The sequence below is a fragment of the Salinimicrobium oceani genome (assembly GCF_012037645.1).
This window is the reverse complement of the sequence record NZ_JAAVJR010000010.1, coordinates 1-57,671: the sequence shown is the minus strand read 5'-3', so window position 1 is coordinate 57,671 and position 57,671 is coordinate 1. Positions and strand designations below refer to the sequence as shown.

The following is a 57,671-nucleotide window of genomic DNA, read 5'->3' as shown; positions in this document are numbered from 1 at the left end:
AAGAACACCATACGAAGTTTAATAGTCATCGATGATAAACCGGAAAAGGGAGCCAAGTCAGTTTTAATGGGTAAAATTTGACAGCAGTAGCATAAAGCACTTCGATCCTTCGATAAACTCAGGACAGGCTAGTCGTTCCGTGCAGTCGCTGGCTCAGTGTGACAATTTAGGTAAGGTTGTGATTTGTTTTCGTAACTAAAGCGGCCTATCGAAAATTGATCGTAAAATTTGAAGTGAGATGGCGTTTAAATTTTCTGCTGTTTGAGCGTCCTGATTTTTTCTCGTTATAAAATCTTTCACGCGAGTTCAGAAAATTTAGACATCGAACGAAAAATTTAGATCCATTTTCGTAAGTCTAGACTTTTTTGGTTCTTTTTTGGGCAATGCAAAAAAGAACACCATACGAAGTATAATAGTCATCGATGATAAACCGGAAAAGGGAGCCAAGTCAGTTTTAATGGGTAAAAATTGACAGCAGTAGCATAAAGCACTTCGATCCTTCGATAAACTCAGGACAGGCTAGTCGCTCCTTGCAGTCGCTGGCTCAGTGTGACAATATAGATGAGGTTGTGATTTGTTTTCGTAACTAAATCGGCATATCGAAAATTGATCGTAAAATTTGAAGTGAGATGGTGTGAAATTTTCTGTTGTTTGAGCGTCACGAGCTTACCACATTGTATGGATCTCTCATGCGAGTTCCGAAAATTTAGACATCGAATGAAAAATTTAGATCTATTTTCGTAAGCCTAGACTTTTTTGGTTCTTTTTTGGGCGATGCAAAAATGAACACCATACGAAGTTTAATAGTCATCGATGATAAACCGGAAAAGGGAGCCAAGTCAGTTTTAATGGGTAAAATTTGACAGCAGTAGCATAAAGCACTTCGATCCTTCGATAAACTCAGGACAGGCTAGTCGCTCCTTGCAGTCGCTGGCTCAGTGTGACAATTTAGGTAAGGTTGTGATTTGTTTTCGTAACTAAAGCGGCCTATCGAAAATTGATCGTAAAATTTGAAGTGAGATGGTGTGAAATTTTCTGCTGTTTGAGCGTCCTGATTTTTTCTCGTTATAAAATCGTTCACACGAGTTCAGAAAATTTAGACATCGAACGAAAAATTTAGATCCATTTTCGTAAGCCTAGACTTTTTTGGTTCTTTTTTGGGCAATGCAAAAAAGAACAGTAAGAAAATTTCCTATTTTTACTTCAGCTTCTTCACATGCAGAACTTGCTCTATATTGGAAATGAACTTCGTTCCCGCGGTGGCACTCCCACCTCCATTGATACTTTAGCACCACTACTTAGAGAAGAAGGATTCAAAGTAAAAACTGCCTCAGCAAAAAAGAACAAACTTCCCCGCCTTGTGGATATGCTCTGGCTGGTGTACAGAAAAAGAAAAACAACCGACTTCGTCCTCATTGACACCTACAGCACTCAGAACTTTTGGTATGCTTATGCAGTCGCCAGGCTTTGCCAAAAACTGAACCTCAAATACCTCCCCATCCTCCACGGCGGGGAACTACCCACCCGACTCGAACGCTCACCTGGCCCCTCAAAAAAGCTATTTGGGAACGCCTTTCTAAACGTAGCTCCGTCGCTGTACATGAAAACTGTTTTTCAGCAGGCAGCTTATACGAATGTCAGGTACATTCCCAACAGCATAAATCTTGAAGATTATTTATATAAAGAACGGGACCAGCTTAGGCCGAAATTGTTCTGGGTACGCTCCTTTGTGGAGATCTATAATCCGATGCAGGCACTAAAAGTACTGGAGATCTTGCTGCCCGATTATCCCAAAGCCGAACTTTGTATGGTAGGACCGGCTAAAGACGAATCCTGGAAGGAATGTATTCGGTACGCCAAGCTGCACCGACTGCCTGTCCGTTTCCCCGGCCGCCTATCCAAGAGGGAATGGGTCACTATGGCTGAACAATTCGACATTTTCCTGAACACGACAAACATCGACAACACTCCCGTGAGCGTGATAGAGGCTATGGCTTTAGGATTGCCTGTGGTTTCCACCAAGGTCGGCGGACTTCCATACCTTATTTCTGCCGATATAGACGGCGTTCTCGTTCCTCCAAATGATCCTGAACGGATGGCTGCTGCAGTAAAGAACCTTCTTCAGGACCCTGAGCGTGCATTGATAAGAGCTCAGGCCGCCAGGAAAAAAGTAGAGGCATTTGACTGGACCAGAGTAAAATCCCTTTGGCATGAAATTTTGAAAGACTAACTCTGGGTTAAATCAAAAGATGTCATATGATTTTTAAAATTTTCTGGAGCAATAGTGCTGAATTTTCATTCACGTCAGAAATTAACATTTTAGAAATCTTATTATTATTACTTTAACTCCGTGAAAGCCTCTGCTCAAGCACGCGGGCAGAAAAAAGTTGGCCTGCAACCATAGCTTACTCGCAATGGAGAAAACAGATTTATTAGAAAAAATCACTGCTCACGGGGATTCAGCTTTGAAGTCTTCCTTATCTTTACGAGGTAAAAGTTTTTACATGCCCGGTAAAAAGAACCTGCATTTTGAGATTTCAGAACGTAAGGTCTTTTTGCGCATTTTTGATGTCATCTGGGTGCTGTTCTCGCTGTACGTCGTTAGTATTATTTTCAGGCTCGACTACTTTCACTTCGACTCCGAGTCCTGGCCCTGGGGTATTGTCCTGGCCGCCTATATCTTGATCTTTGGAGGGATTTTTGAACTCTATGACTTGCAGAAAGCCGGGAAATATTATTCCGTTCTCCAAAACGTGGTACTGGCAACCTCCGTTACGGTATTGTTCTTTCTAATGACTCCTGTAATTACACCCGAGTTGCCCGACAACCGATTACAGATCCTCTATTTTACTCTCACCATTCTGTTCACCCTGCTCATTTGGAGGTTTTGTTATATTGCCCTTATCTCTTCCCCCAGGTTTTACCGCCGCGTATTGATCATTGGAGACCCTCTGGAAGTGGAGCTGGTGGCTTCACATCTGCAACAGTCCGATCCAAATTATAATATCATCGGATTTCTTCATAGAGGAGCGAATTATAACCTTAATGCTGAAGTGAATGGCCTGGAGAATTTTTCAGAAGCCGATCTCAGGGAGGTGATCAGGGAAAACAGTATTGATGAGGTGCTTATTTCTGATGTTACGCCAGCAGCTGCTGAAGATTTGTATTCCGAGGTGCTGAAATTGCTAAAAGAAGGCTTTCCTGTAAAGGATTTTAATGAGGTCTACGAAGACAAAACTAATCGTATTCCAGTACAACACATTGAAAAGAATTTTTATAGATTTTTTCCTCTTAGTCGCAGTAATAACAACAAGTTTTACCTTTTCTTTCATCGGCTGGCAGATATTTTTGTTGCGATCTTAGGTATTTTTATGGGGTGTATATTGCTGCCTTTTGTTTTCTTCGGAAACATGATTGCTAACAAAGGCCGTCTGTTCTATCAGCAGGAAAGAATAGGTAAAAACGGAAAGCCCTTTACGATCCTGAAATTTAGAACTATGCGGTACAACGCTGAAGTGAATGGTGCAGTATGGGCAACTAAGAATGATGTTCGGATCACTCGCTTCGGAAAATTTCTTCGCCGCTCAAGGCTCGATGAATTTCCGCAGTTTTGGAATATACTTAAAGGGGAAATGAGCCTAATTGGTCCGAGGCCCGAAAGACCTGTCTTCGTAAAAGAATTATCTGAATTGATCCCCTTTTACGATACCCGACACTTCGTCAAACCCGGACTCACCGGCTGGGCACAGGTCATGACAGATTACGCCGACAGCCATGCCGACAGTCTTGAAAAACTTCAGTATGACCTTTACTACATAAAGCATCGAAACATCTTCCTCGACATCACCATTCTTACAAAAACCCTGAGTACAGTTATTTTCTTCAGGGGGCAGTAGTTTAGTTGGCAGGGTGCAGTAATTCAGTGGCAGTCATTTTTAAGTACTCGGTATTCAGAGTTCAGTGGTCGGACTAATATTTTGGTCATTTCGAACCTGCCGGGAGGCTTTAGGCAGGGGAGCCTTATCGGACGACTGAGGGATCTGCCTCAATTTGTTATACATTAACATACCCAAAATACATCCTAATAAACCTTTTACCTTTAACCTTATACCTTATACCTTCAAGAGATGGGATTCCTCCTTCGTCGGAATGACAATCAAGTACCCTTTGTCACCCTGACGAAGGAAGGGTCGCATCTGAGTAAGCAATGAATGCTGCGCCTAACAACAGGATGAGATTCCCTCCTTCGTCGGAATGACAAATCCTGAATGACGAGCAAAAACAATCCTGAATCTTGAATCCTAAATCCCGAATCACTTCCTCGACCTTTTCCACGGTACCATTGCAAATAAGAAGATAAACAGCGCCAGGAACAGCGAAACTCTGGCGATATAATCTCCAAATTGGGTGTAAAAAGTCACACGGTCGTTGAGGGTTACTTCTCCCCTAAGCGCACCCTGTTTTTCATAGCCTAAAGAAGAGGTGATTTCCCCTTTTTCATTGATAAATGCCGAAATCCCCGTGTTGGCACTTCTGGCAATAGAGCGGCGGTTTTCAATAGCCCGTAAGCGGGCATAGCTAAGATGTTGCTTGTGGCCCTGCGTATTTCCCCACCAGGCATCGTTGGTAATAATGGCAAGAAAATCTGCTCCTTCGCGAACGTATCCAGTAACGAAATCTCCATATACAGATTCATAACATATAATAGGGCCTACTTCTTCCGAAGACGTTATGTCGAAGGTTGCTCTTTTCTCCTGAGTGGTTTTCATGGCTACCGTCCCTCCCAGGTCGATCATGACGTTGCCTAAAACAGGCCGCAAGACTTCCTGGTACGGAAAATTCTCAACGCCCACCACCAACTTCGATTTATGATAGAAATGGACGGAATCTTTCGCAGAAATCATAAATGCCGAATTATAATCGTCATACCAGTCGTTTGGGCCCAACTGATTGCTCTGACCTTGCACTCTTGCTGGATCGCTAAACCGGTCGTACATAGAAATACCACTCAAAAATGACATTTTTGGATACTTATTTACCAGCTGCCTGCTGAAGAAATTTGCTTCAGAATCTTCAAAGCGGCTTAAAACAGTTCCATCGGCAAAAACTGTTTCTGGAGCGATCACTATACTGGTTTCTGCTGAAATATTTTCTTCCGCTAAACGTGTCAGCAACTCCCCAATACGCGCATCATTGGTGTTATATTTTTCGGTATATGGATTCACATTCGGCTGCAGTACAAGAGCTTCAATAGTTTTTTCGCTTTCTTCATAATTCCAAAGCAGCAGGTAGGAAATTCCTATGGGCAGGAGAATCAGAATCCCGGTTTTAAGTATTCCGCGGTAAAGGATAGTTTTTTCCTGGTATTCTTTATATAACAAGATCATCTTGAGAACAGCGATGTTGGCCAGGAGTACCCAAAGGGTACCTCCAAAGGCACCTGTGTATTCGTACCATTGTATCCAGTGCGGGAAATCGGAAAAGCCGTTGCCCAGGTTCAGCCAGGGCCATGAGAATTCCCAGTTGAGGTGCAGGTATTCAAAGGCGATCCAGAAACTTATTAGAAACGAAGAAGAGGCTTTAAAATTTACCCTTTTTGCCACCATATGGAACAGGAGGAATACAACCGACATTAAAAGGGAGTTGACGGTGATGGCGAAAATTCCTCCAAAGGGTGTAGAAAAATACAGCCAGTAGGTGGTAATAAGGTTCCAGATAATAAAGCTAAGGTAGGAGAGCCCGAAGACCTTCCATTTTCTGTACTTGACATCCTTGATCCTAATTTTGTTTTCTGCATAGAGCAATGGCACAAATGCGAAGAACAGTAGTAATGGAATCCCGTATGTTGGCCATGCCAGGGCTAAAAGGACTCCGGATAGTAAAGCGTACAGGAAGTTTTTCATATGTGGGTGTAGAAGACAAATTTAAACAATTAGCTATTACCAGTAAACAATGCACATCGATGAATTATGAGTGAACCGGGTAGCTACCGCGAAATTGTAATCTGTGTCGAGAACAGAAAAAAGTCTTTATTCTAGTTTCCTGGCTCTTGCAGCGCAGCAGTCTTTTTTTGCTATTTTTACCAAAAACCAACCACTATGAGCTTTGCTAAGCATGTGCCCAATACAATTACCCTCCTCAATTTATTTTGCGGCTCTCTTGCTGCTATTTTTGCTGTACAAGGCAATTATGTGATTGCAGCTATTTTTGTTGCTTCAGGGATATTTCTTGACTTTTTTGACGGACTCGCTGCCCGACTTCTCAATGTGAAATCGGAACTCGGACTGCAGTTGGATTCCCTTGCCGATATGGTGACCAGTGGGTTGGTACCGGGAATTATTATGTTTCAGCTTTTTAGACAGGCTCTGCCGGGCTCCTCCTCTCAAACGGTGGACTGGTCCAGCGGACAAAACCTTCTGGAATGGAATTTTCCTGTTCTTGCATTGTTTGGCCTTCTGGTGACTCTGGGATCTGGCTACAGACTGGCCAAGTTCAACATCGATGAGAGGCAAACGGATTCCTTTATCGGTCTTCCTACTCCTGCAAATGCATTGCTAATACTGAGTCTGCCCCTAATTCTCATTTTTCAACCACAGCCTTTCCTGGTGCAGATCATTCTGAATCCCTGGTTTCTTGCCGGATTAACTTTATTTAGTTGCTTTATGCTGAATGCCGAAATCCCCCTGTTTGCGCTTAAATTTAGTTCCTGGGGGTTTGCTGAAAATAAAGTGAGATACCTGTTTCTTATTTTTTGCCTGATCCTGCTCATCTTCCTGCAATTTGCAGCTATTCCTCTTATTATTCTCAGTTATGTGATCGTCTCAATGATCACGAACAAAGGAAATGATGAGACGGTGAGTGAGAGGCATTAAACGGAGCACCAATTATTTACCCGCCGAAGCTTTAAGCGAAGGAGGGTCAAGCACCAAATTCCAAGGAGAGGTTGGCGCGGATTTGCAATCTGTGCCGGGAACTAATACCTCTATGTCATCCCTACGGGACTTTTTATCAAATGGGATATAGTTTTTGCCGATATTTAGTCCCTACGGGACTGGTCTCAGGGTTGGAAGTGTTCTTAGTATAAAATGTGTGGGGGATCCTATTCTTATTGATGTGACAGAGGGGAAATAATATTGCAACTTTAGTTCATGAGATCTCCCGGCGTTTCCTTCACTGCCGTTCAGGAAGCTCTTTTGAGATGACAAGTCCAAAGATGGCGGGAATTTATAATCCGTGCCCAAGATAAACCAACCTTGAAACTTGAAGTTTAAATTTTGAACCGGCCGCAGGCCTATTCAAAGATCTTCTTCTTCCGCAGTTCGAAATTTTGTCCCAGATAGACTTTTCTCACCATCTCGTCTTCGGCGAGTTCTTCAGGTATTCCGGCTTTAAGAATTCGGCCTTCAAACATGAGATATGTGCGATCTGTGATAGCAAGGGTTTCCTGAACATTGTGATCGGTAATGAGAATGCCAATGTTCTTGTTCTTAAGCTGAGCAACGATCCGCTGAATATCTTCTACAGCCACGGGGTCTACTCCGGCGAAAGGCTCATCCAGTAAAATGAAATGCGGATCTGTAGCCAGGGCACGGGCGATCTCAGTCCGTCGACGCTCACCCCCGCTCAAAAGATCTCCGCGATTCTTGCGAATATGGCCGAGGCCGAACTCTTCAATGAGAGATTCCATCTTCATTTTCCGCTCTTTCTTGGAGAGATCGGTGAGCTCCAGCACGCTCATGATATTGTCTTCTATACTCAATTTGCGAAATACAGATGCTTCCTGCGCCAGATAGCCAATTCCGTACTGCGCTCGTTTGTACATCGGAAATTTTGTGATATTCTCCTTATCCAGAAAGATCCTGCCGCCGTTAGGTTTGATCAATCCCACGATCATATAGAAGGATGTAGTTTTTCCGGCTCCGTTAGGTCCCAATAACCCCACGATCTCTCCCTGATTCACTTCCAGAGAAATTCCTTTTACCACTTCTCTTCCTTTATAGGATTTTACTAGACTTTCGGCGTATAACTTCATTTATAGATATGAGATGTTAGATGTGAGTATTTAGATTAGCAATTAGCGTGCAATTTTTATAAAGATAAAAATTTAGAGGTGAGTGGTCGGAGGACGGTGGACTTTTCTTCCGATCCCAAACTTAGTTCTTGGGTTTTGACTTCAGGTACTTCTGGAGTGCTTTTACCATTTTGAAAATTTCCAAAAGTTGTACTCGAGTTTTTTGATTTTCTTCAGATGTAATATAGCTCCTTCTGAAAGCAATTGTGGAACAAGTAACCATTCTCTCAAAGAGTCATCAGCCACCTGGAGGTACTAATGACATTGTGCATCCATATTCCCTGATCCTTCAGAAGTACTCAAGGCGATTAATCCTCTTTCCTCTTTCCTCTTTCCTCTTTCCTCTATCCTCTGTTGATTCAAGACTACAAATAGAAAAAAATATTTCCTAAGAATTTTCAGGACTCCCGGCTTCCTCTAAATTCTCCCAAAATTCATAAGCCCTTCTCAAATGTGGAATGACAATAGTACCTCCTACCAAAGTAGCGATGCTTAGTGCTTCCATAACTTCCTCCTTAGAAAGCCCTTCCTTATAGCTCGTTTCCAGGTGATATTTTATGCAGTCGTCACAACGCAAGACCGCTGAGGCTACTAAACCAAGCAGTTCCTTTGTCTTTACATCAAGAGCCCCTGGAGCGTAGGCATTGGTGTCCAGATTAAAAATTCTTTTAATGACCTTATTGTTATCACCAAGGATCTTCTCGTTCATCTTCTGGCGATATTCGTTAAATTCTTCTACCTGATTTTTCATGGCTTTTGCTTTTTAAGTTTCCTTTCTTCATTTCTTGTGACAATTCTAGCAATGACTATGCTTATTTCATAAAGTACAAGTACCGGAATCGCAACGATGATCTGACTCAAAATATCTGGCGGAGTGATGATGGCTGCCAGGATCAGCACGATCACCAGCGCAAACTTTCTGTACTTCCGAAGAAATTCTGGACTTACCAGTCCTATTTTGGTCAGGAAATAAATAATGATAGGCAGCTCGAAGATCAATCCGCAGGCAACTACAGACGATCGCACGAGACTAATATAACTGCCAATATCGAATTCGTTAAGAACCACTTCACTCACCTGATATTTTCCGAGGAAATTGATGGATAAAGGTGTAACGAGGTAATATCCAAAAAGGACCCCAAGAAAGAAAAGGACAGAGGAGATGAAAATAAAGCCTCGGGCAGTATTTCTTTCGTTGGCATACATCGCCGGAGAAATGAATTTCCAAAATTCATAGATAATATAGGGGAAAGCAATAATGAACCCGGCTGTAATGGAGGTCCACACGTGAGCCGAGAATTGTCCGCCCATGGTTCTGGATTGTATGGTAAAAGGCATATCGTCAAAGCAGAAGCCACCTTCTAGGCCAACAAAAGTGGATAGCCTGCACAGAATATCATAAGTAAAGAAATCTGCACTGGTAGGACCAAAAAGCAGGGTGTCGAAAATAAAACCTTTTGCAAGAAAGGCGGCTGTGCCAGCAACTACTACTGCCAGCGTTGCTCTTATTAGATGCCATCGCAGATCTTCCAGGTGATCCAAAAATGACATTTCATCGGCAGATTTTTGAACTTTTGCCATTTTAGATAATTCCTTCCCTTATAAGGTTGTGTAAATGAACCACCCCGTAATATTTTCCATCCTTGACAGCCAGCAGCTGCGAGATCTTATTTTCCTCAAGCACATCTAGCGCATCTACAGCCATAGCTTCACTTTCTATGGTCTTGGGGTGAGGGCTCATGATGTCCTTTGCAGTCAAACCTGCAATGTCTGTACTTTTATAGAGCATTCGACGAATGTCACCGTCTGTTACAATACCAATGATCTCCTCATTTTCAATGACTGCGGTCACTCCCAGCATCTTTTCGGAGATCTCGACGATCACCTGCGGAATGGGAGTATTCGGCTCTACTTGTGGTTTCTGATTTTGATCTGCAATATCGCTAACACGTAGATACAGTTTCTTTCCCAATGCTCCTCCCGGATGGTATTTAGCAAAATCCTGGCTGGAGAATCCGCGTAGCTGAAGAAGACAAACTGCCAGGGCATCGCCAATCACCAATTGTGCAGTTGTGCTGGTGGTAGGAGCGAGATTATTAGGGCAGGCTTCTTTTTCTACAAAAGAATTCAGGGTGAAATTGGCATTTTTGGCAAGAAAGGAATCTGTACTTCCGGTGATCGCGATCAGTAAATTTCCGAAGTTCTTAATTAGCGGCACCAGAACTTTTATTTCCGGAGTGTTCCCGCTTTTCGAGATACAGATCACTACATCGTCCTGTAATATGGTGCCCAGATCTCCATGTATGGCATCTGCCGCGTGCATGAAGACTGCAGGCGTCCCGGTAGAATTAAGCGTTGCAACGATTTTTGTAGCGATCACGGCACTCTTCCCAATGCCGGTAATAATCACTCTTCCTTTCGATTTATACACCGCCTGTACAGCTTCAGCAAAACTTTGGTCTAATAATTGTTCTAAATTTGCTATTGCTTTGGCTTCAGTTAAAATGGTATCTCTGGCAACAGAGAGTATTTTTTCTTGAGGTGTCAAATAAGTAGAATTATGATTGTATGAAGTAAAGAAAAACGTATCTTTATTTTGTGCAAATGTATGTAAAATTGTAACACAATTGAATGACTTCGCAGGAAATCAATTTACACGAACAGCTTAAGAAATACTTTGGTTTTAGCCAGTTTAAGGGCCTCCAGGAAGAGGTAATAAAGAGTATAGTTAATGACCATAACACCTTTGTGGTAATGCCTACCGGAGGTGGAAAATCCCTATGTTATCAATTACCGGCGCTTATTAAAGAAGGAACTGCAATTGTGGTTTCCCCTTTGATCGCTTTAATGAAAAATCAGGTGGATGCCATCCGCGGAATTTCTTCTGAAAATGGCATCGCCCACGTGCTCAATTCCAGTCTTAACAAGACCGAAGTAAAGCAGGTGAAGGAGGATATCACTAACGGAGTGACAAAGTTGCTTTACGTTGCACCCGAATCCCTTACTAAAGAAGAAAATGTTGAGTTCTTACGAAGCGTAAAAATCTCCTTTTTGGCTATTGATGAAGCTCACTGTATCAGTGAATGGGGGCATGACTTCAGGCCCGAATACAGGAATCTTAGGCATATTGTTAAGCGTATTGGAGATGATATTCCTATCATTGGGCTTACTGCAACGGCTACCCCAAAGGTGCAGGAAGATATTCTGAAGAACCTTGCTATTACAGATGCCCGTACTTTTAAAGCCTCATTTAACAGGCCTAACCTGTATTATGAAATAAGGCCAAAGACAAAGAATGTCGATGCCGATATCATTAGGTTTATAAAACAAAATCAGGGAAAATCTGGGATCATTTACTGCCTTAGCCGCAAGCGTGTAGAAGAACTTGCGCAAACCCTGCAGGTGAACGGGATCTCTGCGGTTCCTTATCATGCAGGTCTGGACGCTAAGACACGTTCCAAGCATCAGGACATGTTCCTTATGGAAGAAGTTGATGTAGTTGTGGCGACTATTGCATTTGGAATGGGGATCGATAAGCCAGATGTTCGCTTTGTGATTCACCACGATATTCCTAAAAGTATTGAGAGTTATTACCAGGAGACGGGGCGTGCAGGAAGAGATGGAGGCGAAGGTCATTGTCTTGCCTTTTACTCGTATAAGGACATTGAAAAATTGGAGAAGTTCATGAGCGGGAAACCTGTGGCGGAGCAGGAGATAGGTCAGGCTTTGCTTCAGGAAGTAGTGGCATTTGCCGAAACTTCAGTTTCCAGGAGAAAGTTCATTCTTCATTATTTCGGTGAGGACTTCGATGAAAAGTCAGGAGAAGGCGCCAACATGGATGACAATGTTCGCAATCCCAAAAAGCAGCATGAAGCCAAAGATGAAGTGGAGCTGTTATTGCGCACCGTAAAGGAAACAAAGCAGTTGTACAAATCTAAGGAAGTGGTAAACACTTTGGTTGGAAAATCTAATGCAGTTATTAAATCTCATCGTACAGATGAGCATGAACTCTTCGGAAAAGGAAGTGACAAGGATTCCAAATACTGGATGGCATTACTGCGACAGGTGCTTGTGGCAGGAATGCTGCGGAAGGATATCGAAACCTATGGAGTGGTGAAATTAACCGAAAAGGGAGAAGATTTCCTAAAAAGTCCCGGTTCTTTCATGATGACTGAAGATCACATTTACGAAGTTAACGGCAGCGATAATATAGTATCCTCCTCAAAGGCTTCAGGTGGTACAGACGAGACTTTATTAAAGATGCTGAAGGAACTGCGAAAGAAAGTGGCAAAGAATTTAGGATTGGCTACTCATCTTATCTTTCAGGACCCATCTTTAGAAGATATGGCGCTCAAGTATCCGGTATCTCTTGAAGAGCTGGGTAATATTCACGGCGTAGGAGAAGGTAAGAAGTCAAAAGCCTACAGCAAGGAATTTGTAGATCTTATCGCCCGTTATGTAGAAGATAATGAGATCACCAGGCCAGATGACCTCGTGGTGAAAACCACAGGAGCCAATAGCGGACTAAAATTATACATCATTCAGAACGTAGATAGGAAGCTTCCGCTAGATGATATTGCCGCTGCAAAGGGCATGGAAATGACAGATTTCATTAAAGAAATGGAAGCTATAGTTTACAGCGGTACGAAGCTAAATATCAATTACTGGATCGACGAGATCCTTGATGAAGATCAACAGGAAGAGATGCACGAATATTTTCTCGATGCCCAAACAGACAAGATCGAAGACGCCATGGAAGAATTTGATGGCGATTACGATGAAGAGGAATTGAGATTATACAGGATCAAATTCATCAGCGAAGTTGCCAATTAAAAGGTATAAAATATAGTCGATTAGGATAATAGCCGGGACGAGAGTTTCGGCTTTTTTATTTTTGTGTCGAAAGTGTTTTATAGATTTGACAGAAAAACTATCCCGTACAACAGGACGTAGGCAAAGTGTTTCTATAGGTCCCGTAGGGACGTCGTATCGGTAGAAAGAACAATTCAGTTATTACAGAAGTCCCGTAGGGACGGTGTAATGGTAGAAATAGTATCATTTTAATTTCGTCCCGTAGGGACGGAGTAGGTGAAGATCAATAAAATTTCAATATCTTCTAAAAATTTCTTTTTATGGCCAACACCTACACCCAGATCCATCTTCAATTAGTCTTTGCAGTGAAATTCAGAAGTTGCTTAATTCAACCTTCCTGGAAAGATGAATTATATAAATATATTACAGGAATAATTTCAAGTAATGAGCATAAATTGCTGGCCATTGGGGGAATGCCAGATCATTTACACATCTTGATTGGAATGCGACCAGATCAGTCTGTATCCCAGTTATTAAAAGAAGTAAAAGGTAGTTCTTCGAAATGGATAAACGAACGGAAATTTCTGTCTCGTCATTTTTCCTGGCAAGAAGGATTTGGGGCATTCTCCTATTCTAAATCAGATCTTCCAAAGGTGATTTCTTATATACAGCACCAGGAAGAGCACCATCGGAAGAAAAATTTCCAGGAGGAATATCTCGACCTGCTTAAAGAATTTCAGGTGAAATTTGATGAACGATATATTTTAAAGAATCCGACCTAATACTTCGTCCCTACGGGACTTTCAGGCTTAAATATTACCTGCTACCACTACTTTGTCCCTAAGGGACTAACTCGAGACCAGTGATTAAAGAAGCAATTTTTTAAAAAAAAGATTCTTTATTTTCCAATCCCTTAACTTTTTCCAAATTCTTGCTCCTTTCGTAATTCATTTTTCCTTAAACATTATTCATTGTCTTATCTTTGCCTTTTAACCAAAAAGCACGACATGAACGACGGATTATACGCAAAACTGAAAACAACAAAAGGAGACATCACTATAAAACTGGAACATGAAAAAACTCCGGGTACGGTTGGTAACTTTGTAGCCCTGGCAGAAGGAAATCTTGAAAATGAGGCGAAGCCCCAGGGAACTCCATATTACGACGGACTAAAATTTCACCGTGTGATCCCGGACTTTATGGTGCAGGGAGGTGATCCAAAAGGAACAGGAGTAGGCGGACCGGGATACCAGTTTGAAGACGAGATCCACCAAGATCTTAAGCATGATCGCCCGGGAATTTTATCTATGGCCAATGCAGGCCCCGGCACTAATGGTAGTCAGTTTTTTATTACCCATGTCGCTACGCCATGGCTGGATGGTAAACATACTGTTTTTGGACATGTTGTGGAAGGGCAGGATGTGGTAGACAGCATAAAGCAAGGAGATCAAATTGAAACGGTGGAGATCATTAGAGAAGGGGAGTCGGCTAAGAATTACAATGCGGTAGAATCTTTCCGTCAGTTCAACGGTGCGAAAGCTGAAAGAGAAGCTGCAGCCAAAAAACAGCAGGAAGAATTGTTAGGCGAACTTTCCCAGGGATTTGAGAAAACCAGCAGCGGACTTCGCTATAAGATGATAGCAGAAGGAAACGGGAAGCAAGCTGAAAAAGGAAAAACAGTTTCTGTTCACTACAAAGGAATGCTACCTGACGGTACGGTTTTCGACTCTTCCTATAAAAGGAAACAACCCATTGATTTTCCACTAGGAAAAGGTCATGTAATTGAAGGTTGGGATGAAGGAATCCAGCTATTAAAAGAAGGAGATCAGGCGAGATTCGTTATTCCTTCAAATCTTGCTTACGGTTCCCGCGGTGCCGGCGGAGTGATCCCTCCAAACGCGACGCTTATCTTTGATGTAGAGCTTGTAAAGGTGAAGTAAAATCATCTTTCGGAAAAATAAAAAACCTCAGTTTTTATAAGGAAGCTGAGGTTTTTTATTTTTAGCTATTATTTCAATATACATTATACAATATACATTATACATTATACAATACAAAATTGTTACTCCGGTTGCGGGGTCATTCTTAAATAAGGCTTCACTTCCTTATAACCCTTCGGAAATAGCTTATCTGCTTCTTCATTGCTTACCGACGGACTTATCACCACATCCTCTCCAGATTTCCAGTTGGCGGGAGTCGCTACTTTTTTATAGGCGGTGAGCTGAAGAGAATCGATCACCCGAAGCAGCTCCTCAAAGTTTCTTCCGGTGCTGGCAGGGTAGGTGATCATCAGCTTGATGGTTTTATCGGGTGCAATGACGTATACAGATCTCACAGTAAGAGTATCATCTGCATTTGGATGGATCATGTCGTAAAGATCGGCCACCTTGCGATCTTCATCGGCAATGATGGGGAAGTTTACTGAAGTGTTTTGTGTTTCGTTAATGTCCTGTATCCAACCTTTGTGCGATGCTACTCCGTCAACACTGAGTGCCATCACCTTCACATTTCGCTTTTCAAATTCATCTTTATATTTGGCAGCAGCACCAAGTTCTGTGGTACAAACAGGGGTATAATCTGCAGGATGGGAAAAAAGGATTCCCCAGCTATCTCCCAGGAAATCATAAAAATTTAGTTTTCCTTCCGAAGTTTCCGCGTCAAAATTCGGCGCTTTGTCTCCTAAACGTAATGTGCTCATATCTCAACTGATTTTAGGTAAATAAAAGGACTTTAAATTTACAGAATAATGTGCTCCTTAAAATCAGCGGCAGTTAAAAATGAGTTAATGTTTATTCAATTATCAATTACCATTGATCCATTAGCAATTCCCATAAACCCTAAACCATAAACCATAAACCATAAACCATGAACCATGAACCATAAACCATAAACCATAAACCTTAAACCATAAACCTTAGTCCTTCGGAGTGTATTTCCATTTAATTGAACATCCCATACTCGGTCTTTGTGGTCCGGGAACTGGTCGGCTGCCAAGGAGGGCGTCAAGTGCTTCGCGTAATTCCCGGCCGTTCAGGGAATGTCCGTTTCCGGGTCGGGAGCTGTCCAGTTGTCCGTGGTAAACCAGCTTTTCCTCCCCGTCAAAAAGGTAAAAATCCGGGGTGCATTCTGCTCGATAATTCCGGGCTACTTCCTGGGTGCGGTCATAGAGATAGGGGAAAGTGAAATTATGTTTTCGGGCGAACTTCCACATGAGATCGGGGTGATCTTCGGGATACTGCTCCACGTCATTACTGCTTATTGCTACAAATCCGAAACCCAGCACCCGGTAATCATTCGCCACCCGCACGATCTCATCCACCACGTGCTTGACATAAGGGCAATGATTACAGAGGAACATGATCACTGTGCCTCTTTCTCCCTGCACCTCGGCAAGAGAATAGAGATTTGCCGTGACGGCATCAGGTAATTCAAAATCTATGATCTGCGATCCAAGCGGAAGTGTATTTGAAGCAGTTTCAGCCATCTTTTTCATGTTCGTTTAAGTTCTGAAAATACGAATTTCCTACGGAATTTTCTCAAATTTCCTATCTTGGTTCTACCTCAACAAAATACTATGCGCACTTTAGATCAATGGTTTTCTGAATATGCTGTAAGTCACCAGAACAAGACGAACCAGCTGATACACTATATCTGTGTTCCGGCCATTTTCTTTTCAATAGTCGGGCTTTTAATGAGTATTCCTCCGGGTCCGCTCACAGGAATTTTTCCAATGTACATTCCATTTTTGGAGAATTGGGCGGTAGTAGCTTTGGTCCTGGTTCTATTATTCTACATGCGTCTTTCCATTCCAATGGGCATAAAGATCCTCATTTTTGCCGCGCTCTGTATTGCCGGTAATTATTACATCTCGTTGTTTGCACCTCTTTGGCAGGTCTCGATCATAATTTTTGTTGTCGCCTGGATCGGCCAGTTCTACGGACATAAATTAGAAGGCAAAAAACCTTCATTTTTGAAAGACCTGCAATTCCTGCTCATTGGCCCGGCTTGGGTGATCAAGAAGGTATTCGGATAAAATGAAAGTTAGATTTTAGAATTGCTAAGTTAGAAGTCCAAAACTTCTGAAATTTTTTCGGCTCTCTTTAGGGGTGGGGTAAAACGAAAAAGCTTCCCGGCGATCTCCCACATTTTCCTAAATCTCTCTGTGATCTTCTTTTTTTACTTCGTGTGCTTTGTGAGAAACTTTTTTGAGTAGAAAAGGTGAGAAATTACAAGGGGTTTCTGCGTTCTCTGCGGAAGTCTTTGCGGCCTTTGCGCAAACCCCGGGGGGACAAAACAAAATATTGCTCCTCAAAAATGCTATTTTTGGAAGGTATCTTTTTAAATCCTTCAGCAATGCAAGACTTAATCTCCTGGAAAGACTTCGAAAAAGTAGAAATGCGGGTGGGAACTATCCTTGAAGTAGAAGATTTTCCTGAAGCCCGTAATCCCGCTTTTCAGCTTAAAATAGATTTTGGGAATGAGATAGGGATCCTAAAATCCTCTGCCCAGATCACTAAACGCTACTCAAAAGAGGATCTTGAGAACAGGCAGATCATCGCCGTGGTTAACTTTCCGAAGAAACAGATCGCGACCTTCATGAGCGAATGCCTGGTGCTCGGCGCAGTTGGTCCTAATAATGATATCGTACTGCTCAATCCCGATTTCAAAGTCGAAAACGGGTTGAGAGTGGGCTAATTCCGTTTCAGTTTTTTAACTTTGGGTCGTGAAAATTTCAGCAGTTCTCATAGCGCTCCTGGTTCTGGTCCTGAACGGAATTCCCTGTTGTGCAGACGACTGCGGCGGTGAAGTTACCTCTCAGGAGCAGGAAAAGGAATCTCACAGCAACGAACTTTGTTCGCCTTTCTTAAGCTGCGGCACCTGTAATGCCGTTGTCTTTCAGGAAGAGGTCTCAAAAATGTCATTTTTGGAACCTGTTATTTCTACAAAACCTACGGCAATTGAAATGAAGATGATTTCAGAATTCACCTATCGCATCTGGCAGCCCCCAAAGAATAGCTGATCAATCCCAAGACCTTTTCCGAAGCTATTTTTCAATTTCAAATCATTAAAATGAAACAAAATATTCTTTTGTTGCTAGCCCTTTTCTGTTGTGGCCTGGCAGCAAACGCACAGGATGTGCTAAAAATTAAAGTTATAGACGCCGAAACCAATCAACCTCTCTATGGCGCCAATGCGGCGATACAGGGCACTACTATTGGTGCCACGGCAAATGAGAAAGGGGTGATCACCCTGACTAATATTCCCGACGGAATTCAAATTATCCTCATAAGCTATGTGGGCTTCGGCACTCAGGAATTGACTCAGGAATTTCCTTTAGCTGAAGAGAAATTTATCACGGTCAAACTTGCGCCCGAAGGGGAGCACATGGAAGAGGTGATCATTTCGGCCACTCGTTCCCGCCGCACCATTGCCGATCTTCCCACTCGTGTCGAAGTCATCTCGGGCGAGGAACTTGGCGAAAAAGGTAATATGAAACCCGGAGATATCCGGATGCTGCTAAATGAGACCACGGGAATCCAGACGCAGCAAACTTCGGCGACTTCCTATAATTCCAGCATTAGAATTCAGGGGCTGGATGGAAAGTATACCCAGCTGTTGAAAGACGGTTATCCGTTATATTCAGGCTTTTCCGGCGGATTGAGTCTGCTGCAAATTGTGCCGCTCGATCTGCAACAGGTGGAGGTGGTGAAAGGCGCCTCTTCAACACTTTATGGAGGCGGCGCCATTGCCGGACTCGTGAATCTGGTTTCCAAAACGCCGGGCGAGGAGCGGGAGCTGAATTTTCTGCTGAATGGAACTTCGGCGCTGGGACTGGATGTTAGCGGATTCTATTCGGATACCTTCGGAAAATTTGGAACCACGCTCTTTGCTTCCTATAACTACAGTGATCCCTATGATCCTGCAGATATTGGCCTGACCGCAATTCCGGAAGTAAATCGGCTTACCTTGAATCCGAAGTTGTTTTACTACCCTTCTGAAAATGCTACTTTGGAGCTCGGTATAAACACTGTGATCGAGGAAAGAACAGGTGGAAATATCGCATTTTTGGAAGGTGAGCAGGTAACAAATCCATATTTCGAAAAGAATGAGACCGAAAGGATCACCACCCGCGCGGGCTATTCACAGCTCTACGAGAATGGGAATTCCCTTAGTGTGAAGAACAGCTTCAGCTTTTTTGAGCGGAAAATAGAGATCCCAGATTTTACATTTTCGGGAGACCAGCTGGCATCTTTCAGTGAGATCGCTTACAATTTTGGAGATATGGATCTCGAATGGATAGCAGGACTTAATATAGTTTCGGATAAGTTCACTCAGGATCCTCTGGAAACTTCCGAAGTTGTGGATTACAATCACATCACCTATGGTGCCTTCCTTCAGAATAACTGGCGCATTTCAAATATGTTTAGTCTGGAAAGCGGACTGCGTACAGATTACCAGAACGAATACGGCTGGTTCGTGTTGCCGCGGCTTTCTGCCTTGATCGAATTTTCAGATGCCTGGACCATGAGGCTTGGCGGCGGATTAGGTTATAAAACTCCCACGATCTTTACTGAAGATGCCGAAAGGATACAGTTTAGAAACGTGATGCCTATTGATGTTTCTGAAACCGAAGCCGAAAGATCTGTTGGTGCAAATTTCGATATCAACTACCGCACAAAGCTTTTTGAAGTGATCGATTTCAGCCTGAATACGCTGTTTTTCTATACACGAGTGAATGATCCTATCATTTTGACAGCTGCGTTCTCCAATGGCGTCAATCCGCACTACGTTTATGATCAGCCTGATGGTTATCTTGATACTCAGGGAATGGAGGCGAATTTGAGATTCAGCTACGGAAATTTCAAGCTCTTTACCGGTTACACCCTGGCCGATGTGAATCAGCATTACTTCGGAGAAACTTATGAAGCGCCACTGGTTGCCCAACACAGGCTGAATAATGTTCTGGTTTACGAAATTCATGAAAAGCTGGTGATAGGGCTCGAGGGCTATTACTTTGGAAAGCAGAAACTGGAAGGTGGAATGACCGGCCAGGATTATTGGATCTTCGGATTAATGACCGAAAAGAAATGGGAGAATTTCTCTCTTTTCCTCAATTGCGAAAATTTCACCGATACCCGCCAAACGCGTTTCGATGATATTTACACAGGTTCGATCTCAGATCCTCAATTCAGGGACATCTATGCCCCGGTTGACGGATTTGTAATTAATGGGGGAATAAAGATCAATTTGTAAGGGGTTGGCCCTCCTTAAAAATTATCAAGAGAGGGGCGTGGTATAAATGATTGGGTTAAAGCCCTAAAATGTGAAATCTTGAAAACCGATGGCTAGAGCTATCGGCAATTGATGATCAATTAATTTGGACTGAAATTCATGAATTGCCTCCGGCTTCAGCCGAGGGATAGAAGGAAAAGAAAAAAGGGCTTTAGCCCAAATGAAGCTACAGCCCTGAAATTAATGTAAATTAGAGAATGCAACAAGAGAATTATAAAAAGCGACTCCACTACGCCTTGATATTAAGCTATATCACGATTGGGTACAACCTGATCGAAGGTTTAGTTTCTACCTTTTTTGGTGCAAGCGATGAGACTTTGGCACTATTTGGTTTTGGCCTGGACAGCTTTGTGGAGGTACTTTCGGGAGTGGGAATAGCGCATATGATCTACAGGATGAAGAGACATCCTGTAACGCAAAGAGACAATTTCGAAGTGACAGCGCTAAAAATTACCGGAACAGCTTTGTACATCCTGGCAGCCGGACTGGTCGTGGGAGCCGTGCTCGCGGTGATTAACAAATCTGAACCTGAAACCACTTTAGCCGGAATTATTATTGCTGTTCTGTCAATCCTCACCATGTATTTTCTGTATCGTGAAAAAATAAAAGTGGGGGAAAAGCTCGAGAGTCAGCCGATCATTTCAGATGCCAAGTGCACCAAAACCTGCTTTTATCTTTCCTTTATTCTGCTTGCTTCGAGTGTACTTTATGAGCTGTGGCAAATTCCTTATGTTGATGCGCTGGGTAGTTTAGGCATTGCCTGGTATGCATGGAAAGAGGGAAAAGAAGCCTGGGAGAATGCAAAGTCGAAGAGTTTAAGCTGTAGTAGTGACTGTTGTTGATCTTGACACTTGGGCTAAAGCCCTAAAATTTGAATCTTGAAAACCGGTGGCTGAAGCCACCGGCAATTGATGATCACCTTGTTTAATTAAATACATGAATTGCCACCAGCTTTAGTGGAATAACTCTGCTCATCCTCTCCCCAGCCCACTCGGAGGATAGGGAGTTGGTTGCTTGCTTAGCTCCTCTCCCTTTGGGATAGGCGGGGGAGTGGGATGAGTAAGGAGTATGTTCCAATTTTTTCGGGATGGCGAAAGTAGGGGAGGGCATTGGATACTAAAACAATGAATTGCCTCCGGCTTTAGTGTAATAACTCTGCTCATCCTCTCCCCAGCCCTCTCCGGAGGAGAGGGAGTTGGTTGGTTGCTTAGCTCCTCTCCCTTTGGGATAGGCGGGGGAGTGGGATGAGTAAGGAGCCAGTTAGAATTTTTTTGGGATGGCCGAAAGTGAGGGAGGGAATTGAATATTAAAACAATGAATTGCCTCCGGCTTTAGTGTAATAACTCTGCTCATCCTCTCCCCAGCCCTCTCCGGAGGAGAGGGAGTTGGTTGGTTGCTTAGCTCCTCTCCCTTTGGGAGAGGCGGGGAAGTGGGATGAGTAAGGAGCCAGTAGAATTTTTCGGGATGGCCGAAAGTGAGGGAGGGCATTGGATATTAAAACAATGAATTGCCTCCGGCTTCAGCCGGAGGTTTGTATATTAATAAGGGTGAGGGCTTTAGCCCAAAAAAAAGGGATTCCAAAAATGACATTTTTGGAACCCCTTTTTTTATTGTATATAAGATCTAAAATCTCATATCTAAAATCTCATATCTTAATCTCAAATCTATCCTACATTTCATCCCCAAAGAAGATCGCATTCATCAGCAACTTATTTGTGCCATACCAGAAGGCTCTGAAATTTGTGTTATCTGTGAATAGAACTACATTTCCACTTCCCAGGGAAGCATGTTTAAAAGGAACAGTTCCCGGCAGCAATTCAAGATTCTCTTCGCTGATGTATCCGCTTAACAATGGTTCTTCGGTATATCTAATCGGGTTTTTATAAGATGTTGAATCGGCTTCAACAAAGATTGTGGTGTCTCTAAAAAGAGAGATTTTGTCGTCCTTATATCCAAAGTTAATAGGGTGGGAGCGATCCTGTTTTGCTTCAAAAATTGCACCGCCAATTCCCTGAGCTCCCCTAAAATCCTGTCGCTGCTCAAAAGTGACATTTTTAGCCTGTACTTCATTTTCTTTAAATTCGAGGTCCATGAATTCATTCCGGTCAAACCAGGTGGCAGCGTTTTTATAACCGATAAGGGTTCCGCCATTTTGTACCCAGGCTTTTAACTGCTTGGCTTCATCTTCGCCTAAGGCCCGACCTCCCCATTGATTTGGAAGAATAATATCGGTGTAGCGGCTTAGATCGGCTCGTGAAAAGTCTGAAAGATCAAGCTTGGTGATCTTCATGTCATACTGTTGATCGAACAGGTGCCAAATTTCTCCGGCATCGTAGGGAGTGATCCCGCTGCCCACAATAAGAGCAACTTTTTGAGGCTCGAGAGCACGGAATTGATTGCTCCCCAGATTTATTCCGCCTGTAAGACCAGTATTGACCGCCGAGATCTGCACATGAGCGTCACCTGAAATCTCCTGTAGAAGATCATAGATCTCCTCTGAATTCATTTTTTGATTTTGGGCTGGGATCATGATAGTTCCATAGTCGAAATGTCTGTTTCCAACTCTGAACTGCTGCATGGCAACCTTAGCACGTAAACCTTTGTTCAGGATCTTGTTTAGGGCCTTTGGTGCCTCATATGCATGCCATTCCATAAGATAGGCGTATTCACTTCTTTCTGGCACTACAGCAGCGGGTTGGCCAAGGCTGTCAATTAAACTGCCGGCGTTTTTCATCCCCGCATTGTCGCTGAAGTCAAGATTGAAGGCGAGGGGAAATGACCAGGCCGAAATATCATAAAATAAGCTGTCCTGAAATTCTGTTCTGCGCTCAAACATAGCACTTAACAACCTCTGTTGCCTCTGATTCTTGGGAACCAGGAAGCTGCTACCGGGTTCAAAAGTTTCGCCATTGGAGGTAAATCTTTCTTTTACCTCATGTATCTTGACCTGGTGGCGTTTTAAAATCTCTGCAAGCCGGTAAGCTGTAGCAGCATCTTTGGAATTTCCGAAGGCGTAAGCATCTTTACCTGCTTCCTTTCGGGCATTCTGGTAAAAGTTGCGCTGGTAATCAAGTAACTTGACACGCATTTCTTTAGCTGCTTCTAGAGTAGATAGTGCAGCTGTGAACTGGTTGCGAATGGTGAATGGAAAAGTGAGGATACCATTATCGGTTTCCTGCGCATGCCCGCGGGAACTTCCCTGCTCAAAAAGAATTCCTATACTTCCCTGGATATCTGGGAAAGTAGAGCCTTTTCCGTAGTAAAAGTCGTCATAATTCTCCTCGGTATAATAAAGAGATCCAATATCATCAAAGGCTGCAGCGTGGTAAGTTCCAATCTCCTTTGTTAGTTCCTGGTTAAGGGCGGGAGTGAGCGGATGCGTGCGGGAAGGAATTCCCGGCTGAAAGAAAAAGGAGGAATTGGAGCCCATTTCATGATGATCTGTAAGAATATTGGGATACCATTTGTGGAAGGTCTTGATCCTTGCCTTGCTCTCGGGCAGCTGCACGGGGAGCCAGTCCCGGTTCATATCAAACCAGTAATGATTTGTGCGTCCTCCCGGCCAAACTTCACTGTACTCACGATCCTGTGGGTCGGGGTTTATGTTCTTACTTTTATTTGTATTGGCCCAATATGCAAAGCGTTGCAATCCGTCGGGATTAAATACGGGATCGAAAAGGATGACTGTGTTTTCTAAAAGGTCATTAATTTCCGGGCCTTCTGCTGCGGCTAAATAATAGGCTGCCAGGATTGCTGCATTTGCCCCGCTGGCTTCGTTACCGTGAATAGAAAATCCCTGGTTCACCACTACGGGCATTTCAGAAGTGTTCAGGTTTTCAGCTCCTGCTTCGGTCAAAGCAACATGTTTTTGCCGAATTGTTTCCAGGTTCTGGTGATTGGCTTCCGAAGTTATGGTTAACAGCACCAGAGGGCGACCTTCATATGTACGGCCCCTGTTCTCGAGCGTAATTCGGGGAGTGGCTGCAGCAAGAACGCGCATATAATTCAGGATCTGGTCATGACTGGCATGCCACTCTCCTGGTATGTATCCCAGCACTTCCTGGGGCTTCGGGATGTCTTCATTATAAGTGACATCCTGCGGTAAATAATAGGCGAGGCTAAGATCTTCCTGGGCTGAAAGCTGCAGGCTTAATAGGAAAACAAAAGAAAAAATAATGGGTCTCATAAAATGGCATTTTTGGCACCTCAATATAAAAAAACCGCCCCGATTGCTCGAGACGGTTTTGTAATATGATGATAAATTCAATTAAATATCTTCAAAGCTGATATCAGTAAAAGCAGCGGCAGATGGAGCTGTAGCAGTTTCGGCCTTTGGTTGCTCCTCTTCGTCATATTCCTTTTTGAAATTCTTCTGGTGACGTTCGCTTATGACCTCTTCTCCTTTTTCATTAAGAATATAGTCTGTCATCTCCTGTAAGATCTCATTAAAACCTGTAAAATCTTCCTTGTAAAGGTAGATCTTGTGCTTTTTGTAGTGGAAAGATCCGTCTTCATTGGTGAATTTTTTACTCTCGGTAATCGTCAGGTAGTAATCGTTTGCCTTAGTCGCCCTTACATCAAAGAAGTAGGTGCGGCGCCCAGCTCTCAAGACCTTGGAAAAAATCTCTTCTTTTTCAATCGTTCCATTGTCGCTCATAATCAAAATATCTTTTACGGTTTGTAAATCATAGGTTCAAAAATCCAAAAAAAATTAACATTTTGCAACAAATTTTTAGATTTCTTTTTCACTAAGCTGTTTCAGGTAAAGCTCTTTATAATAACCTTCTGCACCAAGAAGTTGTTGATGAGTACCGCGTTGAACGATCTCCCCGTCTTCCAGAATGATGATCTTGTCGGCATTTTTTACTGAAGATATTCTGTGACTTACGATTATTGTAGTCTTGTTTTTACTGATCCTGAAGAGGTTATTCAAAATTTCTTCCTCGGTCTCTGTGTCTACTGCGGAAAGAGAATCGTCAAAAAGGAGGATCTTCGGGTCATGTACTATGGCACGTGCAATGGAAACGCGTTGCTTTTGTCCGCCCGAAAGCGTAATGCCGCGCTCCCCAAGAACGGTGTCATAGCCTTTGCTGAAGCCTGTAATGTTACGGTGTACTGCAGCATTTTTGGCAGCCGTGATGATCTCCTCATCACTTGCATCGGCTTTTCCGAATTTAATGTTGTTCTTGATCGAATCGCTGAATAGAAATGCATCCTGAGGCACATAGCCAATGCTTTCTCGCAATTCTTTTAGGTTCATAGATTTGATGTCTTTTCCATCAATGGAGATCTCTCCCTGCTCCACATCGTATAACCTGCCAATGAGTTCAAGAATGGTGGATTTCCCAGAGCCGGTCTTTCCAATAATGGCAAGCGTCTCTCCACTTTCTACCTCAAAAGTGACATTTTTGAGGGCTGTTATATTTGTATCTTCATAAGTGAAGGTAACATTCTTAAAAGCAATGGAACCCTGAACATCTTCGAGCGTAGTGCTGGGATTGAGAATTTGAGGCACTTCCTTTAAAAACTCATTGATCCTTTTTTGTGAAGCTTCAGCCTGTTGTACAATTGAGGTGACCCAACCCACAGTAGCAACCGGCCATGTCAACATATTGACGTATAAAAGAAACTCTACGATTACCCCCAGGTTATCTATTTCTCCGGATATAAATTTTCTTCCTCCAATGTATATCACGAGGATATTGCTGGCTCCAATTAACAAAACCATCAGCGGAAAAAAGAAAGCCTGCACCTTCACCAGGTCGATATTTTTTTCCTTGCTTCCGTTGGAGAGCTCGACAAAGGCTGTGTTAGTTTGGGGTTCTAAGCCGTAGGATTTTATTACAGAAATTCCGCTGAAGCTTTCCTGGGTAAAACTGTTAAGCTTGGACAAGTATTGTTGTACTATAGTGCTGCGTTTGTTTATAGCGACGCTCAGCTTATAAATGGCGAATGAAAGAATTGGCAGAGGGGCAATGGTATATAATGTCAGCTCTGGGGCCTGCAGGAACATGTACGGGATCACTACGATAAATAAAACTCCTGTTTGCAGGCTATACATTATGGCCGGGCCGGCATACATGCGCACCTTTGACACGTCCTCACTTATGCGATTCATCAGGTCGCCCGTTCGATTCTTTTTGTAAAAGTTCAGGGAGAGGTCCTGGTATTTCTGGTAAACTTCATTTTTAAGATCATATTCAATATGCCTGGAAACTACAATGATCGCCTGGCGCATTAAAAAGGTGAATAGACCTGCAAGTAAAGTGGCGCCTAAAATGAGTAAAATATTATTCATCAATTCGGTGCGTACAGCAGCCTCAGATGTGGTCTCGCCGTTCACAAATTTCTCTATTTCACTGGTTGATTCTCCAATGAACCGCGGAGTAAGAATGGCAAATACTCTTGCGATGATGGTGATAATGACTCCGCCTATGAGGTGCCACTTATATTTCAGGAAATATTTATTTAAATGCTTTAATTCTTTCATATAATCTCTGGAAGCAATTTTCTCAAATCCATAATTTTGGTGGTGCAAATGGTTTTGAAAATGAAATATTAACTATTTTTGCCCTGTAATATTTTCGAATCATCGAAATTATCTAAAATTTTCAAACTTATGACAGTGGATGTTCTAAAGGCAAATGAACTTAAAAAAGCCGCTCCGGTTTTTGGGCAGCTTTCCTTTGATGACCATGAACAAGTGGTTTTTTGCAATGACAAAGATACAGGATTAAAGGCAATTATTGGAATTCACAACACAGTTTTAGGCCCTGCTCTTGGCGGTACCAGAATGTGGAATTACAGTTCAGAATGGGATGCGCTCAATGATGTGCTGCGCCTTTCCCGGGGAATGACTTTTAAAAGTGCCGTTACTGGTCTCAATCTGGGAGGCGGTAAGGCAGTGATCATTGGTGATGCAAAGACTCAGAAAACTCCCGAGCTCATGCGTAGATTTGGAGAGTTTGTCCACTCATTAAGTGGTAAATATATTACAGCCGAAGACGTGGGAATGGAAACGGCAGATATGGATACTGTGAGAGAAGTAACACCTTATGTTACCGGAATTTCGGAAGATAAAGGTGGAGCAGGAAATCCTTCGCCTGTTACTGCTTATGGAGTATACATGGGAATGAAGGCTGCGGCTAAATTCCGGTTTGGTAGTGAAAACCTTCAGGGAAGATCTGTACTGGTTCAGGGAATTGGTCACGTAGGTGAGTCTCTGGTAGATTATCTTACAAAAGAAGGAGCAAAGGTCTTTATAAGCGATATTAATGAAGCCAGGCTTCAGCAGATCCAGGAGCGATACAGGGCTGAGATCTTTACCGGCGATATTTATTCAGCAAAAGTGGATATCTATGCGCCATGTGCTTTGGGAGCGACCATAAATGATGAAACTATCGAAAGGTTCCAGGCAAAAGTGATTGCAGGTGCTGCTAATAACCAGCTTGCCGATGATACGCGCCACGGCCTTATTCTTAGGAAGAAGGAGATCGTTTATGCGCCCGATTTTCTTATCAATGCCGGGGGGATCATCAATGTTTATGCTGAACTTGAAGGCTACGGAAGAAAAGAGATCATGGAGAAGACAGAGAACATCTACAATACAACGCTGGAGATCCTTAATGCGGCCGAAGCAAATGATATTTCAACCCATGAAGCTGCTCTTAAAGTAGCTCAACAGCGAATAGCCGACAGAAAAAATCGCAGATAACCTCCGCAATTTTTTAATTTAAATAGTATTTTTGCCGGGCGAAAGGGAAAAACCTTTCGCCCTAATTTTTTAAAGTTCTTTTACAGCTATGTTGACCAGAAGACATATCCGCGTTAAAGTAATGCAGTCATTGTATGCCTACTCGCAAAGTGAAAACAATAATCTCAATACCGAAGAGAAGTTTCTCCTTAAGAGTATGGATGAAATGTACGATCTGTACCTTTTAATGCTGGATCTATTTGTGCAGATCAAGGACCATGCAGAGGAATACCTGGAAAAAGCTCAGCAAAAACATCTTCCTTCTCAGGAGGAAGTGGATCCCAATAAGAAATTTATTAATAACGAGGTTATCATTCTGTTAAAGGAGAATGAAAGCCTCCAGAATGCGCTTGAGGCAAGAAAGCTCAACAACTGGAGCCACGATGATGAGTATGTGGAGATCTTGTGGTCAGAGATCAGAAGGAGTGAACTTTTTGAGAATTATATGTCTACCCGCGAATCCTCTTTTAAGGAGGATAAAGATTTTGTTGTCGCTATCTTCAAACATGTTATCGCTCCAAATGAAAAACTTTATGATTACCTGGAAGATAAAAAGATCACCTGGATCGACGATTTGCCATTAGTAAATACGGCCATCGTAAAGATGCTTCAAAAGTCTGTGCCAGGGAAGCAGCAGGCATTGACCAGGTTGTTTAAAAGTTCAGATGACAAGGAATACGCGGTAGAGCTTTTTAGAAAGACGCTGCTGAATGATGAGAGTCTTGCTGGTGAGATGGAGGGAAAAACACCAAACTGGGATAAGGAGCGGATTGCCGATCTGGACACCATACTTATTAAAATGGCTATTTGTGAATTTCTGAAATTCCCATCTATACCAGTTAAAGTTACTATTAACGAATATTTAGAAATTGCCAAAGAATACAGTACTCCTAAAAGTAGTATTTTTATCAATGGCATTCTTGATAAGCTCTCAAAGGAGTACAAGGATGAAGGCAAACTGAACAAAATTGGCAGGGGCCTGATGTAGTCCTCCAATTTTTCTTAATTTTATCAACTTTAACCATAAATTGTAAATCATGAAAAAAGGAATTTTATTAATGGCACTGGTTGCTGCGTTCAATTTCACCTCCTGTAAGGATGACGCATCCAACAAAGTAAAAGCAGAAAACGTTGAAGATGCTGCAGTACGTGATGCGCAGGATGTAGTTTATCCTGAAATCAGTTTTGAAAAAACTGAGCATGACTTTGGTACAATTGCACAAGGTACTAATGTGGAGCACACGTTCACCTTCACAAATACAGGAAAAGCACCATTGGTGATCACTAACGCCAGCAGTTCTTGTGGATGTACAGTTCCAACCTGGACCAAAGAACCTATTGCACCAGGTGAAACAGGTGAGATGTTAGTGAAATTCAACGGTAGCGGTCAAAACCAGGTTACCAAAACAGTTACCATTACTGCAAATACAGAAAGCGGTAAGGAACAATTAAAAATCAAAGCTTTTGTAGAGCCTAAAGAAACACAGTCTTAGAACTACAGAGCAACAAAATTATCTATGGATCAATTAGCACAGTTTGCCCCAATTATTTTAATGTTTATAGTGGTGTATTTTTTTATGATACGCCCACAAATGAAACGTGCCAAGCAGGAAAAACAATTCTCTTCAGAACTTAAAAGAGGAGATCGTATTGTAACTAAAAGCGGAATGCACGGTAAAATAATTGATTTCAGTGATAAGCAGAATGCAGTTATTATTGAAACCGGAGCCGGAAAGATCACTTTTGACAGGTCATCCATTTCTATGGAGATGAGCAAGAAACTGAACGAACCGGTAAAGGAAACAAAATAAGTTCCTTCGGGAAAAATATAAGAGAGCCCCACGTTAATGCGTGGGGCTTCTTTTTTTGGAGAAACCTGCAAGGTTTTTTTTGGGTCTTGAATTCTTTCCCGCTTACATGGAAGATGCTGAGACAAGTTCAGCATGACGAAGAGACTAACAACCGTATATCCTATCGGTAACCCTGAATTTATTCAGGGTCCTTTCTTCAATTTGACTTTTTTCTAAAGTCCGACTCGGCTCTTATTCAGCATTCTGTATGCCTGTAGGCAGGCGCAGCGGCCAGTTTTTAGCAGTTCTTATACTTTTCATGTAGGCCCACTCCGCTTTTGACCATAGGGATGATCTTTTCCAAACGGCTTTGCTTGGTCGCCTCCCGTTTTGCTTGTGCTATGTGTTCGCAATACTCGCGCTGCTTTCCAGGAGTGAGATTCTGAAAAGCAACTTCAAACGAGGGATCATCAGAGAAAGCAGCCGAAATTTCAGCTGGAATTTCCACTTCCTTGGCCTTAACAGGTTTTATTTCCTTTCCTTCCTTTTGATTCTGAATCGCCTCACTTACATAGTTTCTCAGTTCCTGCAGGGGTAATTCCTCCCCGCGCTCAAATCTTATCTGCCTCAGGGCTTTTGTCTTTCCGTCTTGCGCATTTTCCAGTAAAGCAGTGTTTTCCCTGAGCAAGGCTCCGTTATAAAACCACATGGCGCAATGATTTTTAAAAGCAGCTATGGAAATGACATTTTTACCACCTACAGTATATACAGGCGCGCCCCATTTTATAGTCTCCTCAACATCCTGAGTGAGGATCATTTCCCTCAAATCTCGTAATTCGCTTTCCCAGGAAGGGTGAGCTCCTATGTATTCTTCAGCTGATTTTACTGCCATTGGTTTGTGATTAGTGATTGGTGAATAGTTAATATGGCTAACCCTGTTAACGGTTTTAAACCCTGACAGGGTTCCTCAGATCGGCAATCCGCAAGCCAAACCTTGAATTTTAAATCCTGAATCTTGAATCCTCTTTCGCTGTTAATTCTACAATCTTTACGATCACTTCTACTGCCTTTTGCATGCTTTCTACCGGCACATATTCATACTTTCCGTGGAAGTTGTGGCCTCCTGCGAAAATATTTGGACAGGGAAGGCCTTTAAAACTTAATTGTGCGCCATCGGTTCCTCCGCGAATAGGCTTTATTATAGGAGTAACGTTCACCTGCTTCATGGCCTCTTCGGCAATATCTACAATGTGCATTACAGGCTCCACCTTTTCTCGCATATTGAAATACTGATCCTTGATCTCCACCGTCACACAATCTCTTTCCTGCTGACTGCAAATTTCCTGAGCCAGGTCTTGCATCATTTGCTTACGAGCCTCAAAATGTTCCCGGTCATGGTCACGAATAATGTAGTGTAAAGTAGTTTCCTCCACGTCACCCTCTATGGCATTGAGGTGGAAGAATCCCTGCCGATCTTCAGTATGTTCTGGAGTTTCGAGACGTGGCAAGGAATTAATAAAATCCATAGCAATATACATGCTGTTGATCATTTTGTTTTTGGCATAGCCGGGATGAACGCTTTTCCCGCTGACTTTCACTACCGCTCCTGCCGCGTTGAAATTCTCGAATTCCAGTTCTCCTACCTGGCTTCCGTCCATGGTGTAAGCCCAGTCGGCACCAAATTTTTCTACATTAAATTTGTGGGCGCCACGGCCAATTTCTTCATCGGGCGTGAAACACACCCGAATTTTACCATGTTGAATTTCAGGATGGGCGAGCAGATATTTCATGGCCTCCATAATTTCTGTGATCCCAGCTTTATCATCTGCTCCTAACAGCGTTGTTCCATCTGTAGTGATCAAGGTTTGGCCCTCGTATTGAAGCAGGTCTGAAAAATAATCGGGCGATAGAATGATGTTTTTTTCCTTGTTCAGAATAATATCCTTCCCGTCATAATTTTCAATGATCTGTGGTTTTACATTGGTTCCTGAAAAATCTGGTGTAGTGTCAAAATGAGAAACAAATCCAATTACCGGCACTTCATGATCCACATTAGCAGGAAGGGTAGCCATAACATAGGCATTCTCGTCTATGCTAACCTCCTTCATCCCCATTGCCTCTAACTCCTCCCTGAGTTTATTGGCGAGCTCCCATTGCTTTTCGGTGCTGGGAGTGGTGCTGCTATTCTCGTCACTTTGGGTGTCGATCTTGACATAACTTAAAAATCTTTCTATTACTTCCTGCTTATTGGTCATTATGGCTGAAATTTTATCAAAAATAAAGATATAAATCACAGTTCTAAAACCTTTCCCGATTTCCTGCTTTTTTATCCCGCTTTGTGTTAATTTTGCCCAAAATCTCTTCCATGTACCAGAAAATAATTCGTCCTGTTTTATTCAATATTGACCCCGAAAAGGTGCATTATTTTACCTTTTCTGCACTTCGGAAGTTATTTCTGCTGCCCGGAAGTCAGAAGCTGGTCCGACAGAATTTTGTCGTGGAAGACAAACGATTGGAAAGGGAAGTATTCGGAATAAAATTTCCCAATCCCGTGGGACTGGCTGCGGGCTTTGATAAAGATGCCAAGTTGTTTAAGGAGCTCTCAAATTTCGGCTTTGGATTTGTTGAGATTGGAACCCTTACCCCACAACCACAGCCGGGCAATGAGAAGAAGAGACTATTCAGGTTGAGGGAAGACAAAGCTATTATTAATCGAATGGGCTTCAACAATGGGGGAGTAGCCGAGGCAGTTGAAAGGTTAAAAAAGAATACCGGAGTTCTGATTGGCGGAAATATTGGAAAGAACAAAATCACTCCTAATGAGAACGCAGTAGATGATTATATGATCTGCTTTAATGCCCTTTTTGAGCATGTAGATTATTTTGTAGTGAATGTAAGTTCTCCCAACACTCCTAACTTAAGGGAGTTGCAGGACAAGGAGCCACTCACCAAGCTTTTGAACACCTTGCAGCAGGACAACCTGAAGCGCCCTAAGTCCAAACCTATCCTTCTAAAAATAGCTCCCGACCTTACAGATACCCAGTTACTGGATATTATTGATATTATAAAAGAAACAGGAATTGCCGGAGTAATAGCGACAAATACTACTATTTCGAGAGAAGGATTGACTTCTCCCGATCAAAAGGAGACTGGCGGTCTAAGTGGAAAGCCTTTAACGAAAAGAGCTACTGAGGTGATCCGGTTCCTATCTGAAAAAAGTAACCAGGCCTTTCCTATAATTGGCGTCGGGGGAATTATGACTCCCAAAGATGCTATAGAAAAATTAGAGGCAGGAGCCAGTCTTGTACAGCTATATACAGGCTTTATTTATGAAGGTCCGCAGCTGGTAAAGAAGATCAATCAGGAAATTTTAAAACGCTCTTAGTGACGGCAGAGTTGATCCCTTTTCTGGCTGCCGCCATTCTGCTAACCCTTTCACCCGGGCCAGATATCGTATATGTACTTGTGCAGGGGATGACCAATGGGAAAAAATTCGGGATCGTGACCGCTGCCGGCCTGGTATCGGGAATCATAATTCATACCAGCTTAGTTGCTTTCGGAGTTTCCGCTATTATTAAACAGTCGGAAATGCTCTTTTTGATCATCAAGATCTTAGGTGCCTGCTATCTTTTCTATCTCGCGTGGCAGGTGTATAAAAGCGAACCGGTTATAGATTTGAGAACACAGACATCAGCAAATAAAAAGCAGCTGCTTTCCCTCTTTAAAAGGGGATTTTTGATGAATGTTCTTAACCCCAAGGTCGCAATTTTCTTTCTTGCCTTCTTTCCCGGTTTTCTCTGGGAACCTAATGGAAATACGGTATTGCAGTTCTACATTCTTGGCTTTCTTTTCATGTTGCAGGCGTTTCTTATTTTTTCTGCTGTTGCCATTCTTGCAGGAAAGATCTCTGGATATCTGCAAAAACATCCGGCCTCGGGTGTAGTTTTTAAATGGGTACAGGTGGTGGTTTTTATAGGAATTGGGATCTTTATTTTAGTTTAGAGGACTTAGTGTATAGGAGTGAGTATTGAGTACTGAGTAGTGAGATTAGGCTGTTGGCCGTTGGCTTTTAGCCTTTAACTTCTTTTCCTGTCCCAAGGCTAATTTTAATCGTGCTGGAAACCCCAGAACCCAAAAGCAATTTCAGGGTGAGGTGAAATGAGAAAAAATATACTTGAATCTAAAATACTTCTTAGCCGGATTTGCAATCTTTCCTTGAGATTAATTGAACCTTGATAGCAAACCAAGCAATGATACGACCCCGTAGGGGTCGAATAATTTGGTATGTCAAATTTCTCTATAAAGATTGGATCCCCTCGGGATCCCGAAAATTATAGGACATCATTCTAAAATATCTGCTCACTCAGGACCGGAAAGGGATTGGAATATCCGATCTTGGTATAGAGAATTTCGTAGTCGTTAGTGAGTATGAGAAATCTTTACCTTGTAGTTGTGTGTTTTTACTTTTCCAAGGCTTTGTCCCTGGCTTTATAAAGAGATACTTGTAAAACAAGACATCTCAAGTCTGACTTCTCAAATCTCACATCTCATGTCTCAAATCTCACATCTCATGTCTCAAATCTCACATCTCACATCTCACATCTCACATCTCACATCTCATGTCTCAAATCTCACATCTCATATCTCAAATCTAAATTCTATATTTGGCCTATGGGGAAAATCAAGATCATTGAATGTCCGCGTGACGCCATGCAGGGAATAAAAAATTTTATACCCACAGAAAAAAAGGTGCAGTATATCCAGTCGCTTTTACGCTGTGGTTTCGACACCATTGACTTCGGAAGTTTTGTTTCCCCTAAGGCCATTCCACAAATGGCAGATACTGCTGAAGTACTGGCCCAACTAGATCTTTCCCGTACTCAGAGCAAACTTCTGGCCATAGTCGCAAATACCCGCGGGGCCGAAAGTGCCGCACAGCATCCCGAAATACAATATCTGGGCTATCCTTTTTCAATTTCTGAAAATTTCCAGATGCGGAACACTCATAAAACAATTGCCGAGTCTGTAGAAACGCTCCAGGAGATCCTCGACATTGCAGGTGCTTCAGGAAAGGAGGTTGTCGCCTATCTATCTATGGGATTTGGAAATCCTTATGGAGACCCATGGGATGTTGACATCGTTGGAGAGTGGACCGAAAGGCTGTCGGGCATGGGAGTAAAGATCCTTTCTCTTTCTGACACTATTGGAAGCTCTACCCCTGAAGTTATTGAATATCTTTTTTCAAACCTGATCCCAAAATATCCCGAGATCGAATTTGGAGCCCATTTACATACCACCCCCACAAAGTGGTTTGAAAAGGTAGATGCTGCCTATAAATCCGGCTGCAGGAGGTTTGACGGGGCTATACAGGGATTTGGCGGTTGCCCCATGGCCAAAGATGAGCTCACCGGAAATATGCCTACAGAAAAGGTGCTTTCCTACTTCACCTCAAAAAAAGCTGATACAAATATTAAGATGATGAGTTTTGAAGCTTCTCATAATGAAGCCACAAAGATTTTTAGCCTCTACCATTAGAAAAATACATTGTTTCAATTATTTTCATTGATAAATTTTATTTAAAATTATTCTAAATAATCTTTGTTGAAAGGCAGAGACCATCTACATTTGCGGTGTTATTTTAAACAAGTCTAAATAAACCAATAAAATGAAAAAAGCTTTATTTGCTGCACTTGTGGGAGGGATTGCCTTCACTTCGTGCTCGACAGATGATGATTCCGTTATCCCAACTAACAAGGTAGATGTTCCTGAAACATATTCTTTTACACGAGATGAACAGTCTACTGTTTCCTTTGATGGACAAACCACGAGACTTTTAATGGCTGGAGATTTAACCGCAGGATTTATGACTCCTGAGGCAACCGAAGAAGAACTCTCTAACATGTTTTCTAATGAGAATAATCCATTTTCTGATGAGGCTCTCAATACCAGTTCAAAAAGTGTAAAAAGTAAAGTAGCTGCTTCAACCTTGTATTTTGGATCAAACACAGTGGAGAGCAATGCGATAAAAGATACCTTCGAAAGCTGGATCACAGAGCAGGCTACAGAAGTTTTTCCAAATTGGGAAGTACTTGCAGAAGCAGGAGTCGCAGGACAGATTGCTCAGGGAGATAAAACAAGGTATGTGAATGCAAAGGGGATAGAGCTTAATCAGCTGTTCGCGAAAAGTCTAATAGGTGCTCTGCTTACAGATCAAATCCTCAACAATTATCTTTCACAGTCTGTATTAGACGAAGGAGATAATGTTGAAAATAATAATAATGCTGTTACCGAAGAGGGCAAAAGCTACACTACAATGGAGCATAAATGGGACGAGGCCTATGGATATTTAGTAGGTCATCCTTCTGTTTCGGGGGCAGATCCTATGATCTCACTTTCCTCAAATGAAGATCGTTTATTGTTCAATTACCTGCAAAGTGTCAACAGTGATTCAGATTTTGCCGGGATCGCAGAAGAGACTTTCGAAGCCTTTAAAGTTGGACGTGCAGCAATTGTGGCGGGTGATTATGAACTTAGAGATGAGCAGGTGGCAATCATTCGCGAGAACCTTTCCCTGGTAAGTGCAGTGCGAGCTATCCATTACCTGCAGGGTGGGAAAGTAGCCATTCAGAATGAAGACATGGGTGCTGCCTTTCACGAATTATCTGAAGGTCTTGGATTTCTTTACAGCCTAAGATTCACTCACAATCCTGCAACAGGAGAACCATACCTGGCACCTGAAGTCATCTTTGGATTCCAGGAACAACTAATGGCCGGTAATGGTTTTTGGGATGTGACACCTGAGACTCTTGATTCAATTTCTGAAGCTATTGCCACGGCATTCGGTATAACAGTTGCCCAGGCAGCAGAATAGTAATAAAAAAGTAGAGAGCCGGTTCCACCGGCTCTTTTTAAATTTTACACATTATGTTTAAGAGATTCGGTTTTTTAATTTTAGCTGTAGTAATGGTCTCCTGTAATTCTTCAGATGATTCAGGGAAAACTGATACTTCAGATAATTTTGACAGAGGAGCAATGTTGGCAAATTGGGCCGATAATATCATTATTCCGTCCTTCGAAAATTTTTCAGGAGAAACACAGTCTCTTAGTGAGGCCGCGACGGCTTTTTCTGAAGATCCTTCCGAAGCAAAATTGAGCGCCTTGAGAGCGGCTTTTGAAGAAGCTTATCTTGATTATCAAACCGTGGCAGCGTTTGATATTGGAAAGGCAGAGAGCCTCGATTATCACGGCTACCTCAATATTTATCCTGCAGATGAAACCGCCATTACAGCCAAAGCTGAAACCAACACCTTTAACCTCGAGCTTCCTGCTTCCCGCGATGAACAGGGATTCCCTGCACTTGATTTTCTTATCAACGGCCTTGGAGAAACAGATGCCGAAATTGTCACCTTTTACACAGGTGAAAATGCCACAGGTTATAAAAATTACCTGACTAGCGTCACTACGCGTATTAATTCACTGACGACTGAAGTTTTGGCTGACTGGAAAAATAATTTCAGGGATACCTTTGTATCCAGTACCAGCTCTTCAAGTACAGGCTCTGTAGATAAGTTCACAAACGACTACGTCATGTATTTTGAAATGGACCTGCGTTCGGGTAAAATTGGAATTCCTGCAGGAGTTTTTTCAGGAAATCCCGAGCCTACTACCGCAGAAGCTTATTATTCTGATGATTTTTCCAAACAGCTTTATTTAAAGGCACTGGAAGCTTTCAGGAATTTCTTTAATGGGAAACATTTCAACGGTAGCCAGACCGGGCCAAGTTATAAGCAGTATCTCGATTACCTTAATTCCATAAGGGGAGGAGAGGATCTTGCTGCCAGGATCAATGCACAGTTGGCCGATGTTGCACAGCAGGCCGAAGCTCTTGATGCAGATCTTGCAGAGCAGGTAAGAACAAATAATAACGCTATGCTTGCAGCTTACGATGAATTGCAGAAAGTTGTAGTGCTGCTTAAGATCGATATGTTACAGGCACTGGACGTTAGTGTAGATTATGTAGATACAGACGGAGATTAATTTTTCTCCTGGATCTTGATACAAATGAAAATTTCTGAATATTTAAAAAAAGATATGGAAGCCGCTCCTTTAGCGGTTTTCCGTATTTTTTTTGGTTTAATGATGTTCGGAAGTTTAGTGCGATTCTGGCTTAACGGCTGGATCGAAAAACTCTACATCCTGCCAGACTTTTCCTTTGCGTACTATGGCTTTGAATGGGTGAAACCATTAGGGAATTTCACCTATGTGATCTTCGCTATTTGTGCCTTGGCAGCACTGGCTGTAGCTGCCGGGTGGAAATACAGATGGGCAATGATCATCTTTTTCTTAAGCTTTACCTACATAGAGCTTATGGACAAAACCACCTATCTCAATCACTATTACTTCATAAGTATTTTGAGCTTTCTGCTCATATTTTTACCCGCAGGTAAATATTTTTCATTTGACGCCTATTTAAATTCACAACAGGCTGTTCAAAGAATTCCCGCCTGGAGCATTGACAGTATTAAACTGTTAATGGGAATAGTCTATTTTTACGCGGGGCTTGCAAAGCTAAATTCCGACTGGCTTTTTGAGGCCATGCCCCTTAAGATCTGGTTACCATCAAATTACGATCTCCCACTTCTTGGCAACCTCCTGCAGCAGGAATGGGTGCATTATTTCTTCAGTTGGTCGGGCATGATATACGATCTGGCCATTCCTTTTTTACTGCTTTCCCGTCGCACACGAGGTGTTGCTTTTTTGCTTGTGGTTATTTTTCACATTAGCACGCGCATTTTGTTCCCTATTGGGATGTTCCCTTTCATCATGATAGTAAGTGCGCTTATTTTTTTCGACGCAGGGCTGCACCACAAGATCTTGAAAAAGATTTCAGTAGTTCTTAATATTGCTAAATCCAGGTTTGACAATGGACGAAGTCTGCCGCTGCAGCCTCAAAAAAGGTATTTTTTGGTTAGTTTTTTAAGCGTTTTTTTCGTGGTACAACTGCTTTTTCCCTGGCGCTATCTGTTATATCCCGGGGAGTTGTTCTGGACCGAAGAAGGGTTTAGATTTTCCTGGCGGGTGATGTTAATGGAAAAGGCGGGTTATGCACAATTCAGGATTGTTGATCGCGACTCGGGAAAAAGTTTCTATGTGAACAACGGAAATTTTCTGACTCCTTTTCAGGAAAAACAAATGTCTTTTCAGCCAGATTTCATTCTTCAGTATGCACATTTTCTGGAAGACCATTTTTTGAGTGAGGGATATAAGAATATTGAAATATATGTGGACAGCCATGTCGCCCTGAACGGCAGAAGTAGTACGCCTTTTATCAACCCCCGTGTCAATTTGCTTGAGCATGAAGATTCCTTCGGGCAAAAGACCTTTATTTTACCATTCAATGACAGCATCCAAGGTTTGTAGCATTCTCTTTTTTCTCTTGACACTCCATTTTGCCGCCTTTGCGCAATTCGATTTAACAGGCACTATAACTTCTTCAGAAAGCGGAAATGCGGTTCCCAATGCCGAAATATTTAACCGCACAACAGGTCAGCTGTCAAAGGCAGATGAAAAAGGATATTTTAGGATACCATCTTTGGCGGCGGGCACTTATGACCTGGCGATCTTTAGCTATGATCATGAGGTGAAAGAACTGCAGCTGGAGCTCACTACAAACAGGAATATAGAGATAGAACTTTCCCCTTTAGCCGAAAGTCTTTCTGAAGTGGTTCTCATCCAGAGACGAAAAGAGGTCTTTGCCTTAAGAAATCTTCGGAAGGTGGAGGGCACAGCCATTTACGCCGGAAAAAAGAGTGAAGTTGTGCTAATGGAGGAGATCACCGGAAACCTGGCAGCCAACAATGCCCGGCAGATATACAATCAGGTGGTGGGGCTGAATATTTACGACAACGGCGATGCTGGCCTCCAACTGAACATTGGTGGAAGGGGCCTTGACCCCAACCGGACTCAAAATTTCAATACCCGCCAGAATGGATATGACATTTCTGCCGATGTTTTAGGATATCCCGAAAGCTATTACACGCCACCTGCCGAAGCCCTGAGTGAAATCCAGGTGATTCGGGGCGCAGCTTCCCTTCAATATGGAACACAGTTTGGGGGGCTCATCAACTTTAAATTCCGAAAACCCAATCCTGTCAAAAAGGTCGAATTGATCTCACGTCAATCTATTGGTTCAAATGATCTTTTTACCAGCTTCAACAGTTTGAGCGGGACCTTAGGGAAATTCAGCTATTATACCTTTTATAATCATAAATCGGGAAACGGTTTCAGACCTAATTCTGAATATGAGTCTCAGAACGCTTTCGCCCATTTGGCTTATAACTTCAGCGATAACACCAGGCTGAGCTTCGAATACACCTGGCTCGATTATCTTGCACAGCAGCCGGGAGGCCTTACCGATAAACAGTTTTACGAGGATCCGGAATTCAGCAACCGCGCCAGGAACTGGTTTGGTGTAAACTGGAATCTTTTTGCGCTAAAGCTGGAACAAAAGATCTCCCCAAAAACAGATTTCACATTAAATGTGTTTGGGCTTGATGCTTCCCGAAAGGCTGTAGGCTACAGGGAGAACCGGGTTTCACAGGCCGATGATCCCGAAGCGCCCCGGGAGTTGCTTAGCGACCAATTCAATAACTGGGGAGCCGAGGCAAGAATTCTTTCCCGATATGCCCTTTTTGGAGAGGAATCTGTCATCTTGCTCGGGACAAAATATTATACTGCCGAAAATGAACAGAGACAAGGCCCCGGCACTGCAGCAGCCAATGCCGATTTTGCTTTTGCGACTGAGCAGTTTCCCAACTACACCAGGCAATCACAATTTAGCTTTCCTAACCAAAACCTGGCTTTCTTTGGAGAGAACATCTTTAACCTAACGGAAAAATTTTCGATTACCCCTGGCTTTAGATTTGAATATATAAATACCCAGGCTGAAGGCACTTATAAATACATCTTTTTAGACAGGGCAGGAAATGTTCTAAAAAGTGAAACTCTCCCAGATAACAGGGATTTTGAGCGGAATTTCGTATTGCTTGGCATTGGAAGCAGTTATGAGCTTAGCAGTACTTTCGAGATGTACGCGAATTTCTCACAAAACTATCGCTCTGTTACATTTAATGATATTCGGGTGGTAAATCCAGTGTTCCAGGTAGACCCGAATATTTCTGATGAAGAAGGCTTCACTACAGACTTGGGGATTCGTGGCAGGTGGAAGAATTATGTTTCTCTGGATGTAAGCGCATTTGCCCTGCAGTACAACGATCGGATAGGAGAGGTTCTTAAAGCTGAGGTGCGGGAAAATGCTTCCGGAGAAATGGAACCTACTGGAAGGATCATTCGCTTCCGCGGAAATATTGGGGATGCCTTTATTTACGGCCTTGAAACTTTTGCAGACTGGAACCTTAAGAACACATTTTTGAGAGGTCATGAGCATCTTATTGCCGGATTTTTCGTGAATGCAGCTTTTACAGAATCGGAGTATCTGAGCTCTCAACAAAATAATGTGGAAGGAAATCAAGTGGAGTTCATACCCGCGGTGAATCTCAAGACCGGGCTCAATTTTGGGTACAAGAACTTTTTAGGAAGTCTGCAGTACACTTATCTGTCAAAGCAGTATACAGATGCCACCAATGCGCCACAGGATAAAAGAGATTCTCAAAGAGGGATTGAAGGAGCTATACCTGCTTATGATATTCTGGATCTGTCTCTTTCCTATTCCCTGGGAAGATTTAAGCTGGAGGCGGGAATAAATAACCTGCTGGACAATTCCTACTTCACCAGAAGGGCCACAGGATATCCAGGCCCGGGAATTATTCCGGCGCAGCCTTTAACCTGGTATACTACCCTGCAGTTAAGGCTCTAAAAAATTCTCAGCATAGCTTAATTTACATGTCGAACGGCTGTTAGTCTGCTGCTTAATTGCTTTGCTGTTAAACCTAACAAAAACAAATAATTAGTAGAGCTTATTTCCTATTTGTGGTATAAAGGATGTATATTTGCTCGCAATTAAATCTTAATTGCCATGATCGCACACACCTCCAGGATTGTTGGCGAAGGCCTAACATACGATGACGTATTGTTGGTCCCCGCCTTTTCAGAAGTCCTTCCCCGCGAAGTAAATATTCAATCAAAATTCACCCGCAACATCACGCTTAATGTGCCCATTGTTTCCGCAGCTATGGATACAGTGACCGAATCTCGTATGGCAATTGCCATAGCCCGGGAAGGTGGTATTGGCGTGTTGCACAAAAACATGAGCATAGAGCAGCAGGCTCTAAAGGTGAGGAAGGTGAAACGTGCAGAGAGTGGGATGATCATTGATCCCATTACCTTGCCTATCACTGCGAAAGTACGTGATGCAAAGGAAAATATGAGGGAGCATAGCATTGGAGGAATTCCCATTGTTGATAATGAAGGCAAATTACTGGGAATAGTTACCAATAGGGACCTGCGTTTTGAAAAGAACAACGACAGGCCAATTTCTGAAGTAATGACCTCGAAAAATCTTGTTACGGTTGCCGAAGGTACCTCTCTTGAAGAAGCCGAAGTGATCTTGCAAAAAAATAAGATAGAGAAATTACCCGTTGTAAACTCTGCCGATAAACTTGTTGGGCTTATTACCTTTAGAGATATTACCAAGCTTACCCAAAAACCCATAGCTAACAAAGATAGCTTCGGAAGGTTGCGCGTTGCGGCTGCAGTTGGAGTTACCGGAGATGCTGTAGACAGAGCTGAAGCTTTGGTAAAAGCAGGGGTAGACGCTATAGTTATTGATACGGCGCACGGTCATACTCAGGGCGTGGTGACGGTTCTTAAAGAGGTAAAAGGGAAATTCCCCGACCTGGAAGTTGTTGTAGGAAACATTGCAACTGGCGAAGCTGCAAAATTCCTTGTAGAGGCAGGAGCAGATGCTGTAAAGGTGGGAATTGGACCAGGCTCCATCTGTACTACCAGGGTGGTGGCAGGAGTTGGTTTTCCACAATTCTCGGCAGTACTTGAAGTGGCAGCAGCTATTAAAGGAAGCGGAGTTCCCGTAATTGCCGATGGCGGAATTAGATATACGGGAGATATCCCAAAGGCACTCGCGGCAGGTGCAGACTCTGTAATGCTTGGCTCTTTATTAGCAGGTACAAAGGAATCTCCGGGAGAAACAATAATTTACGAAGGTAGAAAATTCAAATCCTATCGCGGTATGGGATCTGTGGAAGCTATGAAGCAAGGTTCCAAAGACAGGTACTTCCAGGATGTCGAAGACGATATTAAAAAACTGGTTCCCGAAGGTATAGTGGGAAGAGTTCCCTACAAAGGCGATCTTTACGAAAGTATTCATCAGTTTATTGGGGGTCTAAGAGCCGGGATGGGCTATTGTGGAGCAAAGGATGTTGCAAGCTTGCAGGAATCGGCCAAATTTGTGAAGATCACGGCATCGGGTATTAATGAAAGTCATCCGCATGATGTGACGATCACCAAAGAATCTCCTAACTACAGTAGATAATCAAAGTATATAAAAAGAAAGGGTGTCAAAAATCACATTTTTGACACCCTTTCTTTTTTATCGTTACGTTTATTCCTTAACCTCTATTCCCATTTTCTTTAGCACCTTCATGGTAATGTCATATTCCTGAGAAGAAAATGCGAGATCATTTCCGCCGGAATGGAAGATCTGCGTGTACTTTTCCTCCTGGATCACCTGCAGCATGGCTTCGTTGATGAGTTTGTAAAGTGGTTGCGTTAATTCATTGCGCTTCATTTGCATCATCACCGTCGCCTTTTGTCTGAAATTTTTGATGTCATTTTCAAGAGTGATGATCTCTGTTTCCTTGTTCGCTTTTTCTTCGTCGGCAAGGCTGGTGCTGTTTGCCTGATAATCTTTTACTAGGCTTTCATAATTTTGAACATTAGTTTGCAGCTCTTTCTGGAGCTCCTCGTTGTAAGCTTTTAAACCTTCATTTACAGTAGCCATTTCGGGCATTTGTGAAAGGATATAATCGGCGTCTATAGTTCCTACTTTTGATTGGGCAAAAGCTGAAAAACTTAAAAGAGCGAGACCGAAAATTAGAAATACTTTTTTCATGATTTGAATTTGATTTCCGCAAATATAAAGGAGTAGAGGTATTTAAGAAGATTTTAAGAACCTAATTTTCTATTTACTTCTCAAAAAGTTGTCCCCGATGCGGTTTTAGCTGATCCCTTACCTCGGGCATTTCCTTTTCTGTTACGACCAGATAAGCAATAGCGTGTGCATCTCCTATTTTTTCTGATCCGCAATGATCCAAAGACAGATTTCGGGTCTTTCGGTATTCCTGAAGGTGAACAGCATGATGGCGGGCAGTGGTAGCCGCATCGGGACCTTTAAAGTCCCATATTAGTTTTAGTTTTCTTTCTTTTTCCATAGTTTCTAGATTAATGATCTCGCAAAATATTAGGTCCCAAAAATGTCATTTTTGAAGCCCCTTCAAGTTATACTTTTTTTGATTCTGAAACGTTTAACCTCAAGAGTTGGTTAACGTAGCAGATTTGTTATTTTTGCCAATTCATAATACAAAGTTAAAATTGATTATAAAAAATGGAATTTCAGGATTACTGTTGCTGTTAATTTTGACGGCTGGTTGTAATTTCCTGAATGAACCGGAAGATAAAGAAGTTATAGCAAGGGTTAATGATTCCTACCTTTACAAGGAGGATGTCACAACGCTTATTTCTAGCAACACCTCTCCAGAAGACAGTACCCTACTGGTAAATAACTTTATCACGCGCTGGGCTACACAAAAACTTTTGCTTGACCGGGCACGAATAAATCTTACTGCCGAGAAGCAGGCTGAGTTCGACCGGCTTGTGCAGAACTACAAAAACGAACTTTACGCTAAAGCCTATACCGATGCTATTGTGGCGCGAGAGCTGGACACTGCAATTACCCGTGAGGCAGCAGAACAGTATTATGAAGAACATGGGGAGAATTTTCTGCTCAATGAGAATCTGGTAAAGCTGCGCTACATCAATATCACAAAAGACAACAAGGACTTCGAATTGATAAAGACACGATTCCGGCGCTTTGATGATGAAGATAAGCAGGCCCTGCTGGAGATGGCAATTCAGTTTAATTCATATTCTCTCAATGATTCCGTGTGGGTGAAAACAAAACAGGTCTATGACAAAATAAGGCCATTGACGCCCCAGGACAATCCGGAATTCTTAAAAAATAAGAATTTTATGCAACTCGAAGATTCATTAGGAGTATATTTGATTTCTGTTGAAGATGTGAAATTACGCAATGAACAAGCGCCATTGGAATACTCTTTGCCAAGCATAAAGCAGATCCTGCTGAACAAGAGAAAGCTGGAGCTGATAAAGAAATTAGAAAAAGACATTACACAAGATGCTATTAAAAATGACAAATTTGAGATCTATAATTAACTCGGCTGCTTTGCTGATTTTCATGTTTACTGCCGGTGCAATAAATGCTCAGGAAGTAATAGTTACAGACAGTACTGCGATTGATATTGAGTCTGAGATCCAGGCAAAGACCGAAAACAAATCCGGGCGCTTTAAGGTGGATGGAGTGGCAGCTGTGGTTGGAGATTTTGTAGTGCTGGAAAGTGACATAGACAAGATGTACATTGAGCTTCAGAGTCAGGGAGTATCCACTCAGGATGTTACCAACTGCAATTTAGCCGGAAGGTTGATGGAGAACAAGCTTTATGCACACCACGCGATCCAGGACAGTATCATAGTTTCTGATTCCGAGATCAACGCCAATATTGATCAACAGCTGGCATACATGACCCAGCAGGTAGGCTCTTTAGAAAAGGTGCTGGAATTCTATAAGAAAGAAACTGAGGCTGAATTCAGAGCAGAGCTTTTCGAGATCAACAAACAGAACAGACTGGCTTCAGAAATGCAACGCAAGATCGTGGAAGCTGTAGAAATTACTCCGGAAGAGGTTAGAGCTTTCTTTACAAGTATTCCTGAAGAGGAACGCCCGGTATTTGGAGATGAAGTTGAAATTGCCCAAATTGTGGTAAAGCCTGAAATTCCGCAGGAAGAAAGACAAAAACTTATCGACAGGTTAAGTGAGATGAGAGCAGATGTTCTGGAAAACGGTGCGAGTTTCGCAACCAAAGCAGTACTTTATTCACAGGATCCCGGTTCAAGATCTTCGGGTGGAAAAATCACACTTACCAGGCAGGATCCTTTTGTAAAGGAATTTAAGGATGCAGCATTTTCCCTTCAGGAAGGAGAAGTGAGTAAACCATTTCAAACTGAATTCGGATATCATATTTTGACGGTAGATAAAATTCGTGGTCAGCAGGTAGATGTACGTCATATTCTTTTAATACCTGATGTTACTGAAGCTACCAAGCAAAAGGCATTTGATAAGGTCCAGAATGTAAGAGAGCGCATCAACAACAATGAGATCAGTTTTTCTGATGCAGCAAGAGAGGTTTCAGATGAAAAGGAAACTCGCGAGGGCGGAGGGAAATTGATCAATCCTACAACAGGAGATACTCGATTTGAATTGACAAAAATAGATCCTCTCCTTTATGAGCAGGTGGTGAATCTTGAAAAGGGCAAAGTTTCCAATATCCTAACAGACCAGGATAACACAGGGAGACCTTTTTACAAGATCATCACAGTAACCAACAGGTATCCTGAACACAAGGCGAATTACGCGCAGGATTATAATAAGATCAAAGAACTTGCACTTCGCGATAAGCAGCTTAAGGCCATCGAGAAATGGCAAAAGGAAAAGATTGGGGAGACCTATATAAAAGTTAATGGAGAATACAGGGACTGTGAATATTCCAGTAACTGGTTAAAGAAATAATTTTCGAGCACAGTATGTCAGACGTAGCGGCGGTAAAAAATCTGGTAGACCGGCATCAACAATTAAGGCAGGAAATTGCCAGGAGAATTGTTGGGCAGCAGGAAGTGGTAGATCAGATCTTATTGTCGGTATTTTCGGGAGGTCATTCCCTGTTAATAGGAGTTCCCGGGCTGGCAAAAACACTAATGGTCAATACCATTGCCCAGGCACTGGGTCTCAACTTCAAAAGAATACAATTCACGCCAGATCTTATGCCGAGTGACATTCTGGGATCGGAGATCCTGGATGAGAACCGGCATTTTAAATTCATCAAAGGTCCTGTTTTCGGAAATATCATTCTGGCCGATGAGATCAACAGGACACCCCCAAAGACCCAGGCAGCTTTACTTGAAGCTATGCAGGAAAGAGCGGTGACTGTGGCTGGACAGCATTACAAGCTCGATTTGCCTTACTTTGTTCTCGCTACTCAGAATCCAATTGAACAGGAAGGCACCTACCCTTTGCCAGAAGCGCAATTGGACAGGTTCATGTTTGCGATAAAGCTCGAATATCCTTCTTTCGAAGAAGAAATTGAAGTGGTCAAAACAACTACTTCCGATGAAGTTGTGGAGATCCAGCCGTTGTTCTCGGCAAAGGAGATTGTAGATTTTCAGCATTTGATAAGGAGGATCCCGGTAGCCGATAATGTTATAGAATATGCAGTTGGGCTGGTGGGGAAAACCCGTCCCGCAGGAGAGCGAGCCACGGCATTAGTAAAGGAATATGTGGATTGGGGTGCAGGACCAAGAGCCTCTCAAAATCTCATTTTAGGGGCCAAAGCAAATGCAGCAGTTCACGGAAAATTCTCACCAGATATTGAGGATGTGCAGGCAGTAGCCTACGGAATTCTACGGCACAGGGTGATCAAAAATTACAAAGCCGAAGCTGAAGGAATTTCTGAAGAGGAGATCATAAAGAGCTTGTTTTAAGATCTTTTAGTATATTTATTCCATGGTCAAGCATTTGATTAAGTTCAGAGTTCCTGTTTCCATACTGTTTTTTGCCTGCCAATTTCTATGGATCAGGGCAGATGGAAATCTTCTCAACTGGCAGTTGCTCTCTTTTTCGGCTGCATTTAGTTTCTTTATTCTTTTTAGTTTTTGGTTTGTGCTTCTTTTTGATATGATCAATACAAAAATTCAGAATAAGACCTTTTGGCTTATTTCAATGCTGGTGATGCCTTGGTTAGCACCATCGGTTTACCTGTTTCAGCGTAAAAAATTGCATTCTGTTAAGTCCCTTCCTGCGGAAAAGCAATAAACCATACGATAGAAATTATCAATTTCTTATTTCCTTCCTGTTTTCATACCAGCTGCTTAATTTTTACCTGAAATTTTTGCAGACCTATTAAATATTATTCATTTAATGTCTCTCTTTAGTCGCAATTTTTTAAATCGAAGAGGATTTAGTAATTTTGCAGCACTTCAGAACCTTTAAAAATCAAGATAAAATGGCATACGATATCGATATGATCAAGAAGGTTTACAGCCAAATGGGGGAACGGGTGAATGCTGCCCGCCAAATTGCTGGTAAACCATTGACTCTTTCAGAAAAAATACTTTATTCGCATCTATGGGATGGGCAACCAACCAAAGAATATACAAGGGGAAAGGACTATGTAGATTTTGCTCCCGACAGGATTGCTTGCCAGGATGCAACTGCACAAATGGCTTTGTTGCAGTTCATGCAAGCCGGAAAGAAAAATGTTGCAGTGCCTACCACTGTGCATTGTGATCACCTTATCCAGGCTAAGCTTGGAGCTCAGTTTGACCTGCCAAGCGCAAAAAAATCAAGTGATGAGGTATTCGATTTTCTTGAATCTGTATCGAACAAATACGGAATAGGTTTCTGGAAACCAGGAGCCGGAATTATTCACCAGGTAGTGCTCGAGAACTATGCATTTCCTGGAGGAATGATGATTGGTACCGATTCTCACACTGTTAATGCCGGTGGTCTTGGAATGGTAGCTATTGGTGTTGGTGGTGCAGATGCTGTAGATGTTATGGCAGGGATGGCGTGGGAATTGAAATTTCCTAAGCTTATTGGAGTAAAACTTACCGGAAAGCTATCTGGTTGGACCGCCCCCAAAGATGTTATTCTAAAAGTTGCAGGAATTCTTACTGTTAAAGGAGGAACCGGGGCTATTATCGAATATTTTGGCGAAGGAGCCGAATCTATGTCGGCTACAGGAAAAGGTACGATCTGTAACATGGGAGCTGAGGTAGGTGCTACGACTTCTACTTTTGGATATGATGAATCAATGGCGAGATATCTTCGTGCTACAAACCGTGCAGATGTTGCTGAAGCGGCAAACGCCGTGAAGGAACATCTTACCGGAGATGCCGAAGTTTACGCTAATCCCGAAAAGTATTTTGATGAGGTCATTGAGATCAACCTTGATGAATTGAAGCCACACCTTAACGGCCCATTTACGCCCGATCTTGCTACGCCAATCTCAGAAATGGGAGAAAAGGCAAGAGCTAATGACTGGCCAATAAATGTTGACTGGGGATTAATTGGTTCTTGCACCAACTCATCCTATGAAGATCTTACTCGCGCAGCATCAATTGCAAAACAGGCAGTAGATAAGAAAGTAAAAGCTAAATCTGATTTTGGGATCAATCCTGGTTCAGAACAAATACGATTTACAGCAGAAAGAGATGGCCTGCTTCAAATTTTCGAAGATCTCGATGCAACCATCTTTACCAATGCATGTGGACCGTGTATTGGACAGTGGGACAGAAGCGACCGAAAAGGAGAGGAAAAGAATACTATTGTACACTCCTTCAACAGAAACTTCTCTAAAAGAGCAGATGGAAATCCAAATACCCATGCCTTTGTAGGATCTCCCGAAATGGTTGCAGCAATAGCTATTGCAGGAAGACTGGATTTTGACCCAACTACAGATACCCTTTTAAATGAAGATGGAGAATATGTAAAGCTCGATGAGCCTACAGGATTGGAATTACCGCCAAAAGGTTTTGATGTTGAGGATCCTGGATATCTAGCGCCAACTGAAGATGGTTCAACTGTAGAGGTAAAGGTAAATCCTGAATCTGAAAGGTTGCAACTACTGGAGCCATTTGAGCCCTGGGATGGTCAAAATCTAATGGGCGCCAAACTGCTCATTAAAGCTTTTGGAAAGTGTACTACAGATCATATTTCTATGGCGGGACCATGGTTGCGTTTTAGAGGTCACTTAGACAATATTTCCAATAACTGTCTTATTGGAGCGGTGAATGCCTTCAATATGAAAACTAATTTTGTAAAAAATCAGATCACTGGAGATTATGATGGTGTGCCTGCAACGCAGCGTAAGTATAAGGCTGCCGGCATTCCAACAGTTGTAGTGGGAGACCATAACTACGGGGAAGGTTCTTCAAGAGAGCATGCCGCAATGGAGCCACGTCACCTTGGGGTCAAGGTAGTTTTGGTGAAATCTTTCGCAAGGATCCATGAAACCAACTTGAAAAAGCAAGGAATGTTGGGAATCACTTTTGCTAACGAAAGTGATTACGATCTTATCCAGGAAGATGATACTTTTAACTTCATCGATCTTGAGAACTTTGCACCAGATAAGCAGCTCACTATTGAAGTTGTTCATGCAGATGGTTCTAAGGATGTGATCAAAGCGAATCACACCTACAATCAATCTCAAATTGAATGGTATAAAGAAGGATCTGCTTTGAACCTTATCAAAAAGCAGAATGCTGCTGCAGCTTAACAGGCACAGCTAGAATATTTAAAACTCCCGCACCTGCGGGAGTTTTTTGTTTTATGGCATGCCTTTTAGATCTCTACAGTACTTCTTACAGAGGCTGTAACCAGGCCCTGAAAAAAAATAGGCCCACACTTCACTTTTTATTTCCAGGTTGTCTTCTGTGCAGGCAGAATCATCGATTGGCACTTCCAGGTTGTCTCTAGAATTGTTTTTTATTCACAGAGGTGGGGAAATAAAAATGACTGCCAGGTTATGACAGCCATTAGTAAAAGTAGATGAGAAACTCCGGAGGTTTAATTCCGGAGTATTCTATCAAGTAATTTTTGCCCCCCAGTAAAAATTACCGTTTTCTCATCTATTAGGGTAAAGATTCTAATTTTCTTTTTTGTTGTAACAGTACATCTAAGGTAGAGGATGGAATATCCTGATTATAGAGTGTATCGTAATATAGTTTAATATTTCTTTTCTCTTTCTCGTAACACGCCTTTAGATTAAGGTTATTAAAGGTGTTCCTAGCCAGGTAATCCAGCTTTAGGAAAACCGGTAGAAAATTGAGAACTGCAGTGCCCACTTTTGAAGCCTGAATAGAATTTTTAATATTGAAGAGTAACCTTCTTAATTCCAGTTTTGTCTTCTCGCGAATTTCGATAAGCTTTGAAACATTCTCAGACATTTCCTTATCCTCCTGTTTTAAGTCATAATAAATGACATAATACATTTGAAGCAGATCATCATTTGATAGATCTAATTTTAATAGCTGAGAATATAAATGAAAGTGCATCTTTATGAAAATAGTGGTGAACTGTTTGATAAAAATAAACTTTATTTTTTCTCAGGAAGATGCTAAGAATATGATTAACAGAAATTTAGCTTTTGTGTGGGAAGTAGTGTCAGAAAAGTGAAAATCCTTAACGAATTAGAAAGATCGTAGGAAAGAAGATAAACAAAAGGATAATTTGAAAATGTGCCCAGAGCGGGACTCGAACCCGCACGCCCTAATGGACACATGGCCCTCAACCATGCCTGTCTACCAGTTCCAGCACCTGGGCAAAAAGAGGAATATCTTTAGGAAACTGGTTCTTAAAGAATGTGGATTCAGAAAGAGACTCTAGAGTCTGAACGTGATTGTGACCTGGCTGGGACTCGAACCCAGGACCCTCTCCTTAAAAGGGAGATGCTCTACCAACTGAGCTACCAGGTCAGGAATTAAAGAACTGCTGTAATGGTTGGAATTACCTTTGATTTTACTCAGGATAATTACTTATCCCATCCATTCCTTTAGTGATCTGGCTGGGATTCGAACCCAGGACCCTCTCCTTAAAAGGGAGATGCTCTACCAGCTGAGCTACCAGATCTGCCTTGTTGCATTTTTGCTAATGCGGGTGCAAATATACCCACATTAATTTATTTTTCAAGAACAAATTGATATAAATTTGCTCTTCATTTAAAAGATGCGGTAAAAGGCATTAGAAATCACCTGTTTAAGAAATGAAAATTATTTTAATAGGCTATATGGGATCTGGCAAATCTGTAGTGGGAAAGGCGCTTGCGGTGCAAAAACAACTTCCGTTTCTCGATCTGGACGAGGAAATAAGTCGGCGGGAAAAAAAGTCAATTCCGGAGATCTTTTCTGACGCCGGAGAGATCTATTTCCGAAGAAAAGAAGCAGAAGTTCTAAAAGAACTTCTGGAGCAGGAGGCTAACTTCGTTTTATCGCTTGGTGGTGGTACACCTTGTTACGGAAAAAACCTTGAGCTTATAAAAAATGCTGCTCATACTCACACTGTTTTTCTAAAGACCGGATTAGAGGAACTTACTGCACGGTTAATAAAGGAAAGAGAAAACCGACCTTTAATACAGGAATTTGACACTCCTGCTTTGCTTAATGACTTTATAAGGAAACATTTGTTCGAGCGCAATTACTATTACAACCAGAGCGACCTTAGCCTGGTTACCGATGATAAGTCTGTTCCTCAACTGGTAACCGAGATCGAGAATTATTTAAACTAGTTCTGCACGATCATTTGATTCTTCAAAAGTGACCTTTACCGTTTCATGGATGGAAGTAGATAATGAGAGCCCTTTAAAATCGGCTTTTACAGGATATTTTTTATGGCTGCGATCTACAAGTACAGCCGTTTTAAACCTCTTTAAAGGCACCTCAAGAAAATGCCTTACCCCGTAAATTAACGTGGTACCTGAGTTAAGCACATCATCTATCAATACCAGCGCCTTATTTTGATATTCATTTGCAGTCAGACTGGTCGTTACAGCGTCTAAAGGATTTTTCTTATTTACCTTCACCTTGCATAGAAGTACATCTAACTGCGATATTTCCTGAAGTTCCTTTTCCAGTTTTTTAGCCAGTTCATAACCGCTGTCAGCAATACCAGCCAGAATGATTTGCTTTTCTTCTACATTACTTTCATAAATCTGGTAAGCAATTCTTTTGATCTTACGATTGATCTGTTGATGGTCCAGAATGGTAACAGAAGTCTTACTCATGGGTGATTTTTTTCAAAGGTAATAAACAGGGGCTTATTTATTCGGTCTTTTCTTCAGTGTCATCTTCAGGGTCAAACCAGTCATCAAGTTCCCTTCTGTCTTTTTTGGTCGGTCTTCCTGTTCCTTTTTTTCGGTAATAATCCTGGGAATATTTCAGCAATTCAAGTTTCTCAAATTCTTCTTTTGGAGTGATGTCGTTTACGTAAAGATTGGAAAGCTTAGCGCCAATTCTGCTTTTTGGAAGGTCCAATACTTCAACCTGATAATTGATCTGATTTTTTCTGATTGCAATTTTATCAGTAGGATAAACCTCGCGGGAAGGTTTTACAACCTGGTCATTAATACGTACTTTTCCCTGCTTGCATGCTTCAGTGGCAATGCTTCGCGTTTTGTAATACCGCACACACCACAAATATTTATCTACTCTCATATTTTTGTAGTAAAAGTCCAACGATCTTCAGCAAAAATACGAGAATATTGTATCTTGCGGCCCTAAATTACCTTTTGATGAAATTGAAGAAATTTTTGATATTACCAATACTTGCAGCGGTCTTTGCTGTGGCTTGTGATAAAGATGATGACGATCCTTCTGTAGACCCAATTCCACTACGCGACAGAGCAGAACAGGAAGTAGCTGACCAGGAAGCCCTGCAGGCATATCTTGATACTCATTTCTATAACTACGAGGATTTTGAAAACCCTCCTGCAGATTTTGATTACTCCGTCAAGATCGATACGATCAATGCCGAGAATGCAGGCAAGCAGCCTTTGAGCCAATCTGAAAATCTTATCTCCAAGACCTTCAATTATGAAGGAGTGGATTATAAATTATATATCCTGAAAATAAGAGAAGGGGCAGCAGAGCAGCCTAAGCCAAAGTTTAGTGACTCTACTTTTGTATCCTACGAAGGTCTTCTTTTGGATCGCACCTTGTTTGATGCCTCCAGGAATCCGGTGTGGTTTGATCTTACACGTACAGTTCCCGGTTTTGGGCAGGCAGTAACAGAATTCCGTGGTGCCTCAGGTTTTGAAGTGCTACCGGACAATACTGTGAAATGGAATAATGATTTTGGAATAGGGGCAATGTTCCTTCCTTCGGGACTGGCATATTTTAATAATGCACAATCAATTATCCCTTCCTATAGTCCGCTGGTTTTTACTTTTCGGGTTTATGGTACCAATGAGGCCGATCATGACAATGATGGCATACCATCATGGATGGAAGATCTTAATAATGATCAAAGAGTGACCAATGATGATACAGATGGAGATCTGGCTCCAAATTATATTGATCGTGATGATGACGGAGATTTTATTCCCACTAAAGAGGAAATCGTCATCAATGAGGATGGAACCCTTAGCTTTCCTGATACCGATGGAGATGGCACTCCCGATTATCTAGATAAAGACAATTAAAAAAAGCCCCAAAAGGGGCTTTTTTATTTATAAAGATATTTTAAAGTTTCATCGAAAGGCTGAAAATGAGCTGGTTCGGTCGGGTGTCTACCCGCTTTAATCCTTCAGCGCCACTAAGATCTAAAACCGTTGCTTCATTTTCTTTTAAGGCGCGCTCATATCGTACGTCAAGGCCTATGCCGCCAAAAGAGATGCCTACTCCAAATTGAGCTCCTATACTAAATTCATTTTCTACATCTCCTAAAGAGACGCCGTCAAAGTCATTTTTAAGAATGTACTGGAGACTTGGTCCTGCAAAGATATTAAGCGGTCCCAACAGGTCCATTCCTACTAACACCGGCATGTCGAGCTTGGATACATTGTAATCTGCTTCCTGGTCATTGAATTGGTAGGAGCTTTTGATCCTGGTGTATAACAATTCGGGACGCAGAAAAAATCCTCCTATATCCCCCCTGTAAAAGGCTCCAAAATGATAACCAACTTTACTATCGCCGCCTTTAATGATATCTTCTCCTGCATTTGTGACGTCGGTATAGGATATTTCTCCATTGTCACCGTAGTTTAATCCGCCTTTGATTCCGAAGCCGCTTTGCGCGAAACCAGAGGTAATTGAAAAAAGCATTAAGATCATTAGGTAATTCTTCATAAGTAAGGTTTTAAAGTTCATGCTAAGTAAACGCATTCTGGGTAAAAATATTTCTAAAAGCACAATGCCTTCCAAAAAGGGCATTTTTGGAAGGCATTGCAATAGGCGTTAGATGAATTGAAATTTATTTTCGCTTCATAACCTTTTCTGCAGCTTTCACGATGGCGGCCGCGTTAAGTCCATATTTCTCCATGAGCTGTTCTGGAGTTCCGCTTTCTCCAAACGTGTCCATAGTGGCTACAAATTCCTGTGGTGCAGGATGATTTTGTACCAGGGTTCTGGCTACACTCTCTCCAAGACCTCCAAGGAAGTTATGTTCTTCTGCCGTAACCACACAGCCTGTTTTTCCTACTGAAGCAAGAATAGCAGCCTCGTCCAGAGGTTTGATGGTGTGAATATTAATTACTTCAGCTGAAACTCCCTGCTCCTCAAGTTGTTCTGCTGCCTGTAAAGCTTCCCAAACCAAATGTCCTGTAGCAATGATGGTAACATCTTTTCCTTCGTTCAGCATTACAGCCTTTCCAACCTTGAACTCCTGATCTTCGGGGGTGAAATTTGCCACTTTTGGTCTTCCGAAGCGAAGATAAACGGGCCCATGATGCTCTGCTATGGCTATTGTTGCAGCTTTAGTCTGGTTGTAGTCACAGGTATTGATCACCGTCATTCCCGGTAACATCTTCATTAATCCAATATCTTCCAGAATTTGGTGAGTAGCTCCATCTTCTCCTAAAGTGAGACCAGCATGAGAGGCGCAAATTTTCACATTTTTGTCACTGTAGGCAATGGACTGTCTAATTTGGTCATAGACCCTTCCGGTAGAAAAATTAGCGAAGGTTCCTGTAAAAGGTATTTTACCGCCTATAGTCATTCCGGCTGCAATGCCCATCATATTGGCTTCGGCAATTCCTACCTGGAAAAATCGTTCAGGATGATTCTTCTCGAAATCTCCCATTTTTAAAGATCCTGTAAGATCGGCGCAAAGGGCTACTACATTAGGATTGCTTTTCCCTAGCTCTGTTAGTCCGTCACCAAAGCCAGAGCGGGTATCTTTATTTCCTGTATTTGTATATTTTTTCATTTTTTAAACTTTTTTCCGTAGCCTGCTTATAGACAGCAGGGGGAATATATTAAAAGTATTTTTTAGGGAGCTCGAAATAGACTGTTTCTCAAATCTAAGATCTCAAATCTCACTTCTATTAGTAGTCTCCCAGAGTTTCAGGATTTTGAGCAAGTGCTGTCTCCAGTTGTTCATCATTTGGAGCAACTCCGTGCCACTTATGAGTTCCCATCATGAAATCTACCCCATGACCCATAATGGTGGTCATGATAATAGCGACAGGTTTTCCCTTTCCGGTACGGCTTTTTGCTTCTTTAAGTCCCTCAAGAACTTCAGAAATGTCATTTCCATTTTTGATTTCCAGGACATCCCAGCCAAAAGCTTTAAATTTCTCAACCAGGTTGCCCATTGGCAGTACATCATCTGTACAGCCATCAATTTGCTGAAAATTCCTGTCTACAGTAGCAATAAGGTTGTCTACCTTTTTTGCTGCTGCATACATTATAGCCTCCCAGTTTTGTCCCTCCTGAAGCTCACCGTCTCCATGTAATGAATATACCAGATGCTGGTCTCCATTCAGCTTTTTTGAATTTGCAGCTCCAATTGCTACAGAAAGGCCCTGGCCAAGAGAACCTGAAGCTACTCTCACTCCCGGTAGTCCTTCATGCGTTGTGGGATGTCCCTGGAGGCGGGAATCAATAAGCCTGAAGGTGCTTAGCTCCTCTACAGGAAAATAGCCGCTGCGGGCAAGGACGCTGTAAAAAACAGGAGAGATGTGACCGTTGGAAAGGAAGAAAAGATCTTCACCTTTTCCATCCATATCAAATCCTTCCTTGCGATCCATCACTTCCTGGTAAAGGACGCTTATGAATTCGGCGCAGCCCAGGGAACCTCCGGGATGACCGGAATTTACCTTGTGGACCTGCCTTACGATGTCTCTTCTCACCTGGGTGACAAAATTTTCTAGTTGTTGTGTGTTTGGCATCTGGTTTTAATTAAATGTTTTGCAAAAATACTATTTTATCAACGCTTTGGAAATCAACAGCCGTCAATTATTATTAAAAGCTGTGAACAAGTTGGTGAGTGGTTAATAGTTATTGGTTAATCGGAAAATAAGAAAAGGAGTGAGGACTGTATTTTAGGTCCGAATTTCCGAATCTTTTTATCTATCCTCTGGCTTTTGATGTCTTTAGATCAATAATTGCCATTCCTAAAATCATACTTCCAAAATCTGACTTCTAATCTCTAATTTCTATAATCTAACTTCTAAAGTCTAACTTCTAAAATCTAACCTCCAAACTGAACTTCCCTGATTAGTGTTGACCGGTTTTATCCATTAATTTTCATTATCAAAAATAGTAACTACTGGTCTTTCTTCTGGTTTGAGTGTTGACCAATAATTAATAAACTCTTCAGGGTTCCTTTTTTCTAAGTGATTGTGTGATCTTTTATTATTATAGTTTTTCACTGCCTTGTTCACCTGGTTCTTAAGCTGACTAAAAGATTGTGGCTTCCAGTGATCCAGATACTCTTCTTTTATTGTTCTATTGATCCTTTCGGCATAAGCATTATCCTGTGCACTTAAAGCCATACTAATAGTAGTGGTATTAGCTTTTAAAAGATCAACATAAGATTTATAAGTATACTGGCTTCCTCGATCTGAGTGGTGGATCTTTGGAGCTTTATTGTCTTTTAAAGCCATTTTTAAAGCCTTTATGTTAGCTGTTCCTC

General features: G+C 42.2%; 51 protein-coding genes and 3 tRNA genes. 30 read left to right on the top strand and 24 right to left on the bottom strand.

What is annotated here, in order from left to right; all coding sequences use genetic code 11:
• Positions 1–1,216: 1,216 nt before the first annotated feature.
• Positions 1,217–2,230 (top strand): glycosyltransferase family 4 protein, encoded by a 1,014-nt coding sequence (locus tag HC175_RS14015; protein ID WP_168139116.1) that lies wholly within the window; start codon positions 1,217–1,219, stop codon positions 2,228–2,230.
• A gap of 184 nt (positions 2,231–2,414) precedes the next feature.
• Positions 2,415–3,896 (top strand): sugar transferase, encoded by a 1,482-nt coding sequence (locus HC175_RS14010; protein WP_317172214.1) that lies wholly within the window; start codon positions 2,415–2,417, stop codon positions 3,894–3,896.
• Positions 3,897–4,313: 417 nt separating this feature from the next.
• On the opposite strand, the gene lnt is transcribed toward HC175_RS14010, so the two are convergent.
• Positions 4,314–5,903 (bottom strand): apolipoprotein N-acyltransferase, encoded by a 1,590-nt coding sequence (lnt, locus tag HC175_RS14005; RefSeq protein WP_168139115.1) that lies wholly within the window; start codon positions 5,901–5,903, stop codon positions 4,314–4,316.
• Positions 5,904–6,098: 195 nt separating this feature from the next.
• Between lnt and HC175_RS14000 the strand changes: the two genes are divergently transcribed.
• A complete protein-coding gene (locus HC175_RS14000; RefSeq protein WP_168139114.1) occupies positions 6,099–6,872 on the top strand; it encodes a CDP-alcohol phosphatidyltransferase family protein in 774 nt (257 codons plus the stop codon).
• Positions 6,873–7,291: 419 nt separating this feature from the next.
• Here the strand turns inward: HC175_RS14000 and lptB are convergent, their stop codons facing one another.
• From lptB to HC175_RS13980, 4 genes are all read right to left on the bottom strand, one after another.
• Positions 7,292–8,032 carry an LPS export ABC transporter ATP-binding protein gene (gene lptB, locus HC175_RS13995; RefSeq protein WP_097056650.1) on the bottom strand — a complete coding sequence of 247 codons (741 nt, stop codon included), beginning with the start codon at positions 8,030–8,032 and terminating at the stop codon, positions 7,292–7,294.
• Between the two features lie 427 nt (positions 8,033–8,459).
• The gene (locus HC175_RS13990) at positions 8,460–8,822 is read right to left on the bottom strand and encodes a carboxymuconolactone decarboxylase family protein (protein ID WP_168139113.1); all 363 of its coding nucleotides are present in this window, start codon (positions 8,820–8,822) and stop codon (positions 8,460–8,462) included.
• Positions 8,819–9,652 (bottom strand): twin-arginine translocase subunit TatC, encoded by an 834-nt coding sequence (gene tatC / locus HC175_RS13985; protein ID WP_168139112.1) that lies wholly within the window; start codon positions 9,650–9,652, stop codon positions 8,819–8,821. Before tatC ends, HC175_RS13990 begins: the two co-directional genes overlap by 4 nt.
• Before the next feature lies 1 nt (position 9,653).
• Positions 9,654–10,619, bottom strand: a complete 966-nt coding sequence (locus HC175_RS13980; RefSeq protein ID WP_168139111.1) for a KpsF/GutQ family sugar-phosphate isomerase — start codon at positions 10,617–10,619, stop codon at positions 9,654–9,656.
• An 83-nt stretch (positions 10,620–10,702) separates the two neighbouring features.
• Here HC175_RS13980 and HC175_RS13975 point away from each other — a divergent pair, with 83 nt between their 5' ends.
• The 3 genes from HC175_RS13975 to HC175_RS13965 all read left to right on the top strand — a co-directional run bounded on the left by HC175_RS13975 (position 10,703) and on the right by HC175_RS13965 (position 14,823).
• Positions 10,703–12,904, top strand: a complete 2,202-nt coding sequence (locus HC175_RS13975; RefSeq protein WP_168139110.1) for a RecQ family ATP-dependent DNA helicase — start codon at positions 10,703–10,705, stop codon at positions 12,902–12,904.
• Positions 12,905–13,203: 299 nt separating this feature from the next.
• Entirely contained in the window at positions 13,204–13,665 is a 462-nt protein-coding gene (tnpA, locus tag HC175_RS13970) for an IS200/IS605 family transposase (RefSeq protein WP_168139109.1), read from the top strand.
• 225 nt (positions 13,666–13,890) lie between these two features.
• A complete protein-coding gene (locus HC175_RS13965) occupies positions 13,891–14,823 on the top strand; it encodes a peptidylprolyl isomerase (protein WP_168139108.1) in 933 nt (310 codons plus the stop codon).
• A 122-nt stretch (positions 14,824–14,945) separates the two neighbouring features.
• On the opposite strand, the gene HC175_RS13960 is transcribed toward HC175_RS13965, so the two are convergent.
• The gene (locus HC175_RS13960; RefSeq protein ID WP_168139107.1) at positions 14,946–15,581 is read right to left on the bottom strand and encodes a peroxiredoxin; all 636 of its coding nucleotides are present in this window, start codon (positions 15,579–15,581) and stop codon (positions 14,946–14,948) included.
• Between the two features lie 216 nt (positions 15,582–15,797).
• Entirely contained in the window at positions 15,798–16,367 is a 570-nt protein-coding gene (locus HC175_RS13955) for a thioredoxin family protein (protein WP_168139137.1), read from the bottom strand.
• Positions 16,368–16,457: 90 nt separating this feature from the next.
• Between HC175_RS13955 and HC175_RS13950 the strand changes: the two genes are divergently transcribed.
• The 5 genes from HC175_RS13950 to HC175_RS13930 all read left to right on the top strand — a co-directional run bounded on the left by HC175_RS13950 (position 16,458) and on the right by HC175_RS13930 (position 21,018).
• Entirely contained in the window at positions 16,458–16,916 is a 459-nt protein-coding gene (locus HC175_RS13950; RefSeq protein WP_168139106.1) for an Mpo1 family 2-hydroxy fatty acid dioxygenase, read from the top strand.
• A 320-nt stretch (positions 16,917–17,236) separates the two neighbouring features.
• Positions 17,237–17,578, top strand: a complete 342-nt coding sequence (locus HC175_RS13945) for a tRNA-binding protein (RefSeq protein ID WP_168139105.1) — start codon at positions 17,237–17,239, stop codon at positions 17,576–17,578.
• A gap of 28 nt (positions 17,579–17,606) precedes the next feature.
• On the top strand, positions 17,607–17,903 hold the full coding sequence (locus tag HC175_RS13940; protein WP_168139104.1) for a hypothetical protein: 297 nt from the start codon (positions 17,607–17,609) through the stop codon (positions 17,901–17,903).
• A gap of 50 nt (positions 17,904–17,953) precedes the next feature.
• Complete coding sequence (locus HC175_RS13935) at positions 17,954–20,137, top strand: TonB-dependent receptor (RefSeq protein WP_168139103.1); 2,184 nt, start codon at positions 17,954–17,956, stop codon at positions 20,135–20,137.
• 236 nt (positions 20,138–20,373) lie between these two features.
• On the top strand, positions 20,374–21,018 hold the full coding sequence (locus HC175_RS13930) for a cation efflux transmembrane domain-containing protein (protein ID WP_168139102.1): 645 nt from the start codon (positions 20,374–20,376) through the stop codon (positions 21,016–21,018).
• 827 nt (positions 21,019–21,845) lie between these two features.
• On the opposite strand, the gene HC175_RS13925 is transcribed toward HC175_RS13930, so the two are convergent.
• The 3 genes from HC175_RS13925 to HC175_RS13915 all read right to left on the bottom strand — a co-directional run bounded on the left by HC175_RS13925 (position 21,846) and on the right by HC175_RS13915 (position 26,666).
• Positions 21,846–24,362, bottom strand: coding sequence for a M14 family metallopeptidase (locus tag HC175_RS13925; RefSeq protein WP_168139101.1), 2,517 nt, complete (start codon positions 24,360–24,362; stop codon positions 21,846–21,848).
• Between the two features lie 81 nt (positions 24,363–24,443).
• On the bottom strand, positions 24,444–24,833 hold the full coding sequence (locus HC175_RS13920; protein WP_168139100.1) for a PUR family DNA/RNA-binding protein: 390 nt from the start codon (positions 24,831–24,833) through the stop codon (positions 24,444–24,446).
• 75 nt (positions 24,834–24,908) lie between these two features.
• Positions 24,909–26,666, bottom strand: coding sequence for an ABC transporter ATP-binding protein (locus HC175_RS13915; protein WP_168139099.1), 1,758 nt, complete (start codon positions 26,664–26,666; stop codon positions 24,909–24,911).
• A 129-nt stretch (positions 26,667–26,795) separates the two neighbouring features.
• Between HC175_RS13915 and HC175_RS13910 the strand changes: the two genes are divergently transcribed.
• From HC175_RS13910 to yajC, 4 genes are all read left to right on the top strand, one after another.
• The gene (locus HC175_RS13910) at positions 26,796–27,890 is read left to right on the top strand and encodes a Glu/Leu/Phe/Val family dehydrogenase (protein ID WP_168139098.1); all 1,095 of its coding nucleotides are present in this window, start codon (positions 26,796–26,798) and stop codon (positions 27,888–27,890) included.
• An 88-nt stretch (positions 27,891–27,978) separates the two neighbouring features.
• Complete coding sequence (locus HC175_RS13905) at positions 27,979–28,917, top strand: transcription antitermination protein NusB (protein WP_168139097.1); 939 nt, start codon at positions 27,979–27,981, stop codon at positions 28,915–28,917.
• A gap of 49 nt (positions 28,918–28,966) precedes the next feature.
• Positions 28,967–29,422 (top strand): DUF1573 domain-containing protein, encoded by a 456-nt coding sequence (locus HC175_RS13900; RefSeq protein WP_168139096.1) that lies wholly within the window; start codon positions 28,967–28,969, stop codon positions 29,420–29,422.
• Between the two features lie 24 nt (positions 29,423–29,446).
• A complete protein-coding gene (gene yajC / locus HC175_RS13895; protein ID WP_168139095.1) occupies positions 29,447–29,740 on the top strand; it encodes a preprotein translocase subunit YajC in 294 nt (97 codons plus the stop codon).
• Between the two features lie 277 nt (positions 29,741–30,017).
• On the opposite strand, the gene HC175_RS13890 is transcribed toward yajC, so the two are convergent.
• Both HC175_RS13890 and pepT read right to left on the bottom strand, forming a co-directional pair.
• Positions 30,018–30,611 carry a YdeI/OmpD-associated family protein gene (locus HC175_RS13890; protein ID WP_168139094.1) on the bottom strand — a complete coding sequence of 198 codons (594 nt, stop codon included), beginning with the start codon at positions 30,609–30,611 and terminating at the stop codon, positions 30,018–30,020.
• A 109-nt stretch (positions 30,612–30,720) separates the two neighbouring features.
• Positions 30,721–31,974 (bottom strand): peptidase T, encoded by a 1,254-nt coding sequence (gene pepT, locus HC175_RS13885; RefSeq protein ID WP_168139093.1) that lies wholly within the window; start codon positions 31,972–31,974, stop codon positions 30,721–30,723.
• 110 nt (positions 31,975–32,084) lie between these two features.
• On the opposite strand from pepT, the gene HC175_RS13880 reads away from it, so the two are divergent.
• The 8 genes from HC175_RS13880 to guaB all read left to right on the top strand — a co-directional run bounded on the left by HC175_RS13880 (position 32,085) and on the right by guaB (position 43,226).
• The gene (locus HC175_RS13880; RefSeq protein WP_168139092.1) at positions 32,085–33,104 is read left to right on the top strand and encodes a quinone-dependent dihydroorotate dehydrogenase; all 1,020 of its coding nucleotides are present in this window, start codon (positions 32,085–32,087) and stop codon (positions 33,102–33,104) included.
• The gene (locus tag HC175_RS13875; protein ID WP_168139091.1) at positions 33,104–33,721 is read left to right on the top strand and encodes a LysE family translocator; all 618 of its coding nucleotides are present in this window, start codon (positions 33,104–33,106) and stop codon (positions 33,719–33,721) included. The genes HC175_RS13880 and HC175_RS13875 overlap by 1 nt, the downstream gene beginning before the upstream one ends.
• Positions 33,722–34,390: 669 nt before the next feature.
• Positions 34,391–35,254 carry a hydroxymethylglutaryl-CoA lyase gene (locus HC175_RS13870; protein ID WP_168139090.1) on the top strand — a complete coding sequence of 288 codons (864 nt, stop codon included), beginning with the start codon at positions 34,391–34,393 and terminating at the stop codon, positions 35,252–35,254.
• Positions 35,255–35,384: 130 nt separating this feature from the next.
• Positions 35,385–36,590 (top strand): DUF4856 domain-containing protein, encoded by a 1,206-nt coding sequence (locus HC175_RS13865; RefSeq protein WP_168139089.1) that lies wholly within the window; start codon positions 35,385–35,387, stop codon positions 36,588–36,590.
• Between the two features lie 53 nt (positions 36,591–36,643).
• Positions 36,644–37,756 carry an imelysin family protein gene (locus HC175_RS13860; RefSeq protein ID WP_168139088.1) on the top strand — a complete coding sequence of 371 codons (1,113 nt, stop codon included), beginning with the start codon at positions 36,644–36,646 and terminating at the stop codon, positions 37,754–37,756.
• 18 nt (positions 37,757–37,774) lie between these two features.
• Positions 37,775–39,139, top strand: coding sequence for an HTTM domain-containing protein (locus HC175_RS13855; protein ID WP_438865940.1), 1,365 nt, complete (start codon positions 37,775–37,777; stop codon positions 39,137–39,139).
• Positions 39,117–41,594 carry a TonB-dependent receptor domain-containing protein gene (locus HC175_RS13850; RefSeq protein WP_168139086.1) on the top strand — a complete coding sequence of 826 codons (2,478 nt, stop codon included), beginning with the start codon at positions 39,117–39,119 and terminating at the stop codon, positions 41,592–41,594. Before HC175_RS13855 ends, HC175_RS13850 begins: the two co-directional genes overlap by 23 nt.
• 159 nt (positions 41,595–41,753) lie before the next feature.
• The gene (gene guaB / locus HC175_RS13845; protein WP_168139085.1) at positions 41,754–43,226 is read left to right on the top strand and encodes an IMP dehydrogenase; all 1,473 of its coding nucleotides are present in this window, start codon (positions 41,754–41,756) and stop codon (positions 43,224–43,226) included.
• A 69-nt stretch (positions 43,227–43,295) separates the two neighbouring features.
• Here guaB and HC175_RS13840 read toward each other — a convergent pair whose 3' ends face one another.
• Positions 43,296–43,805 carry an OmpH/Skp family outer membrane protein gene (locus HC175_RS13840; protein WP_168139084.1) on the bottom strand — a complete coding sequence of 170 codons (510 nt, stop codon included), beginning with the start codon at positions 43,803–43,805 and terminating at the stop codon, positions 43,296–43,298.
• Between the two features lie 73 nt (positions 43,806–43,878).
• Positions 43,879–44,124 carry a hypothetical protein gene (locus tag HC175_RS13835; RefSeq protein WP_168139083.1) on the bottom strand — a complete coding sequence of 82 codons (246 nt, stop codon included), beginning with the start codon at positions 44,122–44,124 and terminating at the stop codon, positions 43,879–43,881.
• A gap of 160 nt (positions 44,125–44,284) precedes the next feature.
• Between HC175_RS13835 and HC175_RS13830 the strand changes: the two genes are divergently transcribed.
• The 5 genes from HC175_RS13830 (at position 44,285) to HC175_RS13810 (ending at position 50,319) form a co-directional block, all read left to right on the top strand.
• Entirely contained in the window at positions 44,285–45,145 is an 861-nt protein-coding gene (locus HC175_RS13830) for a peptidyl-prolyl cis-trans isomerase (protein ID WP_235942625.1), read from the top strand.
• On the top strand, positions 45,108–46,556 hold the full coding sequence (locus HC175_RS13825) for a peptidylprolyl isomerase (protein ID WP_168139082.1): 1,449 nt from the start codon (positions 45,108–45,110) through the stop codon (positions 46,554–46,556). Before HC175_RS13830 ends, HC175_RS13825 begins: the two co-directional genes overlap by 38 nt.
• 14 nt (positions 46,557–46,570) lie before the next feature.
• Positions 46,571–47,524 carry an AAA family ATPase gene (locus tag HC175_RS13820; protein ID WP_168139081.1) on the top strand — a complete coding sequence of 318 codons (954 nt, stop codon included), beginning with the start codon at positions 46,571–46,573 and terminating at the stop codon, positions 47,522–47,524.
• Positions 47,525–47,546: 22 nt separating this feature from the next.
• Positions 47,547–47,855, top strand: coding sequence for a PLDc N-terminal domain-containing protein (locus HC175_RS24885; protein WP_168139080.1), 309 nt, complete (start codon positions 47,547–47,549; stop codon positions 47,853–47,855).
• Between the two features lie 190 nt (positions 47,856–48,045).
• Positions 48,046–50,319 (top strand): aconitate hydratase, encoded by a 2,274-nt coding sequence (locus tag HC175_RS13810; RefSeq protein ID WP_168139079.1) that lies wholly within the window; start codon positions 48,046–48,048, stop codon positions 50,317–50,319.
• Between the two features lie 355 nt (positions 50,320–50,674).
• On the opposite strand, the gene HC175_RS13805 is transcribed toward HC175_RS13810, so the two are convergent.
• From HC175_RS13805 to HC175_RS13790, 4 genes are all read right to left on the bottom strand, one after another.
• Entirely contained in the window at positions 50,675–51,097 is a 423-nt protein-coding gene (locus HC175_RS13805; RefSeq protein WP_168139078.1) for a hypothetical protein, read from the bottom strand.
• Positions 51,098–51,281: 184 nt separating this feature from the next.
• Positions 51,282–51,365: transfer RNA gene (locus HC175_RS13800), tRNA-Leu, on the bottom strand.
• A gap of 79 nt (positions 51,366–51,444) precedes the next feature.
• Positions 51,445–51,517 (bottom strand) — tRNA-Lys (locus HC175_RS13795).
• A gap of 81 nt (positions 51,518–51,598) precedes the next feature.
• A tRNA-Lys gene (locus tag HC175_RS13790) sits at positions 51,599–51,671 on the bottom strand.
• A 133-nt stretch (positions 51,672–51,804) separates the two neighbouring features.
• Here HC175_RS13790 and HC175_RS13785 point away from each other — a divergent pair.
• Positions 51,805–52,326, top strand: a complete 522-nt coding sequence (locus HC175_RS13785; protein ID WP_168139077.1) for a shikimate kinase — start codon at positions 51,805–51,807, stop codon at positions 52,324–52,326.
• Here HC175_RS13785 and HC175_RS13780 read toward each other — a convergent pair.
• Both HC175_RS13780 and HC175_RS13775 read right to left on the bottom strand, forming a co-directional pair.
• Positions 52,318–52,821, bottom strand: a complete 504-nt coding sequence (locus HC175_RS13780) for a phosphoribosyltransferase family protein (RefSeq protein WP_168139076.1) — start codon at positions 52,819–52,821, stop codon at positions 52,318–52,320. The two genes, HC175_RS13785 and HC175_RS13780, sit on opposite strands and share 9 nt — an antisense overlap.
• Before the next feature lie 37 nt (positions 52,822–52,858).
• Positions 52,859–53,251, bottom strand: a complete 393-nt coding sequence (locus HC175_RS13775; RefSeq protein WP_168139075.1) for an RNA-binding S4 domain-containing protein — start codon at positions 53,249–53,251, stop codon at positions 52,859–52,861.
• 77 nt (positions 53,252–53,328) lie between these two features.
• Between HC175_RS13775 and HC175_RS13770 the strand changes: the two genes are divergently transcribed.
• Positions 53,329–54,237 (top strand): FKBP-type peptidyl-prolyl cis-trans isomerase, encoded by a 909-nt coding sequence (locus HC175_RS13770; protein ID WP_168139074.1) that lies wholly within the window; start codon positions 53,329–53,331, stop codon positions 54,235–54,237.
• A gap of 40 nt (positions 54,238–54,277) precedes the next feature.
• Here the strand turns inward: HC175_RS13770 and HC175_RS13765 are convergent, their stop codons facing one another.
• The 4 genes from HC175_RS13765 to HC175_RS13750 all read right to left on the bottom strand — a co-directional run.
• Entirely contained in the window at positions 54,278–54,883 is a 606-nt protein-coding gene (locus HC175_RS13765; RefSeq protein WP_168139073.1) for an outer membrane beta-barrel protein, read from the bottom strand.
• Between the two features lie 124 nt (positions 54,884–55,007).
• Positions 55,008–55,961 (bottom strand): transketolase family protein, encoded by a 954-nt coding sequence (locus HC175_RS13760; protein WP_168139072.1) that lies wholly within the window; start codon positions 55,959–55,961, stop codon positions 55,008–55,010.
• 118 nt (positions 55,962–56,079) lie between these two features.
• A complete protein-coding gene (locus HC175_RS13755) occupies positions 56,080–56,925 on the bottom strand; it encodes a transketolase (RefSeq protein ID WP_168139071.1) in 846 nt (281 codons plus the stop codon).
• 351 nt (positions 56,926–57,276) lie between these two features.
• Positions 57,277–57,671, bottom strand: a 395-nt coding sequence (locus HC175_RS13750; RefSeq protein ID WP_168139070.1) for an integrase core domain-containing protein, incomplete at its 5' end; no start/stop codon positions are given.

Excerpts from the sequence above, each read along its gene's own strand:
- HC175_RS14015 (WP_168139116.1), top strand. The coding sequence starts at position 1,217 with ATGCAGAACTTGCTCTATATTGGAAATGAACTTCGTTCCCGCGGTGGC.
- HC175_RS14010 (WP_317172214.1), top strand. The coding sequence starts at position 2,415 with ATGGAGAAAACAGATTTATTAGAAAAAATCACTGCTCACGGGGATTCA.
- lnt (WP_168139115.1), bottom strand. The coding sequence starts at position 5,903 with ATGAAAAACTTCCTGTACGCTTTACTATCCGGAGTCCTTTTAGCCCTG.
- HC175_RS14000 (WP_168139114.1), top strand. The coding sequence starts at position 6,099 with ATGAGCTTTGCTAAGCATGTGCCCAATACAATTACCCTCCTCAATTTA.
- lptB (WP_097056650.1), bottom strand. The coding sequence starts at position 8,032 with ATGAAGTTATACGCCGAAAGTCTAGTAAAATCCTATAAAGGAAGAGAA.
- HC175_RS13990 (WP_168139113.1), bottom strand. The coding sequence starts at position 8,822 with ATGAAAAATCAGGTAGAAGAATTTAACGAATATCGCCAGAAGATGAAC.
- tatC (WP_168139112.1), bottom strand. The coding sequence starts at position 9,652 with ATGGCAAAAGTTCAAAAATCTGCCGATGAAATGTCATTTTTGGATCAC.
- HC175_RS13975 (WP_168139110.1), top strand. The coding sequence starts at position 10,703 with ATGACTTCGCAGGAAATCAATTTACACGAACAGCTTAAGAAATACTTT.
- tnpA (WP_168139109.1), top strand. The coding sequence starts at position 13,204 with ATGGCCAACACCTACACCCAGATCCATCTTCAATTAGTCTTTGCAGTG.
- HC175_RS13965 (WP_168139108.1), top strand. The coding sequence starts at position 13,891 with ATGAACGACGGATTATACGCAAAACTGAAAACAACAAAAGGAGACATC.
- HC175_RS13960 (WP_168139107.1), bottom strand. The coding sequence starts at position 15,581 with ATGAGCACATTACGTTTAGGAGACAAAGCGCCGAATTTTGACGCGGAA.
- HC175_RS13955 (WP_168139137.1), bottom strand. The coding sequence starts at position 16,367 with ATGGCTGAAACTGCTTCAAATACACTTCCGCTTGGATCGCAGATCATA.
- HC175_RS13950 (WP_168139106.1), top strand. The coding sequence starts at position 16,458 with ATGCGCACTTTAGATCAATGGTTTTCTGAATATGCTGTAAGTCACCAG.
- HC175_RS13945 (WP_168139105.1), top strand. The coding sequence starts at position 17,237 with ATGCAAGACTTAATCTCCTGGAAAGACTTCGAAAAAGTAGAAATGCGG.
- HC175_RS13935 (WP_168139103.1), top strand. The coding sequence starts at position 17,954 with ATGAAACAAAATATTCTTTTGTTGCTAGCCCTTTTCTGTTGTGGCCTG.
- HC175_RS13930 (WP_168139102.1), top strand. The coding sequence starts at position 20,374 with ATGCAACAAGAGAATTATAAAAAGCGACTCCACTACGCCTTGATATTA.
- HC175_RS13925 (WP_168139101.1), bottom strand. The coding sequence starts at position 24,362 with ATGAGACCCATTATTTTTTCTTTTGTTTTCCTATTAAGCCTGCAGCTT.
- HC175_RS13920 (WP_168139100.1), bottom strand. The coding sequence starts at position 24,833 with ATGAGCGACAATGGAACGATTGAAAAAGAAGAGATTTTTTCCAAGGTC.
- HC175_RS13915 (WP_168139099.1), bottom strand. The coding sequence starts at position 26,666 with ATGAAAGAATTAAAGCATTTAAATAAATATTTCCTGAAATATAAGTGG.
- HC175_RS13910 (WP_168139098.1), top strand. The coding sequence starts at position 26,796 with ATGACAGTGGATGTTCTAAAGGCAAATGAACTTAAAAAAGCCGCTCCG.
- HC175_RS13905 (WP_168139097.1), top strand. The coding sequence starts at position 27,979 with ATGTTGACCAGAAGACATATCCGCGTTAAAGTAATGCAGTCATTGTAT.
- HC175_RS13900 (WP_168139096.1), top strand. The coding sequence starts at position 28,967 with ATGAAAAAAGGAATTTTATTAATGGCACTGGTTGCTGCGTTCAATTTC.
- yajC (WP_168139095.1), top strand. The coding sequence starts at position 29,447 with ATGGATCAATTAGCACAGTTTGCCCCAATTATTTTAATGTTTATAGTG.
- HC175_RS13890 (WP_168139094.1), bottom strand. The coding sequence starts at position 30,611 with ATGGCAGTAAAATCAGCTGAAGAATACATAGGAGCTCACCCTTCCTGG.
- pepT (WP_168139093.1), bottom strand. The coding sequence starts at position 31,974 with ATGACCAATAAGCAGGAAGTAATAGAAAGATTTTTAAGTTATGTCAAG.
- HC175_RS13880 (WP_168139092.1), top strand. The coding sequence starts at position 32,085 with ATGTACCAGAAAATAATTCGTCCTGTTTTATTCAATATTGACCCCGAA.
- HC175_RS13870 (WP_168139090.1), top strand. The coding sequence starts at position 34,391 with ATGGGGAAAATCAAGATCATTGAATGTCCGCGTGACGCCATGCAGGGA.
- HC175_RS13865 (WP_168139089.1), top strand. The coding sequence starts at position 35,385 with ATGAAAAAAGCTTTATTTGCTGCACTTGTGGGAGGGATTGCCTTCACT.
- HC175_RS13860 (WP_168139088.1), top strand. The coding sequence starts at position 36,644 with ATGTTTAAGAGATTCGGTTTTTTAATTTTAGCTGTAGTAATGGTCTCC.
- HC175_RS13850 (WP_168139086.1), top strand. The coding sequence starts at position 39,117 with ATGACAGCATCCAAGGTTTGTAGCATTCTCTTTTTTCTCTTGACACTC.
- guaB (WP_168139085.1), top strand. The coding sequence starts at position 41,754 with ATGATCGCACACACCTCCAGGATTGTTGGCGAAGGCCTAACATACGAT.
- HC175_RS13840 (WP_168139084.1), bottom strand. The coding sequence starts at position 43,805 with ATGAAAAAAGTATTTCTAATTTTCGGTCTCGCTCTTTTAAGTTTTTCA.
- HC175_RS13835 (WP_168139083.1), bottom strand. The coding sequence starts at position 44,124 with ATGGAAAAAGAAAGAAAACTAAAACTAATATGGGACTTTAAAGGTCCC.
- HC175_RS13825 (WP_168139082.1), top strand. The coding sequence starts at position 45,108 with ATGCTATTAAAAATGACAAATTTGAGATCTATAATTAACTCGGCTGCT.
- HC175_RS13820 (WP_168139081.1), top strand. The coding sequence starts at position 46,571 with ATGTCAGACGTAGCGGCGGTAAAAAATCTGGTAGACCGGCATCAACAA.
- HC175_RS24885 (WP_168139080.1), top strand. The coding sequence starts at position 47,547 with ATGGTCAAGCATTTGATTAAGTTCAGAGTTCCTGTTTCCATACTGTTT.
- HC175_RS13810 (WP_168139079.1), top strand. The coding sequence starts at position 48,046 with ATGGCATACGATATCGATATGATCAAGAAGGTTTACAGCCAAATGGGG.
- HC175_RS13805 (WP_168139078.1), bottom strand. The coding sequence starts at position 51,097 with ATGCACTTTCATTTATATTCTCAGCTATTAAAATTAGATCTATCAAAT.
- HC175_RS13785 (WP_168139077.1), top strand. The coding sequence starts at position 51,805 with ATGAAAATTATTTTAATAGGCTATATGGGATCTGGCAAATCTGTAGTG.
- HC175_RS13780 (WP_168139076.1), bottom strand. The coding sequence starts at position 52,821 with ATGAGTAAGACTTCTGTTACCATTCTGGACCATCAACAGATCAATCGT.
- HC175_RS13775 (WP_168139075.1), bottom strand. The coding sequence starts at position 53,251 with ATGAGAGTAGATAAATATTTGTGGTGTGTGCGGTATTACAAAACGCGA.
- HC175_RS13770 (WP_168139074.1), top strand. The coding sequence starts at position 53,329 with ATGAAATTGAAGAAATTTTTGATATTACCAATACTTGCAGCGGTCTTT.
- HC175_RS13765 (WP_168139073.1), bottom strand. The coding sequence starts at position 54,883 with ATGAAGAATTACCTAATGATCTTAATGCTTTTTTCAATTACCTCTGGT.
- HC175_RS13760 (WP_168139072.1), bottom strand. The coding sequence starts at position 55,961 with ATGAAAAAATATACAAATACAGGAAATAAAGATACCCGCTCTGGCTTT.
- HC175_RS13755 (WP_168139071.1), bottom strand. The coding sequence starts at position 56,925 with ATGCCAAACACACAACAACTAGAAAATTTTGTCACCCAGGTGAGAAGA.